Source organism: Eggerthella sinensis (assembly GCF_003339815.1).
GTDB lineage: Bacteria > Actinomycetota > Coriobacteriia > Coriobacteriales > Eggerthellaceae > Eggerthella > Eggerthella sinensis.
Map to the genome: position 1 here is coordinate 1 of NZ_PPTT01000032.1, position 44,902 is coordinate 44,902.

The 44,902-nt window shown below is 67.0% G+C and carries 41 protein-coding genes and 5 tRNA genes; 31 read left to right on the top strand and 15 right to left on the bottom strand.

Annotated features, from left to right (window positions below; translation table 11 throughout):
* Positions 1–121 precede the first annotated feature (121 nt).
* From C1876_RS14605 to whiA, 5 genes are all read left to right on the top strand, one after another.
* The gene (locus C1876_RS14605; protein WP_114547462.1) at positions 122–2,323 is read left to right on the top strand and encodes an ATP-dependent helicase; all 2,202 of its coding nucleotides are present in this window, start codon (positions 122–124) and stop codon (positions 2,321–2,323) included.
* A 371-nt stretch (positions 2,324–2,694) separates the two neighbouring features.
* Positions 2,695–4,770 carry an excinuclease ABC subunit UvrC gene (uvrC, locus tag C1876_RS14610; RefSeq protein ID WP_244910168.1) on the top strand — a complete coding sequence of 692 codons (2,076 nt, stop codon included), beginning with the start codon at positions 2,695–2,697 and terminating at the stop codon, positions 4,768–4,770.
* 5 nt (positions 4,771–4,775) lie between these two features.
* On the top strand, positions 4,776–5,738 hold the full coding sequence (gene rapZ, locus C1876_RS14615) for an RNase adapter RapZ (RefSeq protein WP_114547463.1): 963 nt from the start codon (positions 4,776–4,778) through the stop codon (positions 5,736–5,738).
* 10 nt (positions 5,739–5,748) lie between these two features.
* Complete coding sequence (locus C1876_RS14620) at positions 5,749–6,873, top strand: gluconeogenesis factor YvcK family protein (protein WP_114547464.1); 1,125 nt, start codon at positions 5,749–5,751, stop codon at positions 6,871–6,873.
* The gene (whiA, locus tag C1876_RS14625) at positions 6,852–7,784 is read left to right on the top strand and encodes a DNA-binding protein WhiA (protein WP_114547465.1); all 933 of its coding nucleotides are present in this window, start codon (positions 6,852–6,854) and stop codon (positions 7,782–7,784) included. Before C1876_RS14620 ends, whiA begins: the two co-directional genes overlap by 22 nt.
* Before the next feature lie 15 nt (positions 7,785–7,799).
* Here whiA and C1876_RS14630 read toward each other — a convergent pair whose 3' ends face one another.
* Positions 7,800–8,213 (bottom strand): PaaI family thioesterase, encoded by a 414-nt coding sequence (locus C1876_RS14630; protein WP_114547466.1) that lies wholly within the window; start codon positions 8,211–8,213, stop codon positions 7,800–7,802.
* Positions 8,214–8,499: 286 nt separating this feature from the next.
* Between C1876_RS14630 and gap the strand changes: the two genes are divergently transcribed.
* The 4 genes from gap to gpmI all read left to right on the top strand — a co-directional run bounded on the left by gap (position 8,500) and on the right by gpmI (position 13,270).
* Entirely contained in the window at positions 8,500–9,501 is a 1,002-nt protein-coding gene (gene gap, locus C1876_RS14635; RefSeq protein ID WP_114547467.1) for a type I glyceraldehyde-3-phosphate dehydrogenase, read from the top strand.
* A gap of 66 nt (positions 9,502–9,567) precedes the next feature.
* Positions 9,568–10,752, top strand: a complete 1,185-nt coding sequence (locus C1876_RS14640) for a phosphoglycerate kinase (RefSeq protein ID WP_114547468.1) — start codon at positions 9,568–9,570, stop codon at positions 10,750–10,752.
* A gap of 197 nt (positions 10,753–10,949) precedes the next feature.
* The gene (tpiA, locus tag C1876_RS14645; protein WP_114547469.1) at positions 10,950–11,720 is read left to right on the top strand and encodes a triose-phosphate isomerase; all 771 of its coding nucleotides are present in this window, start codon (positions 10,950–10,952) and stop codon (positions 11,718–11,720) included.
* Positions 11,720–13,270: a 2,3-bisphosphoglycerate-independent phosphoglycerate mutase gene (gene gpmI, locus C1876_RS14650; RefSeq protein WP_114547470.1), complete on the top strand. Its 1,551-nt coding sequence runs from the start codon at positions 11,720–11,722 to the stop codon at positions 13,268–13,270. The genes tpiA and gpmI overlap by 1 nt, the downstream gene beginning before the upstream one ends.
* 74 nt (positions 13,271–13,344) lie before the next feature.
* Here the strand turns inward: gpmI and C1876_RS14655 are convergent, their stop codons facing one another.
* Both C1876_RS14655 and C1876_RS14660 read right to left on the bottom strand, forming a co-directional pair.
* Entirely contained in the window at positions 13,345–13,674 is a 330-nt protein-coding gene (locus C1876_RS14655) for a branched-chain amino acid transporter permease (RefSeq protein WP_114547471.1), read from the bottom strand.
* Positions 13,671–14,444, bottom strand: coding sequence for an AzlC family ABC transporter permease (locus tag C1876_RS14660; RefSeq protein WP_114547472.1), 774 nt, complete (start codon positions 14,442–14,444; stop codon positions 13,671–13,673). Before C1876_RS14660 ends, C1876_RS14655 begins: the two co-directional genes overlap by 4 nt.
* A 132-nt stretch (positions 14,445–14,576) precedes the next feature.
* On the opposite strand from C1876_RS14660, the gene C1876_RS14665 reads away from it, so the two are divergent.
* From C1876_RS14665 to C1876_RS14685, 5 genes are all read left to right on the top strand, one after another.
* On the top strand, positions 14,577–15,989 hold the full coding sequence (locus C1876_RS14665; protein ID WP_158544706.1) for an aminotransferase-like domain-containing protein: 1,413 nt from the start codon (positions 14,577–14,579) through the stop codon (positions 15,987–15,989).
* 100 nt (positions 15,990–16,089) lie between these two features.
* Positions 16,090–16,344: a preprotein translocase subunit SecG gene (secG, locus tag C1876_RS14670; protein WP_114547474.1), complete on the top strand. Its 255-nt coding sequence runs from the start codon at positions 16,090–16,092 to the stop codon at positions 16,342–16,344.
* A gap of 68 nt (positions 16,345–16,412) precedes the next feature.
* Positions 16,413–16,500: transfer RNA gene (locus C1876_RS14675), tRNA-Leu, on the top strand.
* Positions 16,501–16,585: 85 nt separating this feature from the next.
* Positions 16,586–17,491 carry a cation diffusion facilitator family transporter gene (locus tag C1876_RS14680; protein WP_114547475.1) on the top strand — a complete coding sequence of 302 codons (906 nt, stop codon included), beginning with the start codon at positions 16,586–16,588 and terminating at the stop codon, positions 17,489–17,491.
* Between the two features lie 9 nt (positions 17,492–17,500).
* The gene (locus C1876_RS14685) at positions 17,501–18,193 is read left to right on the top strand and encodes an HAD family hydrolase (RefSeq protein ID WP_114547476.1); all 693 of its coding nucleotides are present in this window, start codon (positions 17,501–17,503) and stop codon (positions 18,191–18,193) included.
* Positions 18,194–18,248: 55 nt separating this feature from the next.
* Here C1876_RS14685 and C1876_RS14690 read toward each other — a convergent pair.
* The 3 genes from C1876_RS14690 to C1876_RS14700 all read right to left on the bottom strand — a co-directional run bounded on the left by C1876_RS14690 (position 18,249) and on the right by C1876_RS14700 (position 18,592).
* A tRNA-Gly gene (locus C1876_RS14690) sits at positions 18,249–18,324 on the bottom strand.
* A gap of 50 nt (positions 18,325–18,374) precedes the next feature.
* A tRNA-Cys gene (locus C1876_RS14695) sits at positions 18,375–18,448 on the bottom strand.
* A gap of 68 nt (positions 18,449–18,516) precedes the next feature.
* Positions 18,517–18,592 (bottom strand) — tRNA-Gly (locus tag C1876_RS14700).
* 265 nt (positions 18,593–18,857) lie between these two features.
* Between C1876_RS14700 and C1876_RS14705 the strand changes: the two genes are divergently transcribed.
* Together C1876_RS14705 and C1876_RS14710 are read left to right on the top strand one after the other, a co-directional pair.
* Positions 18,858–18,932 (top strand) — tRNA-Val (locus C1876_RS14705).
* A 462-nt stretch (positions 18,933–19,394) separates the two neighbouring features.
* Positions 19,395–20,657 (top strand): RidA family protein, encoded by a 1,263-nt coding sequence (locus C1876_RS14710; RefSeq protein WP_114547477.1) that lies wholly within the window; start codon positions 19,395–19,397, stop codon positions 20,655–20,657.
* A 55-nt stretch (positions 20,658–20,712) separates the two neighbouring features.
* Here the strand turns inward: C1876_RS14710 and C1876_RS14715 are convergent, their stop codons facing one another.
* Positions 20,713–21,000 (bottom strand): hypothetical protein, encoded by a 288-nt coding sequence (locus C1876_RS14715; protein ID WP_114547478.1) that lies wholly within the window; start codon positions 20,998–21,000, stop codon positions 20,713–20,715.
* A 90-nt stretch (positions 21,001–21,090) separates the two neighbouring features.
* Positions 21,091–21,243, bottom strand: a complete 153-nt coding sequence (locus C1876_RS14720) for a zinc ribbon-containing protein (protein ID WP_114547479.1) — start codon at positions 21,241–21,243, stop codon at positions 21,091–21,093.
* A 237-nt stretch (positions 21,244–21,480) separates the two neighbouring features.
* Between C1876_RS14720 and C1876_RS14725 the strand changes: the two genes are divergently transcribed.
* Positions 21,481–22,572 (top strand): hypothetical protein, encoded by a 1,092-nt coding sequence (locus C1876_RS14725; protein ID WP_114547480.1) that lies wholly within the window; start codon positions 21,481–21,483, stop codon positions 22,570–22,572.
* A 22-nt stretch (positions 22,573–22,594) separates the two neighbouring features.
* On the opposite strand, the gene C1876_RS14730 is transcribed toward C1876_RS14725, so the two are convergent.
* The gene (locus C1876_RS14730) at positions 22,595–24,019 is read right to left on the bottom strand and encodes a helix-turn-helix transcriptional regulator (RefSeq protein WP_114547481.1); all 1,425 of its coding nucleotides are present in this window, start codon (positions 24,017–24,019) and stop codon (positions 22,595–22,597) included.
* Between the two features lie 282 nt (positions 24,020–24,301).
* Between C1876_RS14730 and C1876_RS14735 the strand changes: the two genes are divergently transcribed.
* From C1876_RS14735 to C1876_RS14790, 13 genes are all read left to right on the top strand, one after another.
* Complete coding sequence (locus tag C1876_RS14735) at positions 24,302–26,308, top strand: FAD-binding protein (RefSeq protein WP_114547482.1); 2,007 nt, start codon at positions 24,302–24,304, stop codon at positions 26,306–26,308.
* Positions 26,309–26,670: 362 nt separating this feature from the next.
* Positions 26,671–27,804, top strand: coding sequence for a hypothetical protein (locus C1876_RS17655; RefSeq protein WP_158544707.1), 1,134 nt, complete (start codon positions 26,671–26,673; stop codon positions 27,802–27,804).
* A 76-nt stretch (positions 27,805–27,880) separates the two neighbouring features.
* Positions 27,881–29,248: a TasA family protein gene (locus tag C1876_RS17660; protein ID WP_158544708.1), complete on the top strand. Its 1,368-nt coding sequence runs from the start codon at positions 27,881–27,883 to the stop codon at positions 29,246–29,248.
* A gap of 31 nt (positions 29,249–29,279) precedes the next feature.
* Positions 29,280–30,815, top strand: coding sequence for a SipW-dependent-type signal peptide-containing protein (locus C1876_RS14745; protein ID WP_114547484.1), 1,536 nt, complete (start codon positions 29,280–29,282; stop codon positions 30,813–30,815).
* Positions 30,816–30,893: 78 nt separating this feature from the next.
* The gene (locus C1876_RS14750; RefSeq protein WP_114547485.1) at positions 30,894–31,574 is read left to right on the top strand and encodes a signal peptidase I; all 681 of its coding nucleotides are present in this window, start codon (positions 30,894–30,896) and stop codon (positions 31,572–31,574) included.
* Positions 31,571–31,834, top strand: coding sequence for a helix-turn-helix domain-containing protein (locus C1876_RS14755; RefSeq protein ID WP_158544709.1), 264 nt, complete (start codon positions 31,571–31,573; stop codon positions 31,832–31,834). Before C1876_RS14750 ends, C1876_RS14755 begins: the two co-directional genes overlap by 4 nt.
* Positions 31,835–32,013: 179 nt before the next feature.
* A complete protein-coding gene (gene thiS / locus C1876_RS14760) occupies positions 32,014–32,211 on the top strand; it encodes a sulfur carrier protein ThiS (RefSeq protein ID WP_114547501.1) in 198 nt (65 codons plus the stop codon).
* Positions 32,211–32,816 (top strand): sulfur carrier protein ThiS adenylyltransferase ThiF, encoded by a 606-nt coding sequence (gene thiF / locus C1876_RS14765; RefSeq protein WP_114547487.1) that lies wholly within the window; start codon positions 32,211–32,213, stop codon positions 32,814–32,816. Before thiS ends, thiF begins: the two co-directional genes overlap by 1 nt.
* 48 nt (positions 32,817–32,864) lie before the next feature.
* Positions 32,865–33,638, top strand: a complete 774-nt coding sequence (locus tag C1876_RS14770; RefSeq protein WP_114547488.1) for a thiazole synthase — start codon at positions 32,865–32,867, stop codon at positions 33,636–33,638.
* A 10-nt stretch (positions 33,639–33,648) separates the two neighbouring features.
* Complete coding sequence (gene thiH, locus C1876_RS14775) at positions 33,649–34,878, top strand: 2-iminoacetate synthase ThiH (RefSeq protein WP_114547489.1); 1,230 nt, start codon at positions 33,649–33,651, stop codon at positions 34,876–34,878.
* Positions 34,865–35,473 (top strand): thiamine phosphate synthase, encoded by a 609-nt coding sequence (locus C1876_RS14780; RefSeq protein WP_114547490.1) that lies wholly within the window; start codon positions 34,865–34,867, stop codon positions 35,471–35,473. Before thiH ends, C1876_RS14780 begins: the two co-directional genes overlap by 14 nt.
* A 96-nt stretch (positions 35,474–35,569) precedes the next feature.
* Positions 35,570–36,754, top strand: a complete 1,185-nt coding sequence (locus C1876_RS14785) for a GAF domain-containing sensor histidine kinase (protein ID WP_114547491.1) — start codon at positions 35,570–35,572, stop codon at positions 36,752–36,754.
* 12 nt (positions 36,755–36,766) lie between these two features.
* Entirely contained in the window at positions 36,767–37,411 is a 645-nt protein-coding gene (locus C1876_RS14790) for a response regulator (RefSeq protein WP_114547492.1), read from the top strand.
* A 184-nt stretch (positions 37,412–37,595) separates the two neighbouring features.
* Here C1876_RS14790 and C1876_RS14795 read toward each other — a convergent pair whose 3' ends face one another.
* The 6 genes from C1876_RS14795 to C1876_RS14820 all read right to left on the bottom strand — a co-directional run bounded on the left by C1876_RS14795 (position 37,596) and on the right by C1876_RS14820 (position 43,483).
* Complete coding sequence (locus C1876_RS14795) at positions 37,596–38,474, bottom strand: 4Fe-4S binding protein (protein WP_114547493.1); 879 nt, start codon at positions 38,472–38,474, stop codon at positions 37,596–37,598.
* Positions 38,471–38,728, bottom strand: coding sequence for a chaperone NapD (locus C1876_RS14800; protein ID WP_114547494.1), 258 nt, complete (start codon positions 38,726–38,728; stop codon positions 38,471–38,473). The genes C1876_RS14795 and C1876_RS14800 overlap by 4 nt, the downstream gene beginning before the upstream one ends.
* Before the next feature lie 124 nt (positions 38,729–38,852).
* Positions 38,853–39,185 (bottom strand): hypothetical protein, encoded by a 333-nt coding sequence (locus C1876_RS14805; protein WP_114547495.1) that lies wholly within the window; start codon positions 39,183–39,185, stop codon positions 38,853–38,855.
* A 10-nt stretch (positions 39,186–39,195) separates the two neighbouring features.
* On the bottom strand, positions 39,196–41,760 hold the full coding sequence (locus C1876_RS14810) for a molybdopterin-dependent oxidoreductase (protein WP_114547496.1): 2,565 nt from the start codon (positions 41,758–41,760) through the stop codon (positions 39,196–39,198).
* A 100-nt stretch (positions 41,761–41,860) separates the two neighbouring features.
* Complete coding sequence (locus tag C1876_RS14815) at positions 41,861–42,475, bottom strand: 4Fe-4S dicluster domain-containing protein (protein ID WP_114547497.1); 615 nt, start codon at positions 42,473–42,475, stop codon at positions 41,861–41,863.
* A gap of 225 nt (positions 42,476–42,700) precedes the next feature.
* Entirely contained in the window at positions 42,701–43,483 is a 783-nt protein-coding gene (locus C1876_RS14820) for a teichoic acid transporter (protein WP_114547498.1), read from the bottom strand.
* 304 nt (positions 43,484–43,787) lie between these two features.
* On the opposite strand from C1876_RS14820, the gene C1876_RS14825 reads away from it, so the two are divergent.
* On the top strand, positions 43,788–44,888 hold the full coding sequence (locus C1876_RS14825) for a TerC family protein (RefSeq protein ID WP_114547499.1): 1,101 nt from the start codon (positions 43,788–43,790) through the stop codon (positions 44,886–44,888).
* The last annotated feature ends 14 nt before the right edge of the window (positions 44,889–44,902 follow it).

Consider the following 44,902-nt stretch of genomic DNA (forward strand, 5'->3'; position numbering starts at 1 on the left):
CAAGCCCCCCGCGCAAAACCCCGCAAGTCTTCCGCAGGCCCTCCGCGCAAAACCCGCGTGGAATGTTTCACGTGAAACATTTGTTCGGGAACATCTGTGCGGTTTCTGCTATACTGTCCTCATGGAACAGATAATCGATACACCTGCGGAAAATCAGCCCGGCCTTCCCGGGGACGCTGCGCCGCGCCTAAACGCGGCGCAGCGCGAGGCCGTCGAAACGACGGAGGGCTACGTGCGCGTGATAGCCGGCGCGGGCACCGGCAAGACGCGGGCGCTCACCGAGCGGTTCGCCTACCTCGTGAACGAGCTGGGCATCATGCCGGGCAACATCCTGTGCGCCACGTTCACGAACAAGGCGGCCGGCGAGATGCGCCGGCGCATCCGGCGGCTGACGGGCGACAACGACACCGGCTACATCAACACCTTCCACGGCTTCTGCGTCTCGGTGCTGCAGGAGGACGGTCACGCGCTGCAGTACCCGAAGAGCTTCCTCGTGCTCGACAACGCCGATATCGACGCCATGCTCCAGATCATCTACGAGGAGCGCGGCCTCACGCTGCGCGACATGACCTTCGCGAAGGCCCGCGATATGATCGAGATCATGAAGCTGAAGGAGCGTCCCGACTACTACCGCGGCATGCTGGCTATGCCGCTCGAGGACCTGCACCGGGCCTACCTTGAGGCCGTAGAAGCGCGCGACATCATCTTCAACGGCTACCTCTACCAGGAGAAGAAGTGCTTCGGCCTGGATTACAACGACCTCATCGTGTTCACGCTGCACCTGTTCGAGCAGCACCCCGACATCCGGCTGAAGTGGCAGAAGCGGCTCGAGTACCTCATGGTGGACGAGTTCCAGGATATCGACGGTTTGCAGCACGAGCTCATGGAGGTGCTGTCCGGCTACCACAAGAACCTCTTCGTGGTGGGCGACCCCGACCAGACCATCTACACGTGGCGCGGCGCCGACGTGCGCTACCTGCTCGACTTCGACCGGCGCTTCCCCGGAACGCGCACGGTCATGATGCTGGAAAACTACCGCTCGGTGCCGCGCGTCATCGCCGTGGCGAACTCGCTCATCGAGAAGAACCGCGAGCGCATGCCCAAACGGCTCGAGCCCGTCCGCACCGTCCAGGGGCCCACGGTGTGGCATCACGCGAAGAGCGCAGCCGACGAGGCGTCGTGGATCGCCCAGGGCGTGCTCGCGCTGCACGGCGAGGGCGTGGCGTTTCGCGACATGGCCGTGCTCTACCGCGCCCACTACGCATCGCGGCCGGTGGAGGAGGCGCTGCTGCGCGCGGAGGTGCCGCACGCGGTGTACAGCGGCGTGCCGTTCTTCGCCCGCCGCGAGATCAAGGACGCGCTGGCGTACCTGCGGCTCATCGCCTTCCGCGACGACCTCGACTTCGCGCGCGTTGCGAACGCGCCGAAGCGCAACCTGGGGCAGCGCCGCATGGCGTTTCTGCGGGAGCAGGCCGACGAGCGGGGGTGCAGCCTGTACGAGGCCCTCGCGCTCACGGTGGACGACGACCTGTTCAAGCGCACGAAAGCGCGCCAGCTGCTCGATCTGGTCGAGCGCTTCCGCTCGTCGTACGAGGGGCGGCCGGTGTCGGAAGTGCTTGCCGCCGTGCTCTCGGAAAGCAGCTACGAGCGCGCGCTGCGCACCGAGGGCAGTCAGGAGCGGCTCGACAACCTGGCCGAGCTCAAGCAGTCCGTCTACGAGTTCGAAACGACGTGCGGGGAAGAGGTGACCCTCGAGCACTACCTGGCCCACGTGGCCCTGTTCTCGAACGCCGACGCGATGGACGACACGCAGGACAAGGTGCGTCTCATGACCATCCACGCCGCGAAGGGCCTCGAATTCCGGCACGTGTTCCTCTGCTCGCTCTCCGAAGGCGTGCTGCCGTCCCGCAAGACGAGCACGCTGCAGGGCATGGAGGAGGAGCGCCGCCTCGCGTTCGTGGCCATGACGCGCGCCCGCGACGGGCTGTACCTCACCGAGGCCGAGGGCCGCGGTCACGAGGGCGCGCCGCGCTACCCCTCGCGCTTCCTGCTCGACATCGACCCGGCGGCGCTCGAGTTCTCCAACAAGCCCGACGACGGTCGGCTGGACGATGCGCGCTCGGCCTACGCCCTCGTCGACCGCTGGATCGCCGACCTCGTGCGCGACGCGCGCTTCGCCGTGGGCGACCGGGTGGCGCATGCGGTGTTCGGCACGGGGCGCGTGGAAGCCGTCGACACCGAGAAGCGCGCCTACGAAGTGCGCTTCGACACCCTGGACACCCCTCGAACCATCTCCTTCAAAGCCACCCTGACCGAGGCCTAGGTCCGCACAGGCCCCAACGCACATGTTTCACGTGAAACATGTGTTCGCGATTCGCGGATGCCCGCGTGCGCTGGCTTTCCGTCTGCGCTTTTGCAAACCGCGTGGAGCGCGGGGGCGGCAAGGGGAACGCCTGTGCGGTTTGCTATACTGACGGCATGGACGATCTCAACAACACCACCTACGGCCCCGACGCATTCGACGACGCATTCGACGACGACGCCGCCCCCGCCGATGCGGGCGGCGTCGAGCGCCTGACGGGCGACGCCTGCCTCGAAGCCGGCACGTCGCGCGACGAGGACCTGCTCGAGCGCGAGGGCCGCCATCGCCCGACGCTCGAACGCGCCGCGCGCGAGCACGACGCCGAGGTCGCGATGGCCGCCTCGGGCCAGCGCGCCAAGCTCGATCGCATCAAGCAGGAGCTCAACAGCGTGCCCACGCTGCCGGGCGTGTACCTGTGGAAGGACAAGTCCGGCCAGGTCATCTACGTCGGCAAGGCGAAGCAGCTGCGCGCCCGCATGCGCCAGTACGTGAACTACCAGGACGAGCGCGCGAAGATTCCCCTGCTCGTCGACCAGATCGACAGCTTCGACTACATCGTGGTGGAGAACGAGCACGAGTCGCTCGTGCTCGAGAAGAACCTCATCAACCAGCATGCGCCGTTCTTCAACGCCGACTTCAAGGACGACAAGTCCTATCCCTTCATCGCGCTCACGAAGGGCGACGTGTTCCCCGCCATCAAGTACACGCGCGAGAAGCACCGCCCCGACACCAAGTACTTCGGCCCCTACACCGACAGCCGCGCCGCCCGCGACATGGTGGACATCGCGCGCCGCGTGGTGCCGCTGTGCGCCACGTCGTGCGCCGACTGGCGCGGGCTCAAGCGCCGCCTCGAGAAGGACCCGCTCGCGTTGCTCGCGCGCGACGCGCGCCCGTGCTTCGACGCGCACGTGGGCCTCGGCCCCGGCGCGTGCTGCGGCGCCATCACGCCCGAAGAATACAAGACGAACGTCAAACGCATCGAGCGCTTCCTGTCGGGCCAGCACCGCGAGTTCATCGACGAGCTGCAGGCCGAGATGCAGGAGGCCGCCTCCGAGCTCGACTTCGAGCGCGCCGCGCGCATGAAGGCGCGCATCGATACCATCAACAGCCTCACCGACCGCCAGCACGCCGTGTCCACGCGCAACCTCGACGCCGACGTCGTGGGCCTGTTCCGCGAAGAGACGGTGGCGGGCGTGCACGTGTTCATGGTGCGCGAGGGCCGCATCATCAACTCCAACGAGTTCGTGCTCGACCGCGGCAAGGACGTGCCCGACGACGACCTCCTGCACATGTTCCTGCTGCGCTACTACGACGCCACCACGTCCATCCCGCACGAGGTGATCCTGCGCGACGAGCCCGAGGACCGGGCCGCCATGGAGGAGTGGCTCACGAGCAAGCTGGCCAGCCCGCACGGCGCGAAGGTGCGCATCACCGCGCCGCTCAAGGGCGAGAAGGCTGAGCTCGTGGGCATGGCCGAGACGAACGCGAAGCACACGCTCATGCGCTACAAGGTGCGCACGAACTACGACGACAAGCGCATCAACAACGCGCTGCTGCAGCTGGAAAGCGCGCTCGCCCTCGACGAGCCGCCCATGCGCATCGAGTGCTTCGACATCTCCACCATCCACGGCTCCTACACGGTGGCCTCGATGGTGGTGTTCACGAACGGCAAGCCCGACAAGAACCAGTACCGTCGCTTCAAGATCAAAACGCCGCTCGACGAGGCGAACGACTTCCTGTCCATGCAGGAGGTGATGAGCCGCCGCTACGCGCCCCAGCGCATGGCCGACGAGCGCTTCGGCAGCAAGCCCGACCTCATCATCCTCGACGGCGGCAAGCCGCAGCTGTCCGCGGCGCTCGAGATGTTCGACCAGATGGGCATCGACGACATCGCCATGTGCGGCCTCGCCAAGCGCGACGAGGAACTGTTCGTGCCCTGGCAGGACACGGGTCCCATCGTGCTGCCCAGCGGCTCGGCCTCGCTCTACCTCGTGAAGCAGGTGCGCGACGAGGCGCACCGGTTCGCCATCACGTTCCACCGCGAGCTGCGCGGCAAGGGCATGACGGCCTCCATCCTCGACGACGTGACGGGCATGGGGCCGGTGCGCAAGAAGGCGCTGCTCAAGGCGTTCAAGTCGTTCAGGAACCTCAAGGCCGCCACGCTCGAGGACATCAAAGAGGCGCGCGTCGTGCCCGACGAGGTGGCCGAGGAGCTTTACCGCGTGTTGCAGCAGTATAATAGGGAGCGAAAAGACGAGCGCGTCGTGGGCGGCGAGGCCGATACGGCCGACGAGGCCCTGTGCCCGCCTGCGGGCGAGGGCCCGGCGGCGGCGACGTCCGCGGTGGTGGACGCCGCGGTGGAAGCGGCCGTGCAGGGCCGCGACGCGCGTACGGATACGGAAGGATGAACGCCATGAGCGAAGAAGAGCGAACGGTGGAGGCAACTGCCGACTTGCAGCACATGCCCGAGCTGGTCATCGTCACCGGCATGAGCGGCGCGGGCCGCACCGAGGCCATGCACTCGTTCGAGGACCTCGGGTACTTCTGCGTGGACAACCTGCCGTCGAGCTTGATCGGCAACCTGCTTGAGCTCACCGGCATGCCGGGGCAGCCCGACGAGAAGCGCCGCCTCGCCGTGGTGTGCGACGCGCGCAACCGCGACTTCTTCACGAGCCTCACCGGAGAGCTCAAGAAGCTCGGGCAGCTGGGCATCGACTACCGCATCCTGTTCCTGGACGCCGCCGACGAGAAGCTCATCGCGCGCTACAAGTCGAGCCGCCGCCGCCATCCGCTGTGCGCCGACGGCGCGTCCATCGCGCAGGGCATCGACCGCGAGCGCGACCTGCTGTTCGAGGTGCGCGAGAACGCCCATCACGTCATCGACACCACCTCCATGCTGCCGCCGCAGCTGCGCGCCACCATCCGCTCGCTGTTCGCGCCGGGCGAGGAGCGCACGGGGCTGTCCGTCACCGTGTACTCGTTCGGCTTCAAGCACGGCGCGCCCCTCGACGCGGACCTCGTCATGGACGTGCGCTTCCTGCCGAACCCCTACTACGAGCCGCAGCTGCGCGCCCTCACCGGCCTCGACAAGCCGGTGAGCGACTTCGTGCTGTACCGCCCCGAAACCGAGGAGTTCCAGGAGAAGTGGCGCGGGCTGCTCGACTGCGTCATGCCCGGCTACGTGGCCGAGGGCAAGCAGCAGCTGGCCATCGCCGTGGGATGCACGGGCGGCCAGCACCGCAGCGTGGCGTTGGCCGAGTCCACCGCCGACTACCTCAAGGCGAAGGGCTATCGCGTGAGCATCGCGCACCGCGACCTCTCGCTCGCCGAAGGGGCGGACGGGTCTGCGGACGCGCGCGCCGCCGCCGGCCGTTAGGGGAGGACCCATGGCCACCCATCCCTTCTCGCACGACCCGTCGGCCACGGCCGCGTTCGCCGCGCTCACCGCGAGCGAGCCGGTGGTGGCGCGCGACGAGCGCCTGCGCGTCGTCGTCATCGGCGGCGGCACGGGCGCGCCCGTGTCCATCCGCACGCTTCTGTCCATGGGGCTCGAGACGAGCGCCGTCGTGGCTATGGCCGACGACGGCGGCTCCACCGGCATCCTGCGCGAAGAGGCCGACGTCACGCCGCCCGGCGACGTGCGCAAGTGCATCGCCGCCATGGCCGCGAACGCCAACGACCCGCTGACCAAGGCGTTCAAGTACCGCTTCTCGTTCGCGCGCAACCATACGCTGGGCAACCTCATGCTGTCCGCGCTCGAGGACGCGGCCGGCTCGTTTCCCGAGGCCATCTCCATCTGCGAGCGCCTGCTCGACGCGCGGGGGCACGTGTACCCCTCCACGCTCGACCGCGTGACGCTCGTCGCGCGCACGCGCGACGGCCGCTCCCTCGAGGGGCAGGCCGTGGCGTGCCATTCGCGCACCGCGCTCGAAACGGTGGGGCTGCGCTCGGCGCACCAGGTGGTGCCCTACCTTCCCGCGCTCGACGCCATCCGCGCCGCCGACCTCATCGTGCTCGGCCCCGGCTCGCTGTTCACCTCCATCGTGCCGAACCTGCTCGTGCCCGGCGTGATCGAGGCCATCCGCGCATCGAAGGGCTCCACGCTGTTCGTGTGCTCGCTCGCCGACATGCAGGGCGAGACCTGGGGCCTCACCGCCCGCGAGCACGTCGAGGCGCTCATGGACCACGGCATGCGCGGGCTCATCGACTACATGCTCGTGCACACGCCGGTCACGCTTCGTCCCGACAGCCCTGCGACGGGCCTGTTCAGCGCCGTGACGGGCGCCGAGTCCGAGCACGCGTCCACCGCCGACCTCGACGACCTCGTGCTGGGCGGCCGCATCCGTCCCGTGCGCGTGTGCTACCAGGACGTCAAGGCCATCCAGGCGCAGGGGCCCGTGGTGATCGCGCGCAACCTCGTGGACCCGCTCCATCCCACCTGGCACGATCCGGCCGCTTTGCGCGATGCGTTTGCGGGGGTGTTGAAGCTATGTCGTTCACGGCGGAGGTAAAGGACGAGCTTGCCCGCGTCCCTCCCGTGTGCTCGCACTGCGAGAAGGCCACGCTCGCGGCGCTCGTGCGCATCGAGGGCACGCTGTTCTTCAGCGGTCAGGGCAAGTACCGCATCGAGATCGCAACCGACGTGCCCAGCGTGGCGCGCCTCATCATCAAGCTGCTGCACGAGCTGTACCACCTCGAGACGAACCTCACGGTGCGCCGCAGCGTGCTGCACAAGACGCCGAACTACCTCATCGAGGTGCCCTCGCAGCCGCGTCTCGCGCCGGCGCTCGTGGACATGGGCGTGCTCTCGGCCGAAGGCGGCCTCGAGATGGGGCTCAAGCCCGACCTCGTGGAGAAGCAGTGCTGCACGGCGGCCTACCTGCGCGGCGCGTTTCTGGGCAGCGGCTTCGTGTCCGACCCGCGCGGCGACTTCCACTTCGAGATCACCGTGGAGAACGAGGACTTGGCCGAGGGCCTCGTCGACCTGCTCGAGCGCAAGGACATCCACGCGCGCGTCATGCAGCGCCGCAGCTCCTACATGGTGTACCTCAAAAGCGGCAGCGCCATCCTCGAGTTCCTCGCGTTCGCCGGCGCGCACCAAAGCGCGCTCGCCATGGAGAACGCGCGCGTCATCAAGAGCGTGCGCAACGACGTGAACCGCATGACGAACGCCGAGGTGGCGAACCAGGCGAAGGCGGCGAACGCGTCGGTCGACCAGCTGTTCGCCATCCGCGTGGTGCTCGAGGCGCACGGCATGGAGAACCTGCCGCCCGCGCTGCAGGACTTCATCAAGCTGCGCGTGACCTATCCCGACGCCACGCTCAAGGAGCTCGGGGAGCGCGCGAACCCGCCGCTGTCGAAGTCGGCCGTGTACCATCGCGTGCGCCGTATCGAGCAGATGGCGAAGGAAGCGCAGGGCTGACGCGCAGCGGATGCGCTAGCCTTCGAGCGGCCCCAGGAAGAACATCGTGAACGTGGACTCGGCCACGAGCTTGCCGCGCTCGTCGACGATGGTGCAGTGCGCCACCGACGTGCTGCGGCCCTTGTGCGCGGTGTCGGCGCTCACGGTGAGGCGCTGCGGGCCCACGGCGCGGATGAAGTTCGTCGCGCAGGTGATGGCCACGTTGCTCTCGCCGTAGGCGTACGTCGCCATGCCGGCGGCGATTTCCAGCATGGTGGACACGAAGCCGCCGTGGATGCAGCCGTGGTAGTTCAGCACGTTGTCCGGCACGTCGATCTCGTAGCGCACGCTGCCCGGCGCCGAGGCGAGGATGCGGATGCTCTCGAGCTCCTTTTGCGCCGGCACGTTGCCCATCAGCTTCTCCACGGTTTCCTGCGGTACTGCTTCCATGCTGCTCCTTCGGTCGGACGGGCGTCTACGGGCACCTTACCGTAGCCGTCGGGCGCGCAACACGGACGGATCGCGCGAACTGACCGAGGGCGAGGGACGTGCGTGCTGCTCTGCGGCGCGCATCGGGCGCGAAACCCCTCGGCGAGCGGTGAGAAATATCTGCGAATGGGCTGCTCGGTTGCTTTTTTTATCGGGTGCTCAGATAAGACTTGCCCCATCCCGGCGGCTACCGCTATGATCGAGGCGTTCCTGCAATCTTAATGCGAGTATCTGAAAGGGGATACGCATGGCAATCAAAGTAGGCATTAACGGATTCGGTCGCATCGGCCGCCTGGCGTTCCGCGCGATGGTGAACGATCCCGAGATCGAGGTTGTGGCAGTGAACGACCTCGGCGACATTCCGACGATGGCCCACCTGCTCAAGTACGATTCCATCCACGGGCGCGCCTTCGACACGGTCGAGGTCACCGAGGACGGCTTCGTGGCCGACGGCCATGCGGTCAAGGTGCTCTCCGAGCGCGAACCGGCCAACCTGCCCTGGGGCGAGCTGGGCGTCGACGTCGTCGTCGAGTCCACCGGCTTCTTCACCGACGGCACGAAGGCCAAGGCGCACCTCGACGCGGGCGCCAAGAAGGTCGTCATCTCCGCGCCGGCCAAGAACGAGGACATCACCATCGTCATGGGCGTGAACGACGACCAGTACAACAAGGACGAGCATCACATCATCTCCAACGCTTCCTGCACGACGAACTGCCTGGCCCCCTTCGCAAAGGTGCTGCTGGACAACTTCGGCATCAAGCGCGGCTACATGAACACGATCCACTCCTACACGAACGACCAGAAGATCCTCGACCTTCCGCACAAGGATCTGCGCCGCGCCCGCGCTGCCGCCATGTCCATGATCCCGACCACCACGGGCGCCGCCCGCGCGGTGTCGCTCGTGCTGCCGGAGCTCAAGGGCAAGCTGGACGGCTTCGCCACCCGCGTTCCCACGCCGGACGGCTCGATGGTCGACCTCACGGTGGAGCTTGAGAAGGACGCCACCGTCGACGAGATCAACGCTGCGATGAAGGCCGCCGCCGAAGGCCCGCTCGAGGGCATCCTCGAGTACACCGAGGACCCGATCGTCTCCATCGACATTGTGGACAACCCGCATTCCTCCATCTTCGACAGCGGGCTTACCATGGTCATGGGCGGCGAGGGCAACTTCGTGAAGTGCATCTCCTGGTACGACAACGAGTGGGGCTACTCGAACCGCGTGAAGGACCTCGTGAAGATCCTGCTGTAACCGTATTTCTTGCAAGCGAGCCTGTCGATTCGGCAGGCTCGCTTCGCGTTTGGATAGGAGGGCCCCATGGCCGACATCAAAACCATCGACGAGCTGGACGCCGCCGGCAAGCGCGTGCTCGTGCGCGTCGATTTCAACGTGCCCGTGAAGGACGGCGCGGTCACCGACGACACGCGCATCCGCGCCGCGCTGCCCACCATCGAGAAGCTCGCAGCCGACGGCGGTCGCGTCATCCTCATGAGCCACCTCGGCCGCCCGGCCGGCGAGGGCTTCGAGGACGCGTTCACCCTGCGCCCCGCCGCGCAGCGCCTGTCCGAGCTGCTGGGCAAGCCCGTCGTGTTCGCCACCGACACGGTGGGTCCCGACGCGCAGGCGAAGGCCGCGTCGCTGCGCGACGGCGACGTGCTCGTGGTGGAGAACCTGCGCTTCGACAAGCGCGAGAAGAAGAACGACCCGGCGTTCTGCGAGGAGCTGGCCGCGCTCGGCGAGCTGTACGTGAACGACGCGTTCGGCACCGCGCACCGCGCCCATGCCTCCACGGCGGGCGTCGCGGCGCTGCTGCCGGCCTACGCGGGCTACCTCATGCAGCGCGAGGTGTCCACGCTCTCGGGCATGCTCGAGGAGCCGCGCCGCCCCTTCACCGCCATCCTGGGCGGCTCGAAGGTGTCGGACAAGATCAAGGTCATCGACGCGCTCATGGACAAGTGCGACACGCTCATCATCGGCGGAGGCATGTGCTTCACGTTCCTGCTGGCGCAGGGCAAAGCCGTGGGCGCGTCGCTCAAGGAAGAGGACTGGGTGGAGCGCGCGGGCGCGATGATCGCGAAGGCCGAGGAGCGCGGCGTGCAGCTTCTGCTGCCGGTGGATGTGGTGTGCGCCGACCGGTTCGCGGAAGATGCCGAAACCGCTACGGTTTCGGTCGATGACATTCCCGGTGATATGATGGGCCTCGATATCGGGCCCGAGACGGCGAAGCTCTACGCCGACGCCGTGGCCGAGGCCAAGACCGTGTTCTGGAACGGCCCCATGGGCGTGTTCGAGATGGCGGCGTTCGAGGCCGGCACGAAGGCCGTGGCCGACGCCGTGGCCGCCAATGTCGACGCGGACACCATCATCGGCGGCGGCGACAGCGTGGCGGCCGTCAACAAGTTCGACCTGGCCGACCGGATGACGTTCATCTCCACCGGCGGCGGCGCCTCCATGGAGCTCGTGCAAGGAGAAGCCCTCCCCGGAGTAGAAGCGCTGCGGTAACCCTCGCGCCCTCCCGCCACGCCCCCATGGCGCGGGAGGGTGCGTGCGGGTCGGCAACCGTACGCCGCGCCGATTCGAAACGGACGCGGCGTGCGATCGGCGCGGCGAGCGACGCTCAGGTCCCAGGCGGCACCCCGCGCCAAGGAAGGGCGCGGCACCCCGCGCCAAGGAAGCTCACACAACGAAAGGAAACCCCTATGGCTCGTAAACCTATGATGGCGGGCAACTGGAAGATGAACAACACCATCGCCGAGGCCGTGGTGCTCACGCAGGAGATCTCGAACAACTTCGACCGCGAGTGGCCCGAGGACGTCGACGTGGTCATCTGCCCGCCGTACGTCGACCTCAAGCCGGCCAAGACCGTGCTCGACTTCGACAAGACGAAGGTCGCCGTGAACGCGCAGAACGTGTTCTGGGAGCCCTCCGGCGCCTACACCGGCGAGATCTCGGTGCCCATGATCAAGGAGATCGGCTGCGCGGGCAGCATCGTGGGGCACTCCGAGCGCCGCGAGCTGTTCGGCGAGACGAACGAGGACGTCAACCGCAAGGTGAAGGCCCTCGTCGAAGCCGGCCTCTACGCCATCGTGTGCGTGGGCGAGTCGCTGGGCGTGCGCGACGACGGCACCACCGAGGAGTACGTCACCGCGCAGGTGCGCGCCGCCTTCGCCGGCGTCGACGCCATGGACGCGCAGCGCTGCGTCGTGGCCTACGAGCCCATCTGGGCCATCGGCACCGGCCGCACCGCCACGCCCGAGCAGGCCGAAGCCGTGTGCGCCGCCATCCGCGCCACGCTCTCCGAGCTGTTCGGCCCCGCCGTGGCCGAGGAGATGCGCGTGCTGTACGGCGGTTCCATGAACCCGGCCAACGTGGAGGGCCTCATGGCGCAGCCGAACATCGACGGCGGCCTCATCGGCGGCGCCAGTCTCAAGGCCGACTCGTTCATCCAGCTCGTCAAGGCCTGCCTGTAATGGCCGACGCGCACTCCCACCTCACGCTGCCCGCCTGCCTCGTCATCATGGACGGCTTCGGGCTGGCCGAGCCGGGCCCCGGCAACGCCATCTCGCAGGCGAGCACGCCCTGCCTCGACGACGTGTTCGCAACCCGTCCGTGGACGAAGCTCGAAGCGTCGGGCGAGGCCGTGGGCCTGCCCGACGGGCAGATGGGCAACTCCGAGGTGGGGCACCTCAACATCGGCGCAGGCCGCGTGGTGTACCAGGAGCTCACGCGCATCAACCGCGCATGCGCCGACGGCTCGCTCGCGGCGAATCCCGTGCTGAACGACGCGTTCTCCGCGGCGGCCCGTCCGGACGCGGCGCTTCACCTCATGGGCCTCGTGTCCGACGGCGGCGTGCATTCGTCCAACGAGCACCTCTACGCGCTCATGCGCGCCGCGAAAGCGGCGGGCGTGGGACGCATCGTGGTGCACTGCTTCATGGACGGCCGCGACGTGCCGCCGAAGAGCGGCGCGGGCTACCTCGAGGAGCTCGAGGCCGTGGCCGCCGAGCTGACCGATGGGGCCTGCACGGCCGAGATCGGCAGCATCTCGGGGCGCTACTACGCCATGGACCGCGACAACCGCTGGGAGCGCGTCGAGCGGGCGTACCGCGCCGTCGTGGCGGCCGAGCCGTGCACGGATGCAACGTCGGCCGAGGTCATGGCCGCGTCCTATGCCGACGGCGTCACCGACGAGTTCGTCGTGCCCACGGCGCTCTCGAGCCGCGGCATGCGCGAGGGCGATGCGGTGGTGTTCTTCAACTTCCGCCCGGACCGCGCCCGCGAAATCACGCGCGCGCTCGTGGACCCAACGTTCGAAGGCTTCGAGCGCGGAGCGTACCCGCAGGTGAGCTTCGTGTGCCTGACCGAGTACGACCCCGAGATCCCGGCTCCGGTGGCCTTCGCCAAGGAATTCCCCGACGAGGTGCTCGCCGACGTGCTGGCCGCGGCGGGCCTGCGCCAGTACCACATCGCCGAAACCGAGAAGTACGCCCACGTGACGTTCTTCCTCAACGGCGGGCGCGAGGAGCCGAAGGCGGGCGAGGAGCGCGCGCTCATCCCCAGCCCCAAGGTGGCCACCTACGACCTGCAGCCCGAGATGAGCGAGCCCGACGTGGCCGCCACGCTCGCGGCCGCCATCGACGCCGATGAGGCCGACGTGTACATCGTGAACTTCGCGAACCCCGACATGGTGGGCCACACGGGCGTCATCCCGGCCGCCGTGGCCGCCGTGGAAGCGGTGGACGCCGGCGTGTCGCAGGTGCTGGGCGCCCTCGAGCGCAAGGGCGGCGTGGCGCTCATCACGGCCGACCACGGCAACGCCGACAAGATGCTCGCCGAGGACGGCTCGCCGTTCACGGCCCACACGACGGCTCTCGTGCCGTTCGCGCTCGTGGACTACGCGGGCACGGGGCGCACGCTCGACGATCGCCAAGGGGCGCTCTGCGACATCGCGCCCACGCTGCTCGAGCTCGTGGGCCTCGACGCGCCCGCGGCCATGACGGGCAGAAGCCTGCTGGCCTGAGCTTCCGCAACCGACGAACGCACGAGAAGCGCCGCGGCCTCAGGCTGCGGCGCTTCGCTCGTTTCGGGGTGCGTTTAGGGGAACACCGTGCGGATGAGCAGCATGTAGACGATGGTGCCGCCTATCATGGACAGCGACATGTTCCGCTTCCACACGTGCAGCCCCACCACCACGCCCGCGGCGATGAGCTCGGGCGCCATGTGGTAGCCCGCAAGCGGCGCGGACGTGCGGAAGCAGTACACGATGAGCAGCCCCCACATACAGGCCGGCAGCACCGTGCCCAGGTACGTGACGGTCTTCGGCGTCTTCTCGGGCGTGGGGAACGCGAGGAAGGGCAGCCAGCGCGTGAGCTGGGTGGCCACGGCCCCGGCGGCTATCATGGCAAGCAGTTCGACCGTGCTCATGCGCCCGCCTCCGTCCCGGGGCGTTCCAGCTGGCGGCGGAACAGCAGCAACAGCGCCACGATGGCCAAAAGCGCCGGCACGAGGAACCCGTCGGCGCCGAACGCCACGAGGCTCAGCAAGGCCGCGCCGAAGCCGATGAGCGATGCGCGGTGGTCGGCCTCGTTCATCCAGCAATCCAGGAAGATGACGATGAACAGCGCCTTCATGATGAAATCGATGCCCGAGAGGTCCACGGGCAGCTCGGCGGCCACGTACGATCCCACGGCGGCGAATCCGGCCCAGTACGCCAGGTTGAGGCCCGTGATCCACGCGTAGGTCCAGAAGCGGTCCACGTCGCGCGGCACCTCGAGCGGCTGGCAGAGGGCGAACGTCTCGTCGATGAGGCCGTAGCGCAGAAACGCGGTCTTGCGCCCCGCGCCGCGGTACTTCTCCAGCATGCTGATGCCGTAGAACATATGGCGCGCGTTGATCATGAACACGACGAGGAACACCGCGAGCGGGGCGAACGTCGCGGTGAGCATGTCGGCCACGACGAACTCGGCCGATCCCGCGAAGATGGACACGGCCATGAGCGGCGCGGCCCACGGCGGCAGGCCGAGGGAGGCGGTGTACACGCCGTAGCTCAGGCCGCAGAAGGCGAACCCTGCCATGAGCGGCAGCGTCTGCTTGAAGGCGAAGGGCAGTGCGCCGAGCGCGCGGGCGCGGCGCGAGGGGGCGGCAGGGGAGGCGGGCGCGACGTCGGCGCCGAGGGCCTGCGAGGATTCTTCCATGATGCTCCTTGTCGAGGCGGTTCCCCGCTATGGTATGCTGAACGCGAAAACCAGGCAATGACAAAATTGCATGTAATGCAATTCGCGGCGCTTGCCGTCGCCTGCCGTCCGCCGTCCGACCAGGAGCCCGCAATGCCGTTCAACTCGTTCGACGACTACCCCATGAGCTGGAAGCCCGACCGCGCCAGCTTGGGCAAGCCGTACTACGCCAGCCTCGTCGACCTGCTGGAGGAGTCCATCCGCTCGGGCGCGCTGCCCGTGGGCGCGAGCCTGCCGCCGCAACGCGAGCTGGCCGACTTCCTCGACTTGAACCCGTCCACCATCACGCGCGCCTACGCGCTCGCCCGCGAGCGGGGGCTCGTCTACGGCGTGACGGGCAAGGGCACGTTCGTGGCACCCCATGCCAACCATGACCTGACGCTCACGGCCGACGGGTTCGACGAGGCCTGCGTCGAGCTGGGCATGGTGACGGGCTTCAACCAATGCGACGGCATGGTGGCCGAGGCCGTGCGCACGGTGGCCGAGCGCGGCTACCTGTCCAAGCTCATGGACTACTCGAACCCCTGCGGCTATCCGCACCACATCGAGGCGGGGCGGCGCTGGCTCTCCTGGAAGGGCGTGCGCAGCGAGCCCGCCTGCGTCATCGTGACGTCGGGCGTGCAGAACGCGCTCGTCATCACGCTGTGCGCCCTGTTCCGGGCGGGCGACCGCATCGCGGTGGACGCCTACACGTTCCCGAACTTCATCGAGCTGGCGAAGCTGTTGGGCATCGAGCTCGTGCCCATCGCGGGCGACGCGGAGGGTATGCGCGCCGACGCCCTCGACGCGGTGTGCCGCTCGGTGAGCGTGCGCGGCGTCTACCTGATGCCCACCTGCGCGAACCCCACCACCGTGTACACGACGGCCGCGCGGCGCGCGCAGCTCGCCCGCGTGGTGGAGGCGCGCGACCTCGTGGTGATCGAGGACGACTTGGGAGGCACGGTGGAAGGCCTCGACGCGGAGCTGGGCCGTCCCGTGGCGCCGCGCTTCATCGACCTGTTGCCCGAGCACACCGTCCATGTGGCGGAAACCACGAAGACGCTGGCGAACAGCCTGCGCATCGCGTTTCTGGCCTGCTCGGAGCGCTACCGCGACCGCATCGCCCACGCGGTGTTCAACGTGAACGTCAAAACGTCGTCGCTCGACGCCGAGGTGGTGTCGGAGCTGATCCTCAGCGGGGGAGCGGCCGACATCGTCGCCCGCAAGCGCCAGCTCATGATCGAGACGAACGAGCTATTCGACCGCATCTTCCCCGACGCTGCGCCCTCGTCGTTCCCGTACCCGCTGTTCCGTTGGATGCCCATCGATCTGCCCGGCACCTCGGCCCAGATCGAGGAGCGGCTGCGGGCGGCGGGGGTGCGCGTGTACCACGGCGACCGGTTCCGCGTGTCGAGCGAGGCGCCGGGCGGGTTTCTGCGCGTGTCGCTGTCCACGTGGGACGGCGCGAGCCGCATCGCGCACGGGCTGCGGGTGCTGAAGCGCGAGCTGGAAGCGGGCGGCGCATGATCGTTCTTTGTGTGCACGCCGCTTGCCCTCGCGGGCGCCTTTCGCTATACTTAGCGACTTGCGTACCGTTATGTATTGAACGAAAGAAGAGAGACGAATCTTGAACCCGCTCCTTATCATCATGCTTGTCCTGCTCGTCGTTTCGGGCCTGGGCCTCATCGTGTTCATCCTGCTGCATTCCGGCAAGGGCACCGGCATCTCCGACATGATCGCGAGCTCGGTGTACTCCACGCAAACCGGCACGAGCATCGTCGAGAAGAACCTCGATCGCATCACCATCGCGTTCGCGATCATCTTCATGCTGTCGCTCATCGTGCTCATGATCATCTACCCGCACGGAACGATTGCAAATTAGCTAAAATTTCCCCTTCACAACGTGGGAAGGTTCGGGTAGAATAACCTGCGTTGCGTTTCGAGCAACACGTCGGAGTGGTGGAACGGCAGACACGCTAGCTTGAGGTGCTAGTGCCCGTCTAAGGGTGTGCGGGTTCAAATCCCGCCTCCGACACCAGTGAGATCAAGAGAGCCTTCGGGCTCTCTTTTCGTATATGCGACCCCGCATGCGCGGGGCGGCCGTCGGCGAAAGGAAGCGGGCCATGGCGAAAGCGCTTGCAACGAAGAACGCGGTGTCGGAGCGCATGCGCTCCATCAGGCGCGTGCTGTGGATCGTCCTGTTCTTGAACTTGGCCGTGGCTGCGGCGAAGTACGTCTACGGCGCGATGAGCGGTTCGGCGTCCATGCAGGCCGACGGCATCCATTCGGTGTTCGATTCGGCCGGCAACGTGGTGGGGCTCGTGGGCATCGCCATCGCGTCGCGCCCGGCCGACGAGGGGCACCCGTACGGCCATGCGAAGTTCGAGACGTACGCGAGCCTCCTCATCGGCGTGCTGCTGTTGCTGGCAGCCTTCGAAGTGGGCTCGAGCGCGGTGGGCAAGCTCATGTCGGGCGTGTACACGGCGGAGGTCACGCCCATCTCGTTCGTCGTCATGGTGGGAACGCTCGCCGTCAACCTGGGCGTCACCACCTACGAGCGCCGCTGCGCGAAGCGCCTCAAGAGCGAGGTGCTCGCGGCCGACGCGAACCATACGCTGTCCGACGCGCTCGTGTCCATCGGCGTCATCATCGGCCTTGCGGCCGTGGCGCTCGGATTTCCCGTGGCCGACCCCGTCATGGCGCTCGTGGTGACTGTGGCCATCCTGGCCACCGCCTACGACGTGTTCAAGCACGCGCTGGCCACCCTGTCCGATCGCGCGCGCATCCCCGAGGAGGACCTGCACGCCGTGGCCGTGTCGGTGCCCGGCGTGCAGGATGCCCACCACATCCGCACGCGCGGCACCGAGGGCGAGGTATACGCCGATTTGCACGTGCTCGTGGCGCCCGAGATGACGGTGGGGGAGGCGCACGAGCTGTCCGAGCGCGTGGAGGCGGCAATCGAGCAGCGCTTCCCGAACGTGATCGAGGTGCTCGTCCATATCGAGCCGAACGACGGACACGAGGATTAGGAGCCGTAGATGACCGAAGCCGTGTTCTTCGACGTGGGAAGCACGCTGCTCTTCCCGTGCCCCTCGGTGGCCGAGACGCTTGCGCGCGTGGCCGCCGAGCGAGGGCACGACGTGACCGTGCGCGACATGGAGCCGCACATGCCGGCCATGGACGCCTACTACGAGGCCGAGTACCTGCGCGACGGCGACTTCTGGTGCTCCCACGAGGGCTCGACGGCCATCTGGCTCGACCAGTACCGCTACGTGTGCCACCTCGCGGGCATCGGGCACGATGCGGAAGGCGTGGCGCAGGCCGCGCACGCATGCTACCGCCGCGCGAACCATTGGGAGCTGTACCCGGACGTCGCAGCCTGCCTGAGGGCGCTCAAGGAGGCCGGATACCTGCTCGGGGTGGTATCGAACTGGGATGCGGGCTTAGAGGGGCTGCTGCGCGATCTCAGGCTGCTGCCGTACTTCGACTTCGTGACGTCCTCGGCCGTGGTGGGCTACCGCAAGCCCAACCCGGTCATCTTCGAGCTGGCGTGCGAGCAGGCGCGCGTGGACCCGGCTGCGGCCGTGCACGTGGGCGACCGCCCCGATGCCGACGGCGACGGGGCCGCGGCGGCGGGCATCCGCCCGATCATCATCGACCGTCACGACGCCGAAGCCGCCTGCCCCTACGAGCGCGTGTCCACGCTCGCCGATATCCTGGACGTGCTCTGACGGTTGCAGGGCATGAAAAAAGCCCGCCGGACGAACCGGCGGGCTTGTGCAATCATGGAGCGGACGACGGGGTTCGAACCCGCGACCCCGACCTTGGCAAGGTCGTGCTCTACCAGCTGAGCCACGTCCGCATGGGTAACGCTCTTCAGTTCTCAAACCATCCAACCCGCAAGGGCAGTGATGGAGGCGACGCCCGGATTCGAACCGGGGGTGAAGGCTTTGCAGGCCTCTGCCTTACCACTTGGCCACGTCGCCATCTCGTCGATACCGTCATGAAAAGGCCGGTCAAACCTTAGTGATAATGACCGGCCTATAAGTGACGATGGAGCGGACGACGGGGTTCGAACCCGCGACCCCGACCTTGGCAAGGTCGTGCTCTACCAGCTGAGCCACGTCCGCATCGGCGAGGAAATATGATAATAGAACTGCTCCCCGGGCGCAACCCCTCATTTTGGAAAATTTTACCTTCTCGGTTGGAGACCGGCAGCGCGTCGTCGCTTTGCGCGAAACCGGCCCCAGCGCAGGCGTTCGCAATCGCGCGGACTTTTTCGCCCCGATCGGATTTCGTGCAGACTTTTTTGAAAAAGTGCTTTGACAGATCGAAGGTATCTGGTAAACTAACTGCTCGCTGGCACGGAAACCTATCCGAGCCGCTGAGCAAATCGGGCGATTAGCTCAGGGGGAGAGCACTACCTTGACACGGTAGGGGTCACAAGTTCAAATCTTGTATCGCCCACCATGAATTCGAAAGAGCCTGCGGACTTCCGCAGGCTCTTTTTTTCATGTCCGAGCCCGCCGCAGTCGGCGGAACGCGGGCCTTTCCGTCTTCGTGATCCTTGTCGTCATATTGTGGAGAGCGGGGCCGCGCGCCCTGTCGGCGGCGCGGGGGCGACGCGTCTCGGCGGGGCGGGCGCGCGAACGCTTTTAATCAGACGCATCAAGCGGACTTTGCAACTAATCCCATCCGGTTCCATTTCTCATTCAGCGGCCATCCAGACATATACAGAAAACTGCATAACCGCGAAACCGGCTGTTTTACAGAATTGTGCAGATGCACTAGAAACGCTGAAAAACGCCCAAAACTATTCGTAAACATTATGTTGCAGATGAACAAAAAGTCTGTATACTGCGCTGCATGGTGAGCATCCGCTCATCGGTTACGCACCTCATGCAACCAATTCCGAAAGGGAGGGTACTATTTATGGGCGATAACGTAGTATTGGCGAGGAACACGGATCTTGCTCCGAAGAGCGACCTGTCTTCTCAGACGGTGGCGTTCTCCCACTACAACAACATCTCGGCGCAGCTTCCCATCGACCCGGCGACGGGCGAACTCGTGGAAGGCGGCATTGCCGAGCAGGCCGTCCAGTGCTTCGAGAACCTCGAGGCCATCGTCGACAGCATCGACCATAGCCTGAACGACGTCGTGCGCCTTACCATCTTCGTGCGCGACATCCAGGACGTCGACGCGATCGACGCCGTGTTCACCGAATTCTTCCCGACCTACGTTCCCGCCCGCACCGTGGTGGCCGTGGCCGCGCTGCCGATGGACGCCGACATGCAGATCGAGGCGCTCCTCACCAACGGCGAGGGCACCATCCCCAACGAGCCGCAGGCCGGCGACCTCATCAAGCTGACGAACAACACGCATGCGGCCCCCATCAGCCCGCTGTCCACGCAGACCGTGGCGTTCTCGCACTACAACAACCTCACCGCCCAGCTCCCCATCGACCCCAAGACGGGCCGTTTCGTGGTGGGCGGCGTGAAGGAGCAGACCGCTCAGTGCCTCAAGAACATCAAGGCCATCCTTGAGAGCATCGACGTGCCCTTCGACGACATCGTCAAGGTGACCATCTTCCTGCAGGACCTCTCCGATCTCGACGCCGTGAACGAAGTCTACTCGACGTTCTTCCCGGATTCGGCCATCGCCCGCGCCGTGGCCTATGTGCCCGCGCGCACCGTGGTCGAGGTCGCCGCGCTGCCCATGGGCGCGCTCGTGCAGATCGAGGCCGTGGCCTCGCACGGCGACGGCACGCCGCCGCAGGAGATCGAGGCCCGTCACGGTCTCATCATCGAGGCCGTCAACACGGACGCCGCCCCGCGCGATCCGCTGGCCACGCAGTCCGTCGCGTTCTCGCACTACAACAACATCTCCGCGCAGCTCGGCATCGACCCGGCCACGGGCGCCATGGCCGCCGGCGTGAAGGAGCAGACCGCTCAGGCCCTGCAGAACATCAAGGCCATCATCGAGAGCGTCGACCATGTGATGGAGGACGTCGTCAAGGTCAACATCTACGTGCTCGACCTCGCCGACATGGACGCCGTGAACGAAGCCTACCTGACGTTCTTCCCGGGCGGCGTGCCGGCTCGTCGCGTCACCGGCGTGTCCACCCTGCCGGGCGACGCCAAGGTCCAGATCGAGGCCATCGTGGGCAACTACGAGGGCACCCCGCCGATCGCCTAGCGCATCCCCGCATCGCAGCATTGCCAAGGGCCCGCATCATGCGGGCCCTTGTTCGTCAGTACAGCGTGATCCACCCGAATGCGGCGAAGGGGTTGATGTTGAAGGCGGCCATCGCCCAGGAAAGGGCGAGGAAAATGCCCGCCACGATCACGAAATAGCGCAAAGGAGACGAACGGCGTTGCGCGGCGTCGCCCTTCTCGGCGCGCTCGGCAAGGTAGCGCACGTCGTCGAACGCGCAGGCGGCCCGGTAGAGCAGCCAGATGACCAGGACGACGAAGGCGACGAACGTGAGCAGGGCGATCATGATGACGCCGATGTTGATGCTGGCAGTGTTCGCTTGCATGAAGCACCTCTCTCCTCGGGTGCATCCAGTATACCCGCATCGGGGCGCTGCCGTGAAAAAGGGGCCCGTATGATGCGAGCCCCCGTGGGGTTAGTCCTCGTCCTCGAGCTTCTTGAACTCGTGGTGCCCGCAGTTGGGGCAGGCGGGAAGCGCCTCGGTCTCGCTCGTGATGCGCACGACGTACCCGCAGTTCTCGCAGCGGTAGCGTCCCACGCCCGGCTTGTCGCCCGTCTTGTACTCCATGGACGTCTCCTTTCGGCTCGGTGTTCGGATGCAACATGCACCCAGCCTACCGCAGCGCCGCCCGCGTGCGGTTGCGATGGCGAAACGGTTCGTCATCCGCTTGTCTGCGCAGGAGAATCGCGCGAATTCGCGCCAATTCACCCGGAACGGGTATGGTGCGCGCCCCCTTCGTCCTCGAAGATGGGAGGCGAGACAACGGCGGTTGAGCGCCCGGCGGCGGGCGGAGAGCGAGGAGCCATGGAAGCCATTTCGCGGGACGCGGTCCTGTTCGTCAACATCCCCTTCGTGAGCGAGGAGCGGCCCTTCACGACGGGCCACCGTCTCGTGGGGGATCGGGCGGCGCGCATGCGCTACCTCGAAGCGCTGCGCGCCGAGGCCCGCGCCGTCGCCCCCGAGACGCGCCCCGCCGTGATCCGCGCGGTGAAGGTGGGCGGCGGCAGCCCCTCCATCATGAGCCCCGACAAGCTGGGCGAGCTGCTGCTCGACCTGCGCGCGCTGTTCCACCTCGCCGACGACTGCGAGGTGTCGCTCGAGGCGGTGCCGCACACGGTGGGCGTGCCGTCGCTCACGGGATGGGGGCAGGGCAAGGTGAACCGCGTGATCCTGCGCGCCGACAGCGTGCAGCCCGAGGAGCTTGTCGCGCTCGATCGGCCCTTCGACAGCGTGCAGGTGCAAAACGCGCTGCTGTTCCTCGACAAGTTCCACCTGGGGAACGTGGACGTGGCCCTGCGCTACGGCATCCCCGGGCAGACGGAGGCCTCGCTCATGCGCACGCTGCGCTCCGTGGCGGGCATCGAGCCCGCGCACCTCACGCTCGAGCCCCTGCTCGCCGCCGACGAGGGCGTGCTCGACGAGGAGGCGCAGCGCCGCCTCTACGACGCCGCGTGCGAGCGCCTTTCCTCGTACGGGTTCGTCCAGTACGCTCCCGGCCGCTTCGCCCGCGACGAGCTCCATCGCGAGGAGTTCGCCGTGGCGCTCGGGCAGGGCGCGGCGCTCATCGGCCTCGGCATCGACGCGCGCAGCTGCTACCACGGGCTGTCCTACGTCAACACGTCCGACTTCGCCGTCTACGCGGCCCACAGCGCCGAGCCGCAGCATGCGGTGGCCGCGGTCGCCCAGCTCGACGAGGGCGCCCGCGCGCTGCTGTTCGTGCGCAACCGCCTGGCGTTCGGCGGCGGCTTCGCCGAGGAGGACTACGTGCGGGCGTGCGGCCCGATGAGCGCCGAGGTGGCCCGTGAGCTGGCCGAACTCGAGCGCGCGGGCGACGTCGCGCACGACGGGGGCGCCTACCGCCTCACGCAGCAGGGCCTGTTCGCCTGGGCGCGCTAGCGGCGCCGGTCCGTCATCGGCCTCACAGCTGCGCGGCGTCGCCGCCCGCCTCGCGGCCCTTCTTCTGCACGAGGTCGATGAGCTCCTGCTGGGTGTGCACGCCCAGCTTGCTGTACACGTTCGAGATGTAGGTTTTGATGGTGTTCTCCGACAGCACGAGCTTCTCGGCGATGACCTTGCGGCTGCGGCCCTGCGCCAGGAAGGGCAGGATCTCGGTTTCGCGCGCGGTCAGCAGGTTGTCGAGCGCGAGCGTCCGGCATGCCGTGTCGATGTCGCCCTCGGCGGCATGCTCGGCCGGGCGCACCATGCCCCAGCTTTCGTAGGGCGACTCGCTCGTGGACATGAACAGGCACGCGAGCAGCAACGAGGTGGCCATGAGCACCGACGCCTCGTGGTCGAGCCCGTACAAAAACGTGTCGATGGATATGAGCCCCACGGCCTGCCCGAGCGCCATCATGCAGCCCATGAGCGCGAACAGCCAGCGCACCATGCCGCGCGACTGGGTGGCCAGGTACACGCACAGCACCCACAGCACCACCTGCGTCATGTAGTAGCCGGCCACGCACAGCATGAACCCGACGAACGCGTTGCCGTTGAGCGCGACGATGGTGAACCCGAGCGCGAGCAGGGGGATGCCCGTCTGGTAGATGAGCCGGTTGAAGTCGAGCCGCCCGCGGAACACCACCACGGCGGCGGCGCCTGCGGCCAGCAGGAAGCCGATGGCCGATTGCGGGTTGAGGGCGCTGTGCCCTTCGGCGGCGGTGATCTGCGTGAAGATGCCCTGCAGCATGCCCAGGGCGAGGCCCGCCAGCAGCAGGGTGAGCACGAACTTCACGGGGATGCGGGCGCGCTCCACCTTGCGCGCCTCCTTGAGACTGTAGTGCTTGCGCAGCCGGTCGAGCACGGGCGGCACGAGCACGAGGAAGGCCACCATGAGCCCTTCGCGCGTGTTGCCGCCGATCCAGTACAGCGATATCTGCACGGGCACGCAGATGACGAGCGCCGCGATGGCCGCCGTGGAGATGAAGCGCAGCCGCGTGGCCCCCATCGATCCGAACAGCTCGCCGATCTCGGCGTACAGAAACGCGCTGGCCACGCCCATGGCCACGGACTGCACGGCGAAGGGCGCGCCGCCCAGCTCGCCGTCGAAGCTGCCGTCCGCGAGGTCGGTGAGCAGGATGACCGCGCCGAGCCCCGCGGCAAGCGCGTAGCGCCGGACGCGCCGTTGCGCCCGCGTGCCGCCGTCGCCCAGGTAGCGCAGGAGGAACAGGACGAACCCCGTGACGGCGAACGAGAGCAGCAGCAGAAAGCGCGACGGCAGCGCGACGGGCCCAAGCGCCACGGTGAGGCTCGTCGGACTCTGGTAGATGATCCAGTTCCACGACCAGAACAACCCGAGCACGATGCAGAACACGATATCTTGCGCCGATGCGCGTCCTTTCGCCATGGCTAATTCCCCTCTCCCTTTTCCCTGCTGCCTCGGCTCGATTCGGGCGAATCGAGCCGGGTCGTCGATCCCTCGCGTCAGCGTTTCCGTTCATGGTACGCACCCAGCGTCCCGCGCGCAAGGCGTCGGGCCCCATCCCGCTCACCCGAGACGGGTGAAGTGCGCCCTTTTCGGGGCTTTGGGTCCTCGCAGGGTGAGGACGCGGGTCGTCGATGGGCGGATGATGCAGGTCAACGGGCGGTACGGCCCGAAAGCTCGACAAGAATAGGAAAGGGGAAGGACATGGGAGAAGAGTTGACGCGTCGCGATTTCCTCATGGGCGCCGCGGCTATGGGAAGCTTCGCCGCGCTCGGATTGGCGGGATGCGCGCCGCAGACGACGGCTGTCACGAGCACCACCGACAAGGCCGAGGTGGCCGAGGCCAAGGAAGGCGGCGAAGGCGAGGGCGGCCCCGGCGGACCGGGCGGCGGCGCGAGCGAGCCCACGGCGTTCTCGGGCCTCACCGACGACGGCCGCGTGCGCGGCTACTGCGGCCCCGGCGACTGGCTGGGCGCGGCGCCGGAAATCGCCGACAGCGATATCGTGGACGAGAAGACGTTCGACGTGGTGGTGTTCGGCGGCGGGCACGCGGGTCTCATGGCGGCGTGCGGCGCGGTGGACGAAGGCGCCACGGTGGCCGTCATCGAGATGCAGCCCTGGACGAGCTACGTGGACGAGGAGAACACGAGCGGCACGAACCTCGCGGGCTGGTACGGCGAGGACGTGGGCCACGTGAACTCGCAGTTCCTCATCGACCGCGGCTTCGGCCCCTACAACACCGGCGAGATCACGGCCGAGTTCTGCAAGCGCGCCGGCGGCCGCGTGAACCCCGGCCTGCTGCGCAACTACGTGCAGAGCTCGGGTCCCATGTTCGACCGCTACAAGGAGATCTACGACAGCTACGAGGCCGAGCGCAAGGCCAACGACAGCGCCGTGTTCATGAAGGACACGCAGGTGGTCATTCCCGGCGTGGACGTGCCGGACGAGGGCACCTTCGACATGTCGAACATGTTCGAGTACCCGCTGTGCAACACGCAGGCGGCGTGGAGCGGCGCGAACGTGAGCTACCCCATCGAGTGCGGCGGTTACAAGACCTGGCCCTGCAACGCGCAGTTCTACGGCTACCAGGGCAACAACATCGAGTTCGTGCACAAGTACATCGTGAAGCACACGCAGGAAAACGGCGCCGAGTGGTTCTTCCAGCACACGGGCACCGTGCTCGTGCAGAACGACGCGGGCGACGTGTGCGGTCTCATCGCGAAGGGTCCCGATGGGTACGTGAAGTTCAACGCCACGAAGGGCGTCGTGCTGGCGGCCGGCGACTTCATCGGCGATCCGGCCATGTGCTGGGCCCTGCTCAACGAAGGCATGGAATGGGGCGAGCGCGGCGGCGCGACGAAGGACGACTGGACGCAGACCGGCTTCCGCACGGGCGCCGCGCACAAGATGGGCTGCTGGGCCGGCGGCATGATCGAGCCGAGCCCGCGCGGCTGGATGGGCCTCGGCGGCGGCGCGAGCGGCCCGTGGGGCACGGCTCCCACGCTCATGATCAACGCCGAAGGCAAGCGCTTCTGCAACGAGGGCGCCATCCCGCAGCTCGGCCCCGTGGGCCTGCGCCAGCCGCACGGCCTGTGCGCCTGGGTGTCGGATGCGAACTGGAAGGACCTCGTGGGCAAGGCCCCGCTCGACCACGGCGCGCCGAACTTCGGCATGGACGACTACATGGACGCCCTCGAGGCCGACATGGCGAAGGTCGAGGTGGGCAACCCCGAAGGCTACGAGGTGGTGGGCGCGAACCTGGCCGAGCGCAAGATGATGAAGGGCACCGTGTTCGCCGCCGACACGCTCGAGGAACTGGCCGCCATCCTGGGCTACGAGGGCGACGCGGCCAAGCAGTTCGTCGCGAGCATCGAGCACTACAACGAGCTGTGCGCGAGCGCCGACGGCGACACCGACTTCGGCAAGGACGCCGCCTACATGCTGCCCATCGACACCCCGCCGTACTACGGCGGCAAGAGCCAGCTGTCCCACAGCTCCACGCCCATGATGGTGACCATGTCGGGCCTTGTCACCGACGAGGATCAGAACGTGCTCAAAACCGATTGGACCCCCATCAAGGGCCTGTACGCGGCCGGCAACTGCCTGGGCGGGCGCTACGGCTTCGGCTACAGCACGCCGTTCGCGGGCAACTCCGTGGGCATGGCGATGACCCACGGCTGGCTCGCGGGCAAGACGGTGGCCACCCTCTAGGCCCGCCAACCCCTCCCTCCACGGATCACGAGGAGCCCCTCCCTCCTCCTCGTTCCCCTCCCTCCAAGAAAGGGCCGCATGCGGCCCTTTCTTCATTGATGCGCTGTGCGAAAAAGACGCTCTGTACTGCGAATTCGGACAGCCGATGCTCCCTGATCGAAAAAATCAAGATTACCCCGGGGTAAGAAACGCCGATGTCGATTGTCTGCGGGGGGGGGCTCTATGATTACTTGCAGCAATTCAAATATCAATCGCATAGGCAACGCGGAGCGCCTCCAGGAGGGGGGCTTGGCTAGCCCGTGCCTGCGCCATGATGAGGGACCGGACTGAAATCGACGCGACGACACATTTCAATCGAAACGGTGGGAACGGCCGCTGCCGCGGCGCTTGTCGCCGCATGCGCGGCGTGCTGCCTTGCGCTGTTCGCTTCGGCGAAGCCGGCTTTCGCGGACGACGGCGCCGCCTCGGTGGAGCTGTACGCGGGCGCGCCTTCGGCCAACGAGCGGTTTGCGGTGGCGGGCATGCTTCCCGGCGACGCGGAATCGCGCGACTTCGCCGTCAGGGTCGCCCATACCTCCTCCCTCGATATTCGATTCTCCGCTGAGCTCGTTTCGGACGAGCAAGGGCTGGCCGATGCCTTGCACGCGCGCGTGGAAGACGCCGCGGGGGCGGTGGTGTACGACGGGCCGGTGCGTACGTTGGCGCAGGAGCCCGCCCTGTTCAGGCTTGCCGACAACGAGGCGGGGGAGACCGTGCTCGCGTGCCGGGTTACCGTATCGCTCGATGCGGCGGCCGGCAACGAGTTCCAGGGAGCCCATGCGCAGATCGACCTGCATTGGTCGGTGGACGCATCCGACGAGGGGAAGCTGGCCCCTTTGGCGAAGACGGGCGACGCTTTCAGCATGGTTGTCGCGCTCCTCGCGCTGCTGTGCATGCTCGCCGCCGCCTTCGTCGTTGCGAGGAGGTCGGGGGATCGGCGCATGCGGGCGCTCCGCCTGGTTGCGGCCGTTGCGGCGGTTGCGCTCGTCGCGGTGCTCGCCTGGGCGCTGCTTGCGACGCGCGCCAGCGTGCGCGGGAACACCTTCGACACGGGAACCGTCTCCCTCGACCTCAACGGCGGCTCGCCCGCATTCTCCGACCGCTCGGCGCTGCTGGAGCCGGGCCGGGCCGTCACGGAGGAGCTTGCCGTCGCCAATACGGGGTCGGCTGCTGTTCGCTATTGCATCTACCTGGGAAATCTTCAGGGGAGCGCCGTCGATGACGTGGAATTCACCGTGCTGCTCGGCGATGCGGTGCTGTTCTCGGGCACTGCCGAGCAGTTCGCGCAACGCGGCTCCTGCACCTCGCCGACGGTCCTCGCCCCCGGCCAGACCGAGACGCTCGTCGTCTCGGTGCATCTGCGGGAGGGGGCGGGCAACGTCCGCCAGGGCGACGGCATCGAGTTCGACCTGTGCGCCGACGCGGTGCAGGCTGCGAACGGCGGGGAAGGGGGGTGATGCGCTCATACCCGATTGCACGCTGAAGGCGAAGGACGCCTTTCCTCCGAACCGAAACGACAAGAAAGAGAATCATATGGAAACGACCAACAACAGAAAGCTCGTTGCGAGCGCGGTGCTCATCGTGGCGTCCGTGGCGCTGCTGCTGGGCCTCACGTTCGCCTGGTTCACCGACAGCGTGGTGAACAAGGGCAACAAGATACAGGCGGGCACGCTGCAGGTGGCGCTGCTGCAGAACGGGACGGATATCAGCGCATCGGCCGACCCCGTGTTCGACTACGACCGGTGGGAGCCCGGCTATGCCACCAACGCCGCTTTGGCCGTGAGGAACGACGGCACGCTCGCCGTCAAGTACAAGCTGGGCTTCCAGTTCGGCGACATGAGCCAAAGCAAGGGTATCGAGCATGCCATCGACGTGTACGTGCTCGATCATGAGGGTGCTGCCACGGACGCCGATACGCCGGTGGGAACCTTGGCCGAGTTCGCGTCTGGCGGGAAGGCGTTGGCCGAGGGCGATCTTGCCGTGGGCGCCGAAAGCGACGCCGTGAACGTCGTGCTCAAGATGAACACCGGCGCGGGCAACGACTACCAGGGCGCCGTCGTGGACTTCGACATCCTGCTGACGGCCACGCAGGCCCCCGTTGAAACCGACGGCTTCGGCGCCAGCGACTACGACAAGGACGCCGACGTGGACTTCGCTCCGGTTTCGAGCGGCGACGACCTGAAGAAGGCGCTGGAACGCGGGCAGAGCGTCTCCTTGGAGCAGGACGTCGTTCTGGACGAAATACTGAAGCTCGAAGGCGACGTGGTCATCCAGGGCAACGGCAACGCGCTCGTGGTTCCCGACGGGGCGGACCGGGTCGTCGACGTCTCGCACCAGAGCGAACCGGTCAGCATTACGCTGAGGGGCGTTGACGTCAAGGGGCCTGAAGCCGGGGCCTATACGCGCGGGATGTCGTTTTACGGCAATGCCGACGTTCGCTTGACGCTGGACGCTTGCTCCGTTTCCGCAAGCTCGTACGCGCTCAACGTTGCGAGCGAGAACGAAAACGTCGAGCTCACCGTGAAGAACACGGTTCTCGATGGATGGTGCGCGTTCCAGACGTGGTCGCCCTCGACGCGTGCGACGTTTGAAAACTGCACCCTCATCGGGACGAACGATAAATCCGAAGGGGGCTCGAACGGCTTTTCCACGGTGGTGATCAACGAAGATGCAGGTGGAAGCACAATCGAGTTTTCGAATTGCCGCATCGAAGCGGTCGAGACGAACTCGAACGAGCAGACGCTGCTGAGCATCCGAAGCAACGACAACACCATCACCTGCCAGGGCTGCACGTTCGTCTACAACGGCGAGGTGGTCGACCGCGACAACGCCCCGATCAACCTCTACGCAAACCTGACGGGAAACAAGCTGATCATCGACGGCGTGGACGTGTTGGCGTAGCTTCCGCGGGAGAAACCGGGAAAGAGGATACATGGAACAGACCAACAACAGAAAGCTCGTTGCGAGCGCGGTGCTCATCGTGGCGTCGGTGGCGCTGCTGCTGGGCCTCACGTTCGCCTGGTTCACCGACAGCGTGGTGAACAAGGGCAACAAGATACAGGCGGGCACGCTGCAGCTCTCCGCCGTGTCGCAGGCGCTGGACATGGAGAACGGCGCCACGGTGGTGGCGGACAGCGCGCAGGTTCTCGGCAAGGGAACCGAGCTGAAATTCGGAGCGGGAACGGATCTGAAGGAAGCGTCCGGCCCGATCATCGACGACGCGTTGTGGGAGCCGGGCATCAGCAACGCCAAGCTGCTCACCGTTTCCAGCGGGGAGTCTTCCTTGTCCATGAAGGTGAAGCTGTCGCTCACCGCTCAGGGAGACCTGACGGATGCGTTGTGGTTCGACTTCGTGCGCGTCGAGGGCGGTGCCGTGACGGGGCGCTTCGACCCGTGCACCTGGGATGAGCTGCTGGCGAAGGCCGACGCCATGGAGTTCGTGCTCAATCCCGGCGATTCCGCTCAGTTCATGCTGGTGTACGGCATGAACGAGGCGGCGGGCAACGAATTCCAGGGGACGAGCTTCGAGGCGGACGTCGCCCTCGTCGCCACGCAAGCGGCGGTCGAGGCCGACGGCTTCGGCAGCGCCGACTACGACGCAGACGCCGCCTACGCTTGGGACGGCGTCACGACGACGGAGGTCGTGCCGGATGAAAACGGCGTCTACCGCATCTCGACCGGTTCCGACCTTGCCTGGATCGCGCAAGCGGTGGCAGACGATACGCTCCAAAAGGGGCCGTCGGGAGCAGGCATTGCGATCGAGCTTCAGGCCGATGTCGACCTCGGCGGCAACGCGTGGACTCCCATCGGCGGCGATAACGCGTTCACGGGCACGTTCGACGGCAAGGGACATGCCATCAGGAACCTCGCCGCATCGAGCAACCCTTCTTCGAGCGATCCCACGCGAGGGGTTGCGCTGTTCGGCTATGCGGAGAACGCCGCCATCAAGAACCTCCGCATCGAGAACTGCGACCTCCAGGGCCGCTATGCGACATCTGCCGTCGTCGGCGACGGCTGTGCCCCCTTGGCATTCGAGAACATCGAGGTGGTAAGCGGTTCGATCATGTCGAATCAAGACGTCGGAAGCAAAAGGGGCATGGTGGCCGGCGGCATTCTCGGGCAAGGTTGGGGGCCGAACGGCTCCTCCATCACGTTCGAGAACTGCATCAACAGGGCCGATGTCACGGTGAACAAGTGGCACGCCGGAGGCATCTGGGGCTCCATCACCGTGGACGATAGCGAGCAGGTTGACGTGATCAGTCTCGTCGATTGCGCCAATTACGGATCGATCACGGTGGCGGGCGCGGAGAAGGACGACGGATTCGCGGGCGGGCTCGGCGCCTTCGCCTATGCGAAGAGCTGCGTTGTCGAAGGATGCGCGAACCATGGAAGCGTCACGGCTCCAGCCCGTCTCTACGAGTTCGTGGCCTCGTTCAACGACGCGCCCATCAACGAAAACACGGTATAAGTCCATCGAGCAGGGGGCGCCGCACCCCCTGCTCCCTGTCATCTGAGGAGATTCGTGTCTGCCCGCAAAACCTTACCCATGCTTTTCAACGTCCTCACCACGGTCGTATTCGCGTGTGCGGTGTGCTTCACGGTGGTCGTGGTGGCGACGACGCTCGTGTCGGGGCGGAGCGAGGCCAGCCTGCTGGGGTGGAAGCCCTACATCGTGCTGTCTGATTCCATGCAGTCCGAGTTCGAGGTGGGCGACATCGCGGTGTCGCGCGCGGTCGATCCCGCCGCGCTGCAGCCGGGCGACATCGTGACGTTCGCGTCCGTCGACCCCGACAGCTACGGCGAAGTGTTCACCCACAAGATCCGCGATATCACGGAGTACGAGGGCGAGCGGGCGTTCGTCACGTACGGCACCACCACCGGCGACGACGACGCGTACCCCGCGCCGTTCAGCCGGGTGGTGGGGCGGTACGCGTTCCGCATTCCCAAAGCGGGGTACGTGTTCGAGTTCTTCAAGTCGCCGATGGGTTACGTGGTGCTCGTGCTGGTGCCGTTCTCCCTCCTCATCGGCTTGCAGATACGGCGGTTCGTCGGCCTGCTCGACCAGCGGAGGCGTGCGAGCGCTCTTGCGCTGATCCGCGAGCGCGAGCGTTCGCGCGCGTTGGAGCGCGAGCTCGCTGAAGTGCGCGGCCGCTATGCCGCGCCGCGCGTTTCGCCTCCGTTCGACGATGCGCGCATGCGGCGCGGGCGGGGAGGGGGATGCCGATGAGGATCGGTGCGATCGGTATCAAGGAGCATCTGTCGCCCGCGCAGCTGTGCGTGCTGGGCATGATCGCCGCGCATTCGGGCGAGGACGGCGGCGCGATATTGTCGAAGCGCCAGATGAGCGCGTTGTCCGGATATAGCGACGATGCGATCAAGCTCGCCGTTCGGGAGTTGAAGCGAAAGGGCTATCTGACGGTCGAGTCGCGCTACGCCGAAGACGGCTCCCGCCTTTCCAACCGGTACCGCATCGTGACGCACGGGTAGGGCGCGCACGGTTGCGGGCCCCTGCCGCTCGCCGGTTGCGCGTTGCGGGACGGGGCGTCTTTCGGTATCCTAGCAGCCGTGAGAGTACGCATGCGCGTACGAAGGGGCGCACCACCTCGGGTGCGATCTGCTTCGTGCGCGCTTTTTTTGTGCCCTGAAGGGGCGGAAGGGAGGCGATGATGGCGCAGGTGAACGGCGAAAAACGTAGCGACGTGGACGGACGCACGCTCGCGGAGGCGCTGGCGGCCGACGGCCTGGACGCGACGCGCGTGGCGTGCGAGCTGAACGGGCGCATCGTGGGCCGCGACGCGTACGCCGCCACGGTGCTCGAGGAGGACGACGTGCTGGAAGTCGTGCGGTTCGTGGGAGGCGGCTGATGGACGCGCTAACGCGGCGCATCGGCGCGACCGAGCGGGAGCGCCTGGCGGAAGCACGCGTGGGCGTGGCGGGCCTCGGCGGCCTCGGGTCGCACATCGCCGTCATGCTGGCGCGCTCGGGGGTGGGCATGCTCCACCTCGTGGACTTCGACCGGGTGGACGAGAGCAACCTCAACCGGCAGCACTACTTCCGCGAGCACCTCGGCTGCCGCAAGACCGACGCCCTGGCCGAGCAGCTGCTGCGCATCGACCCGCAGCTCGAGCTCGCGCTCGATTGCGTGCGGGTGGACGCCGGCAATGCGGCGGCGCTGTTCGCGGGCGAGCACATCGTGTGCGAGGCGTTCGACGACGCCGCATGCAAGGCCGAACTCGTGAACGCGCTGCTGACGGGCACGGAGGCCACGGTGGTGGCCGGCAACGGCATGGCGGGCGCGGGCCCGGCCGAGGCCGTGGTCACGCGCCGGGCGGGCCGGCGGCTGTACGTGTGCGGCGACGGCGCGACGGACGTGGCCGATGCGGCGCTGTACGCCCCGCGCGTGGCGCTGTGCGCGGCGCAGCAGGCGCTCGTGGCGGTGCGCCTGGCGCTCGGGCTCGAAGGGGACTGACGAAACGACGAGACGCGGCCGCCCGGCGGCCGGGGAGGAAAGAGATCGATGGCATACGAACCGGATACCTGGTCGCTTGGCGGCCGCACGTTCACCTCGCGCTTCATTCTGGGGTCGGGGAAGTTCAACCTCGAGCTCGTGGAGGCCGCCGTGCGCGATGCGGGCGCGCAGATCGTCACGCTGGCGGTGCGCCGCGCGAACACCTCGCAGCAGGAGAGCATCCTCGACGCCATCCCCGCGGGCGTGACGCTGCTGCCGAACACGTCGGGGGCGCGCACGGCCGAGGAGGCCGTGCGCATCGCGCGGCTCGCGCGGGCCATGGGCTGCGGCGACTTCGTGAAGGTGGAGGTCATCCGCGACGCTGCCTACCTGCTGCCCGACAACGCCGAGACGGTGCGGGCCACCGCGCTTCTGGCCGAGGAGGGCTTCGTCGTGCTGCCCTACATGTTTCCCGACCTCACCTGCGCGCGCGACCTCGTGCGTGCCGGCGCCGCGGCCGTCATGCCGCTCGGGGCGCCCATCGGGTCGAACAAGGGCCTGGCCGCCCGCGACTTCATCAAGATCATCATCGACGAGGTGGACGTGCCCGTCATCGTGGACGCGGGCATCGGCCGGCCGTCCCAGGCGTGCGAGGCCATGGAGCTGGGCGCGACGGCCGTGATGGCGAACACGGCGGTTGCCACGGCGGGCGACGTCCCCCTCATGGCGGCCGCGTTCAAGCATGCCGTTGAAGCGGGACGCGCGGGGTACCGCGCCGGCATGGGCCGCGTGCTCGACCGCGCCGAGGCTTCCTCGCCCCTTACCGGCTTTCTCGCGGACTGAAGGGGGAACCATGGCGAAACCTTCCGCGTTCCCCGTGCCCGCCCGCTTCCCGCAGCTGGCCGCTGTCGATCCCGCCGACGTGGCGCGCGACGGCGGCATCGACCCGCTCGCCTACCTGCCCGACATGGACGTCACCGCGTCGGGCGTGCTCGAGGAGCTGCTCGCGCGCACGGCGGCGTTCGACTTCGAGGCCGTCACGGCCGCCGACGTGCGCCGCGCGCTCGCGGCCGAGCGCCTCGCCCCCGAGGACTTCGGCGCGCTGCTCGCGCCCGCGGCCGCGCCCTTCCTCGAGGAGATGGCGCATGCGGCGCAGCGCGTGCGCCGACGCTGGTTCGGCAGCACGGCGTACCTGTTCACGCCGCTCTACCTGGCGAACTACTGCGACAACCACTGCGTGTACTGCGGCTTCAACCGCGACAACGACATCTGCCGCGCCCGCCTCGACCGCGCGGGCATGATCCGCGAGCTCGACGCCATCGCGGCCACCGGCCTCGAGGATATCCTGCTGCTCACGGGCGAGGACCGCGCGCGCACCGACGTCGCCTACATCGGCGAGGCCTGCGCGCTCGCCGCCGAGCGCTTCCGCACGGTGGGCGTGGAGGTGTATCCGATGAACGTGGACGAGTACGCCCGCCTGCGCGCCTGCGGCGCAGACTACGTCACCGTGTTCCAGGAGACCTACGACAGCGGCCTCTACGGCAAGCTGCACCTGGCGGGGCGCAAGCGCGTGTTCCCGTACCGCGCGAACGCCCAGGAGCGCGCGCTCGAAGGCGGCATGCGGGGCGTGGCGTTCGGCGCGCTTTTGGGCCTCGGCGAATTCCGTCGCGACGCGCTGGCCTGCGGGCTGCACGCGTGGCTGCTGCAGCGCGCCTACCCGCACGCGGAGCTCTCGCTGTCGTGCCCGCGCCTGCGCCCTATCGTGGGCAACGGGCGCATCGGGCCGCGCGACGTGGGCGAGCGGCAGCTGCTGCAGGTGATGTGCGCCTACCGGCTGTTCCTGCCGCAGGCGGGCCTCACCATCTCGTCGCGCGAGCGCGCCGGCTTCCGCGACGAGGCCATGGGCATCGCCGCCACGAAGATATCGGCCGGCGTGTCGACGGGCGTGGGCGAGCACGCGAACGAAGCCGAGGAGGGCGACGATCAGTTCGAGATCGCCGACGGGCGCGACGTGGCCGCGGTGCGCGCCGCGTTGCGGGCGCGCGGCCTCGAGCCGGTGACGAACGACTATGTGCGCGTGTGACCCGGACGCGTCCGCGACGCACGCGCTGCCGATGCCGCCGGCGTTCGCCCGCGTGTGGATCACCGACCGCCGCGGCTGCGCCCGGCCGGTGCCCGACCAGGTGGAGCGGCTTGCGGCGGAGGGCGCCGTCGACGCGGTCGTCCTGCGCGAGAAGGACCTCGATGTCGCGGCCTACGAGCGCCTCGCCTGCGCGACCGCCGCGGCGTGCGCCCGGGCCGGCATCGCGTTCGTCGTCCATACGCACGTCGACGTCGCGCGGCGCCTCGGCGTCGCCGCGGTGCACCTGCCGCTGCCGGAGCTGCGCGCCCTCGGCCGCCCGGCGGGATTCGCCTGCGTCGGGACGAACGTGCACGCCCTCGACGAGGTGGCCGAGGCGCAGCGGTTGGGGGCCGACGTGCTCGTGGCGAGCCCCGTCTTCGCCCCTTCGTGCAAGCCGGCCGCCACGGCGCAGGGCCTGCCGTTTCTGCGTGCGGCGGTGGAGCGCGCGCGGGTTCCCGTGCTGGCCCTCGGCGGAATCGATGACGAAAACGAGCTTCTGATCAGGGAAAGCGGAGCTGCGGGCGCCTGTCGTATGGCTGATTACACGCATCGTTGAGCAGTTCAAGCAAGCCGCCCCGTGCAAATCGGGCCGAAGTAGGGGATAATGGCGGTTTGGCAGGTGGGAACAAGCAACGGAAACGGGGGAGACGCCGTGGGTGCGTCCAATTTCAGCGAACAGGATCTGGCAGGCGAGCGTGCGGAGTACGCGAAGGCGGTCAACGACCTCAAGGAGCGTCACGGGTTCGACTTCGTGTCCATCGGCTTGACGGCGTTCATCGGCGCGCCGCTCAAGTGGATTTACAGCGCCGGCGCCACCGGCGAGCGCCATCGGCGCATCGTGCTGTCGCCGGGCCACGGCATCGGCGGCATCACCATCAAGGCCGGCAAGCCCATGATGTTCACGAACATCGACGAGGAGATCGACCCGCGCGAGTATTCGTCGTATCCCATCGTGTTCGCCGAGGACCTGCACAGCTTCTGCGCTCTGCCGCTCACGCGCGAAGGGCGCGTGGTGGCCGTGCTGCTGTGCGCCTTCCGCACGGTGAGCGATCGGCACGAGGCGGTGTACCGCCAGGCCATCGAGGATCTGCACGGCGAACTATGCGACCTCACGGTGGTGTCGGACGACTTCATGAACTTCGAGAGCATCGCGGCCGAGAAGCGCGCCGACTCTCAGACGAACCCCATCTTCGTCCGCTCGGAGCTCTCGCGCGTCATCGCCGCGCAGGAAGACGAGCGCAAGCGCATCTCGCGCGAGCTGCACGACGGCATCGCGCAAGAGCTGCTCACCATGTCGTTCGTGCTCAAGCGCCTCGCGCCGCACGTCGACGATGAGGGCACGGCGCTGCTCGCCGAAGCCGGCCACGACATCGACCGCATCCTCGACGAGCTGCACAACCTGTCGGTGGAACTGCGCCCGTCGGCCCTCGATCATTTGGGATTCGTCGCGGCGCTGCGCTCGCAGGCGGCCGTGTTCGAGCGCACCTACGGCTCCGAGATCGTCTTCGAGGGCAGCCTGTCATGCGAACGCTTCGACCAGGCGCTCGAGACGCAGGCGTACCGCATCTGCCAAGAGGCCATCCTCAACGCGTGCAAGTACTCCGGCTCCGAGCAGGTGATCGTGACGCTTGAGGACACGGGCGGGTGGCTGCACGTGGCCGTCATCGACCACGGCTGCGGCTTCAACGTGGAGAAGCCCGAGGTCAAGGGCAGCGGGTGCGGCCTCGTGGGCATGCAGGAGCGCGCGAGCGTCATCGGCGCGCGGCTCACGATGGAGTCGAGCGAGCGCGGCACCACCATGACGTTGGTGGCGCCGATGCACGTGGTGGAAAGCTAAGGGGGCGGGCGCATGATTCGCGTTATGCTGGCGGACGACCACGAGGTCGTGCGAACGGGGTTCAGGATGATCCTCGAGCAAGATCCCGACGTGCGCGTGGTGGCCGAAGCGGCCGACGGGGCGCAGGCGTACGCCGTCGTCGCGCGGGAGAAGCCCGACATCCTGCTCATGGACATCTCCATGCCGCCGGGACAGAGCGGCCTGGTGGCCTGCGAGAAGATCGCCAAGGACTTCCCCTGCACGAAGGTGGTCATCCTCACGATGTTCGCCGAGCCCGAGTACCTGTTCTACACGCTGCGCGGGGGAGCTGCGGGCTACGTGCTGAAGAACTCGACGTCCGAAGAGCTCATCGCGGCCGTGCACGCGGTGGCCGAAGGCGGCAGCTACATCCACCCGAAGATGACGGCGATGCTCACGAAGCAGCTCGTCACCGGCGGCGAAGAGGAGGATCGCTCCTACCAGCAGCTCTCCAATCGCGAGCTCGAAATCCTCCAGCTGCTGGCCAAGGGCTTCACGAACAAGGAGATCTCGGAGCAGATATTCCTCTCCGTGAAAACGGTGGAGGCCCACCGTTCGAAGATCTACCAGAAGCTCGGCCTGAAAACCCGCGCCGACCTGGTCGACTACGCCCTAAGGCACAAACTGCTAAACGTGTAGAGCGCACCCACACCCACCCTCGCCCACCCATGGCGCGCCCGGCTCCCATCCACCCATGGCGCGCTCGAGTGCTGTCGTGCCGGCGAGGTCTTGCGTGCCGACCAAGTAACCCGCAGGTCGTATGATCGGCGCGCAGGACCCCATTCGCCCACCTGCGCTCAGGCGCGCCACAAGTTGGCGAAATCTACTTCCCCACTCGCCCCAGCGTGAACGAGAGGGCGCGGGTGGGGCAGGCGTCGATGCAGGAGCCGCAGGCCATGCAGTCGCCGGCGCGCACGATGACGTCGCGCTCGGTGAGCACCGGGTCGAGGATGGCCGGGTCGGACAAGCACGAGCGCTTGCACGCATCGCAATGGATGCACGCGTCGCGGTCGAGCTTCACGTTCACCTGCCCGACGCGCCCGAGCGCCTCGTAGAAGCCGCCGAGCGGGCAGAGCGAGCGGCACCACACGCGGTGGCCCCAGAACAGCTCCACCGCCACGATGGCCGCGAGCACCCACAGCCCCGTCACGGCGCCGAAGAGGATGCCCTTGTTGATGGCGCTGATGGGCGAGAACGCCTCGAACACCGGCACGCTCGTCAACGCCGACAGCGCCAGCACCGCGAGCGCGATCCACAGCTTCGCATGGCGCGGCACCGGCATCTCCCGCACCTCGATGCGCAGTTTGCGGCGCACGGCGTCCACGATCTCCATCAGCAGGTTGACCGGGCACACCCAGCCGCAGAACGCCCGCCCGCGAATCAACCCGTACACGATGAGCACCGGCAGCGCGGCCAGCAGCCAGTCAACCTCGAACGTTTTAGAGGCGGCGGCCACCTGCAGCATGCCGAAGGGGTCGAGCACGTTCACGCCCGCCACCGACGAGGAGGACAGGCTGCCGAAAAACGGCAGCTGCGCGGGCGTGGCCGCGGGCTCCTCGCCGCCCACCGACAGGCCGAGCAGGCTCCAGCCGGCCGCGAGCACCGGCGCCGCGAACAGCGCGAGGGCCAGCACCTGCACGGCGTGGCGCACCCACGCCCAGCGAAAGCCGCGCCTGGACGATGCGGGGGACGCTTCGCTCATCGCGTCCCGGCCTTTGCAAGCGTCGGATCGTCCTCGAAGTTCGCGTACACGAGGTTGATGCCGGTCACGCCCTCGATGCCGATGAACGCGCTCGCAATCTCGTGCGAGTCGTCCACGGTGTCGGCCTCGATGGTGACCACCACCTTGTAGCCGTTCGTCTCGTGCACTTCGACGCCTTCGCGCTGCGCGAGCTCCTTCGCCACCGCGTCGGTGTGCTCGGGCATCGTTTCCACGACCAAACTCGAAATGACCATGATGGGTTCCTTACCTTCGTTCATCTGATCCCCCTGAGGGCCTGCCCCTTCCGAGGAAGGGGCAGGCGAGGAGGGAACGCGGACGTTCGTTGACGCGTCCGCCGCGTGGGACAGGGGCGTGCGCCTACGCTTGCGCGTGGCAGGTGATGCACTGCTCGTGCGTCGGGTCCATCTCGTACGAGCTCACGTCGCCGTTCGCGTAGTGGTCCTCGGGCAGCGCCGTCGACTTGGCCAGCATGGGGTTGGCCTGCTCGTTCGCGCCGTGGCAGCCGTAGCAGCCGGCCGCGCCGCGGGACTCAAAGCGCCCGTCATGGCTCGTCGGCATGAGCGGCGGCGCACCGGCCGGCACGTTCGCGTTCACGTCTTCCTTCGGCGCTTCCTGGCTGCAGCCGGCAATCGCGCCCATACCCATCGCCATCACGAGCACGAGGGCGGCGGTTATCATGTGCTTCTTCATCGTCTTCCCCCTAGATCTTCGTAATGGAAACGCAGGTCTTCTTGTAGTCGGGCTCTTTGGAGAGCGGGCAGTACACGTCCTGCACGGCGAGGTTGACCAGGGTCTCCTCGGCGAAGAACGGGGCGAACGTCACGCCGGTGGGAGGCTCGGTGCGCCCGGCGGTGGACACCTTGATGTCGAACTCGCCGTAGGTGGATTTCACCTTCACCATGTCGCCGTCTTTGATATCGAGCTTCTTGCAGTCTTCCGGATTCATGTTGAGCAGGGCCTCAGGCAGCGCGCGGTCGAGCTCGGGCACGCGGCGGGTCATGGTGCCGGTGTGCCAGTGCTCCAGCAGGCGGCCGGTGACGAAGTAGAAGGGGTACTCGTCGTCAGGCGTCTGCGCGGGCGGCTCGTAGGGGCGGAACACCACGGAGGGCTTCATGTTGGCGGACTTGTAGAAGCTCACGCCGCCCGCCAGGCCGTCCTTGCCGTACTGCTTCACGCCGATCTCGTCGAAGCCCTCTTCCTGCGAACCGGAGGCGAAGCGCCACTTCGTGGACACCCACTTCCCGTCGACGTTGCGCACGGGCCACGTCATGCCGTGATGGGAGAGGTACTCCTCGTAGGGGGCCAGCTGCTTGGCCTCCATCTTGAGCTTCGCGTTGAACGTGCCGTCGGCGTCGTCGTTGATGGCCTTGGCCTTCTCGTTCATGTCGGGGTTCGAGAACGTGCGGTACTCTTCCCACAGCAGGCGGTTCGTCTCGCGGTCGTCGTTCTTGAAGTCGGCGGCGTCCTTGTCGTAGATGAAGCCGAACAGGTGGTCGAAGGCGTCCTTGCCGTCGATCTTCTCGCCCTCGAGCACGCGGCGGCCGACCTCCATGAACGCCCACAGGTCCCACTTGGCCTCTCCCGGAGGGTTGACGGCCTTCTCGAACACGGCGGAGCGACGCTCGGCGTTGCCGAACTGGCCTTCGCGCTCAACCCACAGCGCCACGGGGAACACGACGTCGGCGTACTGGGTGGACAGGGTGGGGTACACCTCGTTGACCACGATGAACGCGTCGAAGATGCCCTTGTTCTCCGTGCCCTGGCCCAGGAAGCGGGTGAGGTTCGGCATGGACTGCGCCCAGTTGTTGTGCGCGCTCCACATGAAATCGATGTTGCCCTTCGACAGCTCGCGGAACATCTTCACCGTGTGCATGCCCGGCGCCTTGATCTCGTCGAGGTAGCCCTCGGGCAGATCCCAGATGGCCTCGGTGTAGCGGCGGTGCTGCTCGTTGGCCACGAGCAGGTCGGCGGGCAGGCGGTGGCTGAACGTGCCCACTTCGCGGGCGGTGCCGCAGGCGGTGGGCTGGCCGGTCAGCGAGAAGGGGCCGCAGCCGGGCTGGGCGATCTTGCCGGACAGCAGGTGGATGTTGTAGATGTTGTGGTTCATCCACGTGCCGCGGTTGTGCTGGTTCACGCCCATGGTCCACAGCGACATGACCTTCTTGTTCGGGTCGGCGAACACGCCGGCCAGCTCCTTGAGGTCCTCGACGGACACGCCGGAAAGCTCGGAGGTGTACTCGAAGGTGTAGGGCTCGAGGCGCGCGGCGTACTCCTCGAAGGTGATGGGGGACACGGCATCCACCTTCGAGCCGATGTCGCTCTTGTCGTAGCCGTCCTCGAAGGAGTTGCCGATGTCCTCGGTGCCCTGCTTGAACTGCAGGTGGTCGTTCACGAACGCCTCGTCGTACTTCTTCTCCTGGATGAGGTAGTTGGCGATGCAGTTCGCGATGGCGAGGTCGGTGTTCGGATGGAAGATCATCGTCTTGTCGGCGCTCGCGCTCGTGCGCGTCCGGATGGTGCCCAGATCGTAGTGCTTGACGTTCTTGCCCTGGAGCTTGCGGGCGGTCAGGCGCGAGTACAGCATGGGGTGCGCCTCGGCCATGTTGGCGCCCCAGGTGATGAACACGTCGGCCTGGTCGAGGTCGCTGTAGGAGCCGGCGGGCTCGTCGGTCTGGAACACGTTCATGAAGGCCACCACGGCGCTGGCCATGCACAGGCGGGCGTTCGGGTCGACGTTGTTCGACAGCAGGCCGGCCTTGATGAGCTTGGCGCAGGCGTAGCCCTCCGTGATGGGCTGCTGGCCGCTCAGCCAGAACGCCATGCGGCTCTTGTCGGCCTTCCAGGTTTCCTTGAGCTTGGAGGCGACGAGTTCAAGCGCCTCGTCCCACGTGGCCTCGCGCAGGCCCTCTTCGGTGCCCTTCGTCGACTTGTCCTCGCGGATCATCGGCGTGGTGAGGCGGTCGTCCCCGTAGAGGATCTTCGCCAGGTAGTAGCCCTTGACGCAGTTGAGGCCCTTGTTGGACTCGTTGTCCGGGTCGCCCGTGACGCTGATCAGCTTGTTGTCCTTGACCTCGCAGATCACGCCGCAGCCGCAGCCGCAGAAGCGGCACACGGCCGTGTACTTCTGGCCGTCGCCCGATGCGGCCGTGGTCGTCTGACCCTCGCCGCTTGCGCATCCTACGAGCGACGACATGGTGCCCGCCGCAGCGGCGCTTGCGAGCGCGACGGCCGTGGCCTTGACGAATCCTCGTCTTGAGATGTCCATGACATCCCTCCTTTTCCTCCCGTTACTCACTACTATGTCCCAAACCTCCAACGGTTTAGCAGCTGGTTCAGAGGCGCGCAGCGCTGCTGCGGCGCGCCCGTTACGCCGAGGGCTCGATGCCCCGCGCCCGCTCCGCGTCGCTCGCGATGCGGATGGCAACCTCGGGCTCGCTCACCACGCAGCGTTCGACGCACAAGCCGCATCCCACGCATTTGTCCTCGTCGATGACGGGAGCGAATATCGTGTGGATGGCGTCGCCTTCGCGCAGGCGGTAGTCGATGGTGATGGCTTCGTCGATGAGGGGGCAGGTGCGGTAGCATACTTCGCAACGCATGCCCTGGAACGCGATGCAGAGGTCTTCGTCGATCACCGCGACGCCCATCTTCACGTCGGAGCGCTGCTCGATGTCGCGCAGGGCGTTCGTGGGGCAGGCGTCGACGCAGGGGAAGTCCTCGCAGAGGCGGCATGCCTGAGCGCGGGCGTCGATCATCGGCGTGCCCACGGCCATGCCCGCGTTGCCGCGCGCCGGCTTGATGGCGAGGTAGGGGCAGGCTTCGACGCACTTGCCGCATTTGACGCAGCGCGATGCGAAGTCCTGCTCGCCGTGCGCCCCGGGAGGACGCAGCAGGTCGGCTTCGCCGCGGGTACCGTAGTACACGGCTTGGAATGCCACCAAGGCAGCCGATGCACCCGCTATGACGCTCGATACTTTCATGGAATCTCCTCTTCCTCGCTCCGTATCATCCGCCTGAGCTGGTCTTGTGCCTATCGGGGTATATCCGGGCGCGCAGGAGGATAAACCCTAGCGGGGGCGAGGGTTTTCTACTGTATTTAAGTAAGAATAATGTTGAAGTGGAGAAACGGAGCACCCCCGCATCATGAGGCGCGATGCGGGGGTGCGGATGCGGCGGGGCCGCCGTGCGTGCGATGCGGTGCGCGCTTAGGCGCTCAGGCGGATGCCCACGTAGACCGACGTGTCGGGAAGGCCCGAGATGTCGTACTTGTCGGACAGGGGGACGGCCGACACCTGCCAAGCGTAGGAGGTGCCGTCCACGTCGATGGTGCCCGACTTGTAGGTGTTGCCCACCTCGTCCACGCCCGAGCCGCCGTCGGGGATGGTGGCGGGGTCGAAGCCTTCGGCCGCCATGGCGCCGTCGAGCGCGGCGTCGATGCTGCCCGAGGCGAAGTCGGCGTAGTGCAGCACCATCGTCGTGCCGTCCTCGCGATCGGTGTCGAGGGTCCAAGACCCGTTGAGCAGCAGGGCCGCCTCGCTCGCGCTGAGCTTCGCCAGGCCCTTCTGGTAGAGCACCGCCGCGTCGAGCTCGCTCACGTCCGCGGGGAGCTTGATGAGCTCGAGGGGGGCTTCGGGGTCTTCCTGCAGGCTGCCCCTGTCGATGACGGTGTAGCCCGCATCGGCCACGGCCTGCTTGATCTCCTCGTCGCTCAGGCTCATGTAGGAGGTGAGGGCCGGCAGGTCGTAGGGCACCTCGCGCGTGAGGTTCTCCTCGAGGCTCGCCTGCGCTCGCGCGGCGCCTCCCTGCACGTTGTCCATGATGGTGAACAGCAGGTACCCGCCGATGAGGGCGGCCACCACGACGAAGCCGATCATAACGGCTATCTGGGGCTTCGGCATGTCGAGCGGACGCTCGAGGCCGCTGCCGTCCAGGTAGCGCACGGGGCCTTCCGTGTCCACATACTCGTTTCTGCGTGACTTGAATAGCATTGCGTCTCCTGCTGCGATGTGCGTTCTCGTCTTATCGGGTAGGGCGATTTTTGTGCTTTGCGTAGTATAGCATTGCCGAGCAAGATGCCTCGTGTTAGGATACCAGACACCCGTGGGGGAGTAGTTGGCTTGCGCGAAGGGTGCGCAAGCGGCACGTTCAACATCATGGCCTGAACAGCCTGGCGTGTCTGAAATAACGAGACTCATGGCGCAGCTCGCACGTGGAGCAGCGCCATGAGTCTTTTTTTATGGATTCTGCGAACCGCGGTCAAGACGAGAACATCGAACAAGGAGCAGACAACCAGTGGACCTTTCAATCTTCGCGTCGCCCGAGGCATGGGTCAGCCTGATCAGCCTCATATTCTTGGAAATCGTGCTCGGCGTGGACAACCTCGTGTTCATCTCGATCACGACGAACCGCCTCCCCGCCGAAAAGCAGCATATCGGACGCAAGCTGGGCCTGGCGGGCGCGCTGATCATGCGCATCCTGTTCCTGTGCTTCGCGTCGTACCTCGTGCACATGACCACCCCGCTGTTCACCATCGACCTGGGCGCGTTCTCGCACGGGTTCTCGGTGCGCGACCTCGTGCTGCTCATCGGCGGCGGCTACCTTATCTACAAGGGCATCGCCGAGCTGCGCGACACGCTCAGGCTCACCGAGCTCAAAGCCGAGCACTGCGAGGAGCACAAGGCGCTGCACATGATCACGCTGCCGCAGGCGGTGGGCACCATCATGGTGATGGACGTCGTGTTCTCCATCGACTCGGTGATCACGGCCGTGGGCATGGCCGACCACCTCATCATCATGATCATCGCCGTGATGACGGCCGTCGTGCTCATGATGATCTTCATCGACTCCATCTCCGACTTCATCAACAACCATCCCGAGATGAAGATGCTCGCGCTCACGTTCATCGTGGCCATCGGCTGCTTGCTCGTCATCGACAGCGCGGGCGTGCACACCGGCATCGAGCTGTTCCACATGCCGCTTGAGAAGCTCATCGTGTACTTCGCCATGGTGTTCTGCATCGTGCTCGAGGTCATCCAGATGCGCTACAACAAGAACTACCTGGCGTGGCGCAAGGATCGTTGGAAGACCGAGACGGCCGCGCAGATCGAGAACGTGCGCGCCGAGATGATGGAGCAGATGAAGCGCGAGGAAGCCGAGCCCGCCGCGCAGGCCGCCGACGGCGAGCCTGCCCGCCCCGAGCGCATCACGCCGGTGATCATCGGCAACAACGTGTACGTCATGATGCCGATGGCCGGCGAGGACGCCGCATCGTTCAAGGAGCTCATGGCCACGTCCGACACCGCCAGCGCCGCCTTCGGCCAACCGCTCGAAATCGGCTCGGAAAACGTGACGGTAGAAGACGCCCCCGCCTACGAAGTCCCCGAAGGAAAGTAGCGGTTCTGCCCCTG

What these genes read in the sequence shown, in the direction of transcription:
- C1876_RS14680 (WP_114547475.1), top strand. Translation starts at nt 16,586, where the DNA reads ATGGCGAAAGCGCTTGCAACGAAGAACGCGGTGTCGGAGCGCATGCGC.
- C1876_RS14800 (WP_114547494.1), bottom strand. Translation starts at nt 38,728, where the DNA reads ATGGTCATTTCGAGTTTGGTCGTGGAAACGATGCCCGAGCACACCGAC.
- thiH (WP_114547489.1), top strand. Translation starts at nt 33,649, where the DNA reads ATGGCGAAACCTTCCGCGTTCCCCGTGCCCGCCCGCTTCCCGCAGCTG.
- thiF (WP_114547487.1), top strand. Translation starts at nt 32,211, where the DNA reads ATGGACGCGCTAACGCGGCGCATCGGCGCGACCGAGCGGGAGCGCCTG.
- C1876_RS14755 (WP_158544709.1), top strand. Translation starts at nt 31,571, where the DNA reads ATGAGGATCGGTGCGATCGGTATCAAGGAGCATCTGTCGCCCGCGCAG.
- C1876_RS14750 (WP_114547485.1), top strand. Translation starts at nt 30,894, where the DNA reads ATGCTTTTCAACGTCCTCACCACGGTCGTATTCGCGTGTGCGGTGTGC.
- C1876_RS17660 (WP_158544708.1), top strand. Translation starts at nt 27,881, where the DNA reads ATGGAAACGACCAACAACAGAAAGCTCGTTGCGAGCGCGGTGCTCATC.
- C1876_RS14725 (WP_114547480.1), top strand. Translation starts at nt 21,481, where the DNA reads ATGGAAGCCATTTCGCGGGACGCGGTCCTGTTCGTCAACATCCCCTTC.
- tpiA (WP_114547469.1), top strand. Translation starts at nt 10,950, where the DNA reads ATGGCTCGTAAACCTATGATGGCGGGCAACTGGAAGATGAACAACACC.
- C1876_RS14605 (WP_114547462.1), top strand. Translation starts at nt 122, where the DNA reads ATGGAACAGATAATCGATACACCTGCGGAAAATCAGCCCGGCCTTCCC.
- C1876_RS14735 (WP_114547482.1), top strand. Translation starts at nt 24,302, where the DNA reads ATGGGAGAAGAGTTGACGCGTCGCGATTTCCTCATGGGCGCCGCGGCT.
- C1876_RS14820 (WP_114547498.1), bottom strand. Translation starts at nt 43,483, where the DNA reads ATGCTATTCAAGTCACGCAGAAACGAGTATGTGGACACGGAAGGCCCC.
- uvrC (WP_244910168.1), top strand. Translation starts at nt 2,695, where the DNA reads ATGGCCGCCTCGGGCCAGCGCGCCAAGCTCGATCGCATCAAGCAGGAG.
- thiS (WP_114547501.1), top strand. Translation starts at nt 32,014, where the DNA reads ATGGCGCAGGTGAACGGCGAAAAACGTAGCGACGTGGACGGACGCACG.
- C1876_RS14805 (WP_114547495.1), bottom strand. Translation starts at nt 39,185, where the DNA reads ATGAAGAAGCACATGATAACCGCCGCCCTCGTGCTCGTGATGGCGATG.
- C1876_RS14720 (WP_114547479.1), bottom strand. Translation starts at nt 21,243, where the DNA reads ATGGAGTACAAGACGGGCGACAAGCCGGGCGTGGGACGCTACCGCTGC.
- C1876_RS14660 (WP_114547472.1), bottom strand. Translation starts at nt 14,444, where the DNA reads ATGGAAGAATCCTCGCAGGCCCTCGGCGCCGACGTCGCGCCCGCCTCC.
- C1876_RS14810 (WP_114547496.1), bottom strand. Translation starts at nt 41,760, where the DNA reads ATGGACATCTCAAGACGAGGATTCGTCAAGGCCACGGCCGTCGCGCTC.
- C1876_RS14770 (WP_114547488.1), top strand. Translation starts at nt 32,865, where the DNA reads ATGGCATACGAACCGGATACCTGGTCGCTTGGCGGCCGCACGTTCACC.
- C1876_RS14620 (WP_114547464.1), top strand. Translation starts at nt 5,749, where the DNA reads ATGGCCACCCATCCCTTCTCGCACGACCCGTCGGCCACGGCCGCGTTC.
- rapZ (WP_114547463.1), top strand. Translation starts at nt 4,776, where the DNA reads ATGAGCGAAGAAGAGCGAACGGTGGAGGCAACTGCCGACTTGCAGCAC.
- C1876_RS14685 (WP_114547476.1), top strand. Translation starts at nt 17,501, where the DNA reads ATGACCGAAGCCGTGTTCTTCGACGTGGGAAGCACGCTGCTCTTCCCG.
- C1876_RS14665 (WP_158544706.1), top strand. Translation starts at nt 14,577, where the DNA reads ATGCCGTTCAACTCGTTCGACGACTACCCCATGAGCTGGAAGCCCGAC.
- whiA (WP_114547465.1), top strand. Translation starts at nt 6,852, where the DNA reads ATGTCGTTCACGGCGGAGGTAAAGGACGAGCTTGCCCGCGTCCCTCCC.
- C1876_RS14815 (WP_114547497.1), bottom strand. Translation starts at nt 42,475, where the DNA reads ATGAAAGTATCGAGCGTCATAGCGGGTGCATCGGCTGCCTTGGTGGCA.
- C1876_RS14640 (WP_114547468.1), top strand. Translation starts at nt 9,568, where the DNA reads ATGGCCGACATCAAAACCATCGACGAGCTGGACGCCGCCGGCAAGCGC.
- C1876_RS14745 (WP_114547484.1), top strand. Translation starts at nt 29,280, where the DNA reads ATGGAACAGACCAACAACAGAAAGCTCGTTGCGAGCGCGGTGCTCATC.
- C1876_RS14655 (WP_114547471.1), bottom strand. Translation starts at nt 13,674, where the DNA reads ATGAGCACGGTCGAACTGCTTGCCATGATAGCCGCCGGGGCCGTGGCC.
- C1876_RS14795 (WP_114547493.1), bottom strand. Translation starts at nt 38,474, where the DNA reads ATGAGCGAAGCGTCCCCCGCATCGTCCAGGCGCGGCTTTCGCTGGGCG.
- C1876_RS14630 (WP_114547466.1), bottom strand. Translation starts at nt 8,213, where the DNA reads ATGGAAGCAGTACCGCAGGAAACCGTGGAGAAGCTGATGGGCAACGTG.
- gpmI (WP_114547470.1), top strand. Translation starts at nt 11,720, where the DNA reads ATGGCCGACGCGCACTCCCACCTCACGCTGCCCGCCTGCCTCGTCATC.
- C1876_RS14715 (WP_114547478.1), bottom strand. Translation starts at nt 21,000, where the DNA reads ATGCAAGCGAACACTGCCAGCATCAACATCGGCGTCATCATGATCGCC.
- C1876_RS14790 (WP_114547492.1), top strand. Translation starts at nt 36,767, where the DNA reads ATGATTCGCGTTATGCTGGCGGACGACCACGAGGTCGTGCGAACGGGG.
- C1876_RS14710 (WP_114547477.1), top strand. Translation starts at nt 19,395, where the DNA reads ATGGGCGATAACGTAGTATTGGCGAGGAACACGGATCTTGCTCCGAAG.
- C1876_RS14730 (WP_114547481.1), bottom strand. Translation starts at nt 24,019, where the DNA reads ATGGCGAAAGGACGCGCATCGGCGCAAGATATCGTGTTCTGCATCGTG.
- gap (WP_114547467.1), top strand. Translation starts at nt 8,500, where the DNA reads ATGGCAATCAAAGTAGGCATTAACGGATTCGGTCGCATCGGCCGCCTG.
- C1876_RS14780 (WP_114547490.1), top strand. Translation starts at nt 34,865, where the DNA reads ATGTGCGCGTGTGACCCGGACGCGTCCGCGACGCACGCGCTGCCGATG.